This window comes from Bacillus marasmi (genome assembly GCF_902168435.1).
GTDB lineage: Bacteria > Bacillota > Bacilli > Bacillales > Cytobacillaceae > Bacillus_BU > Bacillus_BU marasmi.
The window spans coordinates 1-48,840 of sequence record NZ_LR656185.1; the positions used below are offsets into that span (position 1 = coordinate 1).

The following is a 48,840-nucleotide window of genomic DNA, read 5'->3' on the forward strand; positions in this document are numbered from 1 at the left end:
AACCTAACTCTTTCACATTTCTGGTTCGATCTTTTTTGGGGATCTTCTCAACAATTTCATATTGGGTAACGAACTTCCCATTAATCCTAGCAGTATATTTCCTGACAATCTGCCCATTGTCAAAAACGTAAAAATCCCCACCATATTCCTCATACTCATCGATGATTTGAACTTGGTAGGCTAATTTATGCTGGATGTTTACAAACTCTTCTTTACTAATTGACCGAGGCTTTTTCGCCCGATATATTTCGCTGCTGTGATAGGCTTTCGTATTAAAATGAATCGGTGAAATACTGCCGTTTTTCGTTGATGACTGTAATAACTGCTGAAATAGCATTTTCGCATAGGATTCGGCGGGTTGGGAATTTTGGTATCGATTGACTAGATCATAGTCCAGTTCATGAACCTTCTCAAGTGTATCCTTTCGCTCTTTCTCAGCTAGGTACATTTGATGGTCAAATTCAGCACTCGAGAATACATCTAAAGAAATAATATCATCAATGTTACGAAAAATCCTTTTTAGTTCTCTTTCCTTGTCGGATACAATCTCGTTAGATTTTTGTGCTGCTTTCGTTAAGGTTTCATCTAAAAATGGTACATGAACCAGTGTGTTTCCAGATAAATTACGTTCTGAGACGGCACCTTCAACACTAGTTAAAAATGAAAGATGTTGATCAATAAAATCTTCCCAGGCATTGACGACATCTATTTGAGCACGATAAAAACCTTTGATTGAATCGGCAGTCTTACCTTTAAAATCAGTCAGCTGGACGATTTCTTGAAAAGCTCCCTTTAAATCTTCCAATTGTTTCTGTAAGTTTTGATAATCTTTGATTCTTTCAGTTATAGACGAAAGCAATGTGCTTGCTTCAAAGATTTTTAGATATGACATTCTTCTAATTCCTTCTTTATTTTGGTGTACCGTTTGCAATTGCTTCGTCTTGTTGTTTAATAGAATCTACATTTGAGCGGGTATCCTCAATATTTTGCGCGACAATTTCTATGTATGAAGCAATGTCAAACGCAATAGTGGTCTCCCTTGATGTCCACCGGTCAGTAAAATCAAGCTTATTATTGCCAAGTAACTGTTCGTTTGGATTGAGAAGGTTCAGAGCAGATAAAGCTTCTTTGACCTTTGTTAACCGTTTCATGACTTCATCATGTTTTACTTGAATCGTACTCATTAAGACAATTGCCTCCTGATTTGCTTGATTTTACGTTGCAAGTCTTCTGTTCCCTCTTCACCCTTTGTCAAAAGTCGTTCTGCTTCGCGGGTTAAGCCACTGGCAAAGGATAATCCTGATTTTTCCTGTTCCAAAATATAAAGTTTTGAATCTATCTTTTCAATATATCTATCGTACTCAGAATGAAAAATATGTTGCATTTCCCTATGTGCACGAGAACGGGATTCATCGAATGTCATAGCTCGATTTCCTTCCCAATAAGCTTGAAGATTTAGGGTTAGATTGGTATTCCACTCTGCCTAGGCATTGTTTTGTTCCCTTTTATTTCTCTTTTTGCTTGTTCTAGCATGTTTATTTGATCTGCTAGATTAGCAGATTGATGTTTTATATATGAGGAAAGTTGCGTCAAAATTGCTGAAAATCATATCCTTTTTCCCCTCCTCACATGCAATAATTTCCATATAGGTTATTATATGTCGAATTATGATAGCTGCTAAATAAGTAGTTATACCTATTTTACATACATTGGAAGGATGAGAAAGCTCAGTGATTTATTGTATTTAATCTTATTTCCAACAAGTTAAATTTCCGTCTGCCTTCTTGTTACTCAAGAAAAAAAGAGGCTTCCCAAAAGTTTTTTCAACTAATGAGAAACCTCTATTGTATATCTGATGTTAGCATTTTGTTAGCAACAAGGACATAAACCCTTATGTATCAAGGGTTTCGCCGGCTATTACATCATGCCGCCCGTGAGCTTTGAGAGTGTAATATCGTTAACGAGAGGTGCAAGAAACGCGGTAAATCAACGTTTTGGATATTGCTGGTTGTAATATCTTTAACGTCGATTTACCGTTTTTTATGGGATTGCGTTAGCAAAATGTTAGCATTTAGGTGTTCTTTAAAAGAACTGCAATTTAATCTCATTTAGTAGTGCAAATACATTTACAGAATTTTATTGGTACTATTAAGTCTGGAATAGGGAAATGTCATTGGGTGTATTTTGTTTAAAGCTGTTAAGAATTAAGAGAAATTGCAATCATCTGTTGAACTAGAATCTTATGGTATGAAAGTTTTTATTATTTGCTCTAAAAATCTCTACCCGCTTCACTAATAGCAATTTCGTTTTCATGAGAAGAAGAAGATTTTGATTTTGCTGATTCTGGATTAATATTTAATATATATTGGAATTCATCTAAAATAATTGCCTTCTCAATAAAATTATGTCCACAGTACAAAAACTTTTCACATGAATGAAGTTTAATTTCAAGGTATTTTTTCATTAAATCATTGCCCTCATGTAATTGTAACTCTGTGTAGTTTGACATAATTGCAGCTTTATTTTGTTTTATATAACCTTCAATTCTGCTATTAACTTCAAATATTTTATCCCACGACAAGATTTCTTTTTTAAACCTTTCACTACTAATATGTACTTTAGTTCCACGAACACTTAAAGATACATCGTTATTACCCTTCTCAAAAGGGTAAAATACTTTCCTTAATGATATATCTTTTTCTTTTTTATAATCTTCATTACAATCATGACACATTGGTACTAAATTATTCCTAATAAGCGAGACAAATGGATACTGACTCCTAAGAAGATAATGATCAAAAGGCTCCCTTCGCCTTTCAAAGGTCGTCTTCATGGGCTTTATCCCACAAAATGGACATAATGTATATCGGGAAAAGTTCCCCTCATAAAATTGATTATAGTAATCTTTGAAACTCCCTAAAGTATCTTTAAAAAATTTCACACTAGGGAAATCATCATATAAATAATTAAAAATTTTTCTTAGGTCATTAGCAATCTCAGAGGGGAGCTGGGTATATTTAACCGGCTTAAATACTGATGAGCATACATTTTCAATTGCAGTATTCCTTCTATATGCTTCTCTGACTTTAATCTTATCCCGTTTACTAAGTTCATTATATTTTTGATGAAAGTCTTTTAAAAACTCTTTAACTAAATTAGTCCGCTTTAATTTAGTGAAAAATTCTGAGTCAATTGAGTGATTAAAATCCTCTCCATTAAACGTTTTGCCAAAAAAACTTTCCATACTCGATATATAGTAATCTAAATGTTCATTTTTAAAGTTAATATCATAAAAAAACCACATAAATCAGACCCTTTGCTTTTTATAAATCTTATTCAAAAGCATCATTCTCTCTGCAGAATTTCCAAAATTCTCAGCTACCTCTTGTTCAATCTGTAATAGCTTTTGTATATCTTCTTCTCTTTCTATTAATCCTAAATATCTTTTATATGCCTGCATAGCAATTTCGGAAACCGTATCACTCTTATTAAAAATACTACTAGCTATAATATTAGGGTTTGTCCCAAATGTATGAATATCAATTGTTTCTACAATTCCATTTTTAATAAATATTATATCTTCACTTCTAATGTCTGTTAAAACTTCAGGGTTATGAGTAGTAAAAAGACATTGTGAGTTTTGACTTTTTATCATTGATATTATAGAAAGGAATTTTGATTTCCATTCAGGATTAAAGTGAGTATCAGGTTCATCTAATATAAATAATGTATTTGGACTATCATGTATTAATAATAAAGACGATATTAGTAAGAGTTGAAATTCTCCATCAGATAAATCTAATATGCTTACAATAGATTTATCTGACTTAGTAATTAAACAATCTCTCAAACTAAAAACCTTTTTTTCTGTTGAAAAATAGGAATGAATATCCTTAATTGCATAATGTAATTCTTGTTCTATTAACTTTCGCTTCTTTTTAGAGATCTTCAATAAATTTAAATTCTCTAAGAATTCGAAAGTCCTATAAATATTTGTAGGGTTATTCAAATAATGGTCCTCTAAACGCTCATAATTATTTTGGAAAATTATATCATAATTACCTTCCATTTTTGAATCTTCTATTTCATTAGAAAAGCTAAGAAGCTTTCTAACTTCAAGCGATTCCATACTTGGCAGCTCAATTTGCTTTCCGCGATAAGAAAAATTTATATCTACCTTTATGAACGATATCCTTTCTAAATTAAGTAAATCCTTTAACCTTCTTATTTTCTCACTATTAAAAAGTAACATAGAAGTTATTAACAAGGCACGATAACTTTCATGCACATACTCTAATTTCATATTATTTATATCAGTAATGATTTGATTATACATATTATCTAAATATCTATTCTGATTGTAAAACCTATATCTCAATAACTCATTACTAATAGTTTCATTTTCTCCAGATGAATAAACAACTAATGCATTAGGAAGAAAATGCTTTAACTTCTCTCTTTCTACTTTCAGAGGAACTAGTTCACTTGAACGAAGTTTAATAAAAATATTAAATGAAAATAATTCATCACTCTTAACCTTAGCTTTTACAATAATTTCATTAATATCATCATACTTTAAGTTCTCGTTATCTTTGTTGGCAATTAATGAATAAGTTTGAGGTGTAAGTGCAAGTAAATAATCTAATTCAAAATCTAATTGCTCATAAATCTTATAATTGTTTAATCTTGCATATAAATTTAGAAAAGCATTAACAATCATTTCTTGAAATTTAGACTTTCCACTTCCATTAACACCTACTATAGCTAAGATTTTCGAATTATTAAAATAAAAATCAGCACCTTTAGAGAATATCGAATAATCACTTAATAATTTTAACTTTAATAAATTCAATAATCATTACCCTCTTTATTAGGATTTCATAGATATTTTATTATATAGAAGAACACTTACGAACCAGTATTAGTAACCTCTATTGAATTCTTATTTATTTCATCAATAATTCCAATAATCTTCCGAGCATCATCCATATTATCTTTAAACAGTTCAACAATACTTCCAACCGACTTAAACGGATCTTGTTGTAAGACTTTCTTATCCATTACTCCGTTCTTCACGACATAATCGACAATAAGTTTTACAAACCTACTTTGATAAATGTTAAGCTTCTCGTTAGATAAAAACTCTGAAAAGGCCTCATTTGCTGCCTGTGGGTCTAATCCAACAATTTGGCGTACAAGCTTTGTGACCGGGGTATCACCAAAGTCCTTTTCGTAATCGTCTTTAGTCCCTAATTCATTCCAAAGGATCGTTTCCAATGTTCGTAAATCTTGCTCAGTCAGTTGCTTATTATTTCTAAGTTTATGGATTGCTAGTTGATCTCGGTGTTCTTGTAAGTAGTGATGTACCTTCTTCTTATAATTCTGTAGGTCATTTGAATGGAAAATTGGTCCGTTTTCTTTTACTTCCAGTACTTCATCTTTGAAGTTTGTGAAGTAAATTTTTTGCTTTTCTTTTTCAATGAACTTGATAAGGTCACGTAGTGCTTCACGGACAGTCTCTAGTTCAAAGATGTCAGCACCTTCCCAGAACTCTTCAATCAAAACTTTATCAATAATAGGCTTTTGTGCAACTACTTGTGGTATTGTTCCTAATTTTGATAAAGATTCTGCTGTCGTAACAACGCTGCGAATAGGTTTAGTAGCATTTTTTGTTTGTAATTTAGCTAGTTCAATCGTATACATGACTAAATCAAACCGTTTGGCAAATTCGTCATCATTAAATGGCACGATGATTGGTGAAACATGCTCTTTAATTTCATTTACATTCATTACCGTTAATGAATTCCAATTTGCTTTATTTTTATATTTATGGACATGTTGTATATGTTGGCGGACACGGAAGTTTTCATCATCCAACGCATTTATATCTGCAAACACATCATTAATGAGCTCGTTACGATGTGTAATATAATTATCTGTTTGATAATCCATGCCTTGAAGCTCTTTAATAATTTCTACCTTCGAGTTAAATAGCTTTTCTGTTAAACTTTCAGTAGCTTTTCCTTCCATTCCTTTTGGGTTTTCTCTAAAAAATTCAAAGTTCCCGCAATAATCAAATATTAGGAAATGTGTTTTATCCTGTCCTATACCAAACAAATCCGGACATAATCGAGTGCCACGACCAATCATTTGCCAAAACTTTGACTTAGATCGTACCTTTTTGAAAAAAACTAGATTCACTGCTTCTGGAATATCGACACCTGTATCTAACATATCAACAGATACAGCAATTTGTGGCATCTTCTCTTTTGTAGAAAAGTCTTCGATTAGTGTTTGGTAGTAGTTAATGCTATAATCGATTACCTTCGCAAAGTCACCACCATACTCAGGGAATAAGATATCGAATCGCTCAACAATTTTAAGAGCATGTTGATGGTTTTTGGCAAAAACAATCGTTTTACCGAGCTTATCTCCACCTTCTACGTGAATGCCATTCTCCATTAAATTCTTGAGAACGGTATCAATTGTGTCTGCATTAAATAACCATTCATTTAATGCACCACTATCTATATCTTCTCCGACTTCATCATCAAATGTCTCTTCGTATATTTCCTTTTCTTCATCTGTTAAATCGTCATATCGAATACCTTCTTCCAGGAACTTCATTTTTGTTTCAATTGTCCTGTAATCAACAAGATATCCGTCTTCTACGGCCTTCTCCAACTCATAAGCATAAGTTGGCGCACCACTTTCTAAATTAAATACTTCATAAGTATTTTTATCAATTTCGTCTTTTGGTGTAGCAGTGAGCCCAAGCAAAATACCATCAAAATAGTTGAAAATCGAGCGATATTTTTTGTATATACTACGATGAGATTCATCAATAATAATTAAATCAAAGTGACCAATCGTGAATAGTTTTTTTCCATCTTTCCGTTTTGTATCATCGATTGCATTCATCATCGTCGGATAAGTGGAAAAGACCATCCGACTTTCTTCAGGATTATCTTTATTATCCAACAGATTACATAACGATAAGCTTGGTAGAAGATTATTAAAATTTTTCTTTGCTTGCAGTAGGAGAGTTTTGCGGTCTGCAAGAAACAATACATTCTTAATCCAATTATGACGAGAAAGAACATCTACAATCGAGATTGCAACCCTTGTTTTCCCACTACCAGTAGCCATAACTAATAACATTTTACGTTGGTTGTTTTCTAGAGCATCACAAACTGCTAGAATGGATTCTTTTTGATAATAGCGATTCGTAATATCATCGTTTATCTCGATATTTTCAAATTTACGTTTCATCGTGAGACGATCGATAACTAGTTTTAAATCCGCTTTATTGTAAAATCCAGATACTTTTCTCGGTGGGTAGGGTTGATGCCAAATATAAGTTTCAAAGCCGTTTGTATAAAAAATAACGGGACGTTGGCCATGCATTTGTTCAATGCAATCTGCATATAGTTTTGCTTGTTGCTTACCAGCATTAGGATCTTTTGATGTGCGTTTTGCTTCGATAACAGCAAGAGGCTTTCCATTATCCCCAAAGAGTACATAATCAACAAAACCAATGCCCTGATTATTAGGCATCCCTGTCACTTCATACTCTCTCACAACATCTTTACCAAATTCCCATCCAGCAAGTTTCAAATCAAGGTCAATATATTTTTGTCTCGTTTCAAATTCGTTTAGTTCATCAACTTGAAATTCATATTGTTCCGTATTTGATTCACGTTTCGCTGTATTTGCTTTACGCAGCTCTTCGTTTTCCTTCATCATTTCTTCTAAACGTCGGTCTTTTGAGCTTAATTGCTCGTATAAATCTTGTAATTCTTTCGGTCGAACTCGCTTTTCTTCACCTTGTTGTAGCAATGACTCATCAAATTCTTTTGCCGTGTATTCATCCGAATAACAATAATCAATCCAGGCTACAAACTGATGGAGGTTATGTAAAGAAAGAATCGCTTCATCACGACCAATATTCGCATTAGAATGAACCGAAACATTTCCTAGCTTAACGATATACTTTAACAACGGGAGAAAATCTTCATCTATAATAGCTAGAAAATTAGAATCATGAATTAAACTTGATAAATTATCTTGATAAGGGACTTTTAATTCACTGTCTGAACTATAAAGCCATTTTACAGCAAGCTCAAGCGCGCGACGTGCCAAAATCGCACACGTCGCTGGACTCACAATTAGAGCCTTTTCCGCTTCTAAACAAGCACTTGTAAAGTTTATATATTGAGTTTTTTCTTTAAGAAAACCAAAGTTTGTCGTCAAGATTTTCCCTCCTTTATTTAGGCATTCGGGAGTTTTTCTTGGGTGAATAATTCTCCTTTGAAGGCACGTTGCTGCAAAGAATTATAAAGATTTTGCATTTCAATTAAATTCTTTTTTAAGAATGTCATTTTTTCTTGAACTTTATCTACATGTAAAGAGAATTTATTTTGTAAATCTAAAGGTGGAATCATTAATTTAACTTTTTTTAATGAAAATATCTTCAATTCGGCAAATGTGGTACCAGAAGCTATATTTAAATAATCTCTAATTAGTTTATCCTTTAAAGCATATTGAATATATATTGTGTTAATATCATTAATGGTAAAATGGATCCACAGTACTCGACCATCTTTGAAATAAAAAGGAGTGTTATCTCGCACTCTCCAAATCCTACCATCTGGACATATTGAGGGCATTAACAAATCCCCAACCTTAGGAATTCCACTAGATTGTGATAAATTTCTATAATGTTCTTTAGTTATAAAGAGAGTTGGTGAAATATCTTCTCCTAACGCTAAAGACCCAATTTCAGTTCCTCTATAAAAAGGAACTCCCTCACCCACTAATTCTTCAACAAAAACTCTTTTACTAGACCCTACTGTGGCAATATCACCAAGAGATTTAGAAGGGAAATCTTTGTCATTTGTTAACGGATCCCCAAACATCTCCCAAAACACACTTTGCGTTAATTGGTCTAATTCTTCAATTTGGGCTTTGCGTTTGTTAATGATAGATTCTGATAATTTAAGTACGTTAATTATTTTTTCCTGCATTTCTAGTCCGAAATTAGGTATTTGAGCAAGTAGTATATCTTCCCTTGTAATTCCGGGAATCATTCCTTTTGCTTTTTCTTTTAGCTTTTCTATATAAAATGCTAAAAAGTATTTAATGTACTCATTTAAATATCCATTTTTTACCCTCAACGCCATAACTTGCCTGCTTAAATGAGCTTCTTCTTCTAATATGAAAAACTCACCGACGGTTCCTTTTACAGATAGAATTATATCCCCTTTCTTACCTATAACTGTTGGGGTATCTGTCCATCTTTCGATAATAAACCTTCCATTATTTATATTGCTAGCCCCCATAATATATGGTATACCTTTTTCTTCTGCATTGTACTGCGACTTCTGAAGATCCCGTCCTGAAATTAGTTCAATTGCCTCTTGTAGTAAAATTGTACTGATTGAATTTTTCATTCTCATTTAATAAGCACCCTTAAGTCATTAATACCTTCTAATATCTCTTTTTCTAAAAATTCTATCCTATCGAGTATTTTTTGGGGACTCTCATACTCCACTTCCTCATACTCAATTTCTTTATACTTGTTAATTGACAAGTCATAGTCATTTTCACGTAACTCATCAACTGTTACAAAGAAGGATTGTTCTGTACGTTTTCTTTCTTTTTCAACTTTTAAATCTTTAAATCGAGTAATGATATCAGGAATATCATTTTGTTCTACTGGAATTCGTTTATCATCAAGAGAGTATCCATCTGCTTTCATGTTGTAGAACCACACAAGATCTGTACCACCTGCACCTGTTTTTGTAAAAATCATGATTGCAGTAGAAACACCTGCGTAGGGTTTAAATACGCCACTGGGCATAGAAATAATAGCTTCAAGTTTATGGGTCTCAATTATCTCTTTTCTGATTTGTTTATGTGCTTTTGAACTTCCAAATAGAACACCATCTGGAACAATAACAGCCGCTCGTCCACCAGCTTTAAGAATACGGATGAATAGAGCTAAGAAAAGCAATTCTGTTTTCTTTGTTTTGGTTATTTTTAATAACTCGTTTGAAACTCCTTCTTCATCTAATGAACCTTTAAACGGAGGATTGGCAAGTACTAACGTGTATTGATCTTTATCTTTATTTACTTCTGCAAGAGAATCACGGTAATCGATATTCGGATTGTCAATACCGTGAAGCATCATGTTCATTGCTCCAATACGTAACATCGTTCTGTCCATATCATTTCCGTAAAACATTGTGTTGTTATAATGCTCTTTTAAACTTTGAACTAAGAACAAATCACTATGGTTTTTACGTAAATACTCTGATGCAGACACAAGGAAACCAGCTGAACCCATAGCTGGATCAATGATGACATCTTCAGGAGTTGGTTTCATGAGTTCCACCATCATATCAATAATATGGCGTGGCGTTCGGAACTGGCCATTTGTCCCTGAAGTAGCTACTTTTGATAGCAAGTACTCATATAAATCTCCTTTTGTATCACGGTCTTTCATTGGGATGTTATCAATCCCATCAATAATCTTTGAAAGCATATTGGCAGTCGGTATCATAAACATCGCATCACCCATATATTTGGAGTATGCTGAATCCTCTTTACCATGTATGTTCTTAATAAAAGGAAATACTTCTTTGGATACAACTTCATACATTTCCTCAGCTGAACCAAGTTGTTTAAACTTACTCCAACGTAAATGCTGCTTATCTTTAGGAAACAAGCCCTGATGTTCCATTCCAAGAAATTCAGCTTCCTGCTCTTTCGTTGTTTCTGTTTCATCTAATCCTTTTATAAATAATAGATATGTAAATTGTTCTATCACTGTTAATGGGTTCGTAATTCCACCAGTCCAAAACGTTTCCCATATTTTATCAACTTTATTTCTAATTTCACCAGTAATCAATTAATATTCCTCCTTAAAAACAATAACTCCAAATTCAATTATACAGATATTAACAACCTTAATGAAATGATATTATTAACAACCTATTTCCATTATCCTATTAATCAAAACCACACTTACCATTTCTTTTTGATAACCCTTTTTGCATTATCTTTGTTCTGGACAGATAATTTCTAAATCTACATAGCTACCCTAGAACATTTATTAATAGGAATTTACTAATACCCTCTTTCAAGAGACCACAATATCAGTTAATAGCCTATTTTTATGTACCTCCAATTCAGCAAACTGGAATACCACTACAAGCAATTAATCTAATAATTGCAAATAAGGAGACGCATTTGCATCTCCTTTTGTTAAGTATTAAAAACCAATAACCTTGATCACAGACTAATCGTTATTTTTCTCATCATTTCCAAAGGCATGAATTAAGATTTTTGGGTCCAGAAATTGAGGTCCTAAAAAGTTAATGGCCGCTTCAATATTCTTATAACCCAACTGATACATTACTAGATCAGGTGAAACACCTGATTTAATAAGCAAGGCAGCATATGTTTTCCTTAAATCATGAAATGAAATTCTGCGAATATTTGCTTTATCAACTAGCCGATTAAATCTAGCACAAACGGTTGATGGCTTTTGGATTCCTCCATCTTTATTTGGAAAAACAAGGTCAAGCTCGTTATGATACCCATCACCAAGGTCCTCCTTCCTCAACTTTTGTTCATTTTTGTGTTCTTGCAACATAGGTAATAAAGACTCCGGCATATTTACCCTTCGATATCCACTATTCATTTTGATGATGTTGTGGTTGCCATCCCCACCGAAAAGAACAATATTTTTAACATTTATCGTCTTTTGGTCAAAATCAATATCTCTCCAAGTAAGTGCCAATAATTCTGCTAGTCGTAGTCCAGTAGATAGTGTAAATTCGTACATCTTTCCTTCACCTCCTTCTTTTGCTTTTTCTAGCAACCTTATTATCTCTGAATCACTTAAAATGATTGGATTACGATTCGGAACTTTTATCTTCTTAATAGAACTCATAGGGTTTTTATTAAGAAACCCTTTTTTAACAGCTGAACGAAATAGGGTGGCTAAAAAATTCTTGATACCATTGATTAAGCCTTCTGAGTAGCCTTCACTCATTTTCTCAGTAAATAGTCCAATGACATCCTTTTCAGTAATTTCATAGAGGTACATATCTCCAAAGTAAGGCGCAATATGCTTATCTAATAATGCTTGTCTTACTTTGAAAGTCTGTTCTGTAACCAATTGAGACTGTTCACCGTAAAACCACTCTTTGGCAAATTGATTGAAAGGGATTTGAGTATTTTCTTCCTCAACCTTTTGATCCAATGTCATTTGATTTCGCACATCTTCTTTAACACTTCCTAGTTCTTCAAGAAATACATCAGCTTCTTCACTAGAGTTAAACATCATTTGCTTAATATGGAGCCTACCAGTTCGAGGGTCTTTTCTCTCATCAAAAATCACTGCATATCTTTCTTGCTTTCCAGTTTCGATTATTACTTTTTTAGCCATTACCATAACCTCCGAATTCAAGTAGGTAAGATACCCAGTCATTACCCATACTTGTTTGTTTTTTTGTATTACTTACCTTTTAGTTCTATTACCGTTTAACTTGTAAACTTGTGATTGCTTCTAACTCCTTAAAAATTTATTTATTTTACGTGAATCACTCCTTTCATATCCTATACAAGCACAATTTGGCAAATAAAAAAGGGCAGACGGATAGTGAAATCACTAATCCATCGCCCTAGTCCTTCTAGCCACAATGCATTTACATAAGGTAACATATTGAATTATTTAAATTATATAAAAAGTTTAATTACCATTTCAATTACAAGCGATAATATTTTTATATACATTAAAGCCCTTAACCCTCTCCGATGATTTTACTAATCCAGATACCCATTTAATTCAACATGAATAGGTAAGTAACCGAGCGTAGTTTTCAATTTCTTATGCCGAAGTTGTTTTTGAATTGACTTATAATCGTTTCCCTCTTTATACAATAGATAGGCCATTGTTGCTCTTAAATCGTGGTTAGTTACTTTCCGTGTTATTTTTGCCTTCATTCTAAGATTATTCAACAACTTATTAAGATCCGTCGGAGTGAAAGGCTTGTTTTTCCAAAAAAACAACTCCTTATCTTTCCCCTTTGTCCAAGCTATAAAAAAAGGATGATTCATATACTCCCTAAGCTTCTTTTGTAGGGCATCTGTCATTCGAACCGTACCAATTTTGGTTTTCCGCCCATTATCAATGACAATGACATTATGTTCAAAATCTATTTGAGAAACAGTAAGCCTACATAATTCCGTTGCTCTTAATCCACAAGTGGTTTGAAGCAAAAGAATTAAGTAGTATTGTTGAAAAAAAGGATCCAGTTCATAGGCTGCCTTTAGAAGGTTTAAACACTCTTCTTCGCTTAACGCACGGTTTCGAAACGATTCGTAATAAAATGGATTCTTATAATGTCTCAGTGGATTAAATTCTATCAAATCATAATCCACTAATAGATCCATAAAGCTTTTTAAGGCTATAAAACTACATTTTGCTATTGATCTGGTTTTATTGTCGCGAAGATACTCAATATATCCATCCATAAAATCGAGGTCTATCGGGGCATACTTATCATGGATCTTGCTGTAATAAAACTTGTCAAAGTCAAGCTCTCCCTCCCATCCCACTAATCCTAAATAGTCCTCAAAAAATTTTAAACGGCTAATATACGATTGAACAGTATTGGGTTTTAATCTATTTAATTCCTTCCACTTTTGAAAGTAAAAAGACGAAAAGAGAATCCCATCCATTAAACATCAACTCCCAAGTGTTTTAATTGCTCGATTTCTAGCTGTGCAAATGGGTGTTTATCCATCGCATTTTGGTACTGTTCATCAAATAAATTTAAATAAACCTCTGTGGATTCAATAGATTTGTGTCCCAAAAGTTCCTTGACAATATAAATATCCATCCCGCTCTCAAGTGCATAAATCGCAAACGAGTGCCGGAAAGAATGGGTCGAATAGTTCACTTGAACCTCTGCTCCACGATCACTGTCCCACACTTTATCCTGAATCACGTTATCCTCAATAGCTCTATCAATCAATCCCCTGACCATTTTTTGAATAGCCCGATTAGACAGGGTGTTTCGTCCATTGTCATCTGAAAAAACGTAAAGACGCTTGTAGTCCGTCTCACTTAAAACGCTCTTTAAGTGAGAGTAAGTGAAAATAATATAGTATTTAATTGCCTTAATGGCCCCTTTTGTCATGAACCTTTTCACTTTTCCTCGTTCTTTCCGTCCTTTCGCTTTTACTTTTATCCAACCTTTTTCAAGATTCACATCACCAATTTGAAAATGCAACTCGTCCACTCGAATCCCTGTTCCCACGAGTGTCCAAAGTATCGTATAGTTTCGAAGGGAGCATCGTGTTAAGCGGGACAAATTTAGTAAATAATCAATTTGTTCTGCAGTAAAGGCTCGTGGAGGCTGTGGATCTGGGTCATCCAGGTGTAGTGCCCTTTTATTTAATTGATTGATTTTTTTTTCGCTTAGCAGATCTCTTGCTACTGAATCAATAAAGGTCCTTAAAAATGCTGCCTTTTTTCTTCGAGTCGACTCTGCTAAATTTGGCTGTTGGATATATTCCTCTAACTTTTCAGGGGTTAATACCTCTTTTAACAAAACATCCGTTGATATATCAGTATCAATATTTACTTTAAAATACTTACAAAAACTTCTCATTTCACTTTTATAGGATGACTGTGTAGAAGGGGAAACATTTTGGTAGGTTGAAAATTCATCATCTAAAAAGTGATGTGCTGCCTCCAACAACGTTATCTCCTTATTGATAGGGTTCTTTTGTTCCGTTAAAAGAAGTCCTATGGATCCAAGTTCTTTTTCCACTTGAACCTGCCCATATTTTTCTAAAAGTGCTTGTACTTCACCTTTGATGTTAAATTGAGAATGGTCCTCACTTTCAAGTGCCACTTTAATTCACCTCCCACGGAAACGAAATCTGTTTTGCTTTATCTTCAACTTCCCCGTCCGATCGATGGATATAGAGGGAAGTTGTGGCTAGATCGTCGTGTCGAGCCAAACGTTTAAGTGTTTTAGGTGTTACGTCCTTCTCAGTTAAACGCGTGATATAAACGTGGCGTAACTGATGGGGGCCACTCGCCTCTTTCCATTCTGCTATCAAGGTGAATATTCGATACTTTAAAGACAATAAGGCTCTTAGTTGTTTATCCTTCATACCAAACACTAACCCGTCCACTTGTTTTTCCATCTCCTGTAAGTGATTCATAAGGGGTGAAGGTATTGGTAATGAGTGTACCTTTCCTCCCTTGGCTGTAAACTTTACATCCTTAATGCTCCAATTGATGTTTTCCCATCGTAATTTTGCTAGTTCACATGAGCGAAATCCAAGATAGAGCATAAAGCCGAATGCTAGTTTATCTAGTTGTGGCGTATCAGAATATTGTTCTACGGCGGTAAAGAACGCTTCTATTTCCTTATCCGTTGGCATGTAACGAGATTGATAATCATCACCTTCAATATTCCGTATGCCTCTAGTGATATCGTTTTTAATAAACCCCATATGATAGAGGGTTCTAAAAAATGTTTTGATATTTTTAAAATGTTTCATAGAACCATTTTCTGCAAACCGGCCACTTTGTACTCCTTTGATGAGAAAGGTTTTATATGTCTTTAGGTGTTCTTGTGTAAACAATGTAATGGGTACTTTATCAATTGGATAGGAACTAAAGACATTTAAAACATTGCAGGACCAACGTAAGTACCGATGCAGTTCATATCGAAACTTATTTAAGCGGTCTGGTTTCGTTCCTTGCCTCATTTTATAAGTCAGAAAGGATTGCACGCCCGGTGGTAATGCCACCTCTTTCCGTTCTTTGGGTGTATACGTTAAAGACGATTCTGTAAAGGGATTCATCTGTTTATAAAACAAAGCAAAGTTTTGATAATAAAACTGGCTCGTGATTACCTCGTCATATAGTTCCTGATTTAGAAAGTCTTCTCGCACAAGATCGAATGGTTTTTTTCGTGTTGCCTTACTGACTAATGACTCAAATTCGGTAAATCGTAAAATGAGCAAAAACACTGATTTATAATTGAGCAGTTTCGACCGCTTTACTAAAAACTGTCGAATCGGTTTGGCCTCTAGCTTACTGATCATATTGTCAATGAACCACTGCTTTAATCCTTCCTCTCCTAAAGGAATCATGTTCTTTTGATGAGAGGTATTAAATAAGCTTTCCATAATGGAGATCAACTCTTCCTTTGAAAATTTATCTCCATTATGAGCAAGCATATTAGATTTTATACCGAGTTCCTGCGAACTTTTAGTCAGATAACTCCCGGACCATGCACTTTTGTTCTCTATTCCAGTTCCAAAAATATACTTGTTCAACAGCTCTTCAACACTGCTTATTCCATCAAATTCAGAAATTGTCTCTATTTCTTCTTGGATTGATTGCATCTCTTCCTTATCGCAGCCATTCCATTCAAGAATTTCATATTGAGAAGAGGCATTCACTTTTTCAGAACAAATTAAATCTTTTTGCGAAAACAGTTCATCTTTGCTGTTCATTTGATTAGATTCATCGAAATGAGAATCGAATAAGGATAACTGAATAGAATCTTGGTTTTGCATAAAGAAATTCCCTTTCTTGATTTTTTTTCAAAAATCACTTTTTCTACTTGTATAGAACAAAAAAAGCACTGCCCTTATATCTATAGAAGACACACGTATTGTGTACTTCTATAGATATAGAGACAGTGCTTCTGCTCTAGATCTATTAAAATGAAAAAATAGATTTATTCGATTTTTAAATGAATTAATTTTTTAAACATAAATAACTTATTGCTATTAACTAAACATTACTATAACCCACATTTTCCTGTCAAACACGAAGGATTAATAAGATAGAATTGTTGTTAAAAAATGTGGTCATCTAAATTTCTTATCTTTTCTAGTTTTTTTCGATCGCGAATTTCTGCTTGACAATTCAACATATTACAATATATATTTTGTAACATAATCAAAATTCAATAAAAAATACAGTCATAGTTGGGTAAACCCCACAGATTTGGACAGGAAGGACCTGCCAATCCAAGACTAAAAGATTATTTGTATAAAACTTATAATCTTTATTCTATGGATGCAGTCTGTCTTTCTTTCCATATCTGTGGGGTTTTTCTTTTTTGATTTAACTGGAGGTAACAATTATGAAAAATTCAAAAAAACACACTACTTGGGAGTCACTCCCTTGCGTTTTGACAGCACAACACATTTCTGAGTTTTTAGGGATTTCCCGAAGAAGAGTTTATGAGTTATTTCAAGTTCAAGTGAGTCATGGAGGAATTCCTTCATTTCAGATTGGGACCTCCAAAAGAGTTGATAAAAATGATTTTGAACTATGGATTAAAGAGTTAAAAGCAAAGGACAACAATTTAAACTAATTATTCCTAAAAATTTTAATCCATTCAGGAGGTTATTTAACTTGAAAGGTCATTATAAGAAGAGAGGTTGCACTTGCCCTATTGATAACTGTACCTGTGGTAAGACCTGGAGTTACACCATTGACATTGGACGGAATCCTAAGAACGGAAGAAGGAAACAGGCAACAAGGGGAAGATTTAAAACTAAGGAAGAAGCTCAGTTAGCTGCAGCAGCTCTACTTAACGAAATAAAACAAGGTTCTTATATTAAAGAATCGAATATTCTATTTAAGGATTTTGCTCAAGAGTGGCTCAAAACATACAGTGAAAGAACTGGGTGCAAACCTGGAACGATTCGTCTTAGACAATATAGCATTAATAAGCTTTTACCCTACTTTGCTCACCTAAAACTGAAGGTTATTACAGATGATATGTATCAAGCAGCATTAAATGATTTAAAACAACAGGGTCTTTCCAAAAGTACAATGGAAGGTTTCCACGTGACTGGAAAGATGATTTTCAAATTTGCACTCAGCAAACGAATGCTTAAAGTTAATCCGACTGAATTTGCTTATATCCCAAAAGACAATAAGGCCATTATTGAGTCTGAAGAAGATGAATGCACAGTTGAAGATGAACTTCCAAAATACTTTGAAAAAGAGGAACTCGCACAATTTCTAGATATCGTTAATGAAAAAGGGCTTTATATGGATGAACCTATCTTTATTACGTTAGCTTATACAGGGATGCGTGTAGGTGAGTTGGTGGTACTCAAGTGGAAAGATATTGATTTTAATCAACGAACAATTAGTATTACTAAAACGTACAACAATGATAAAAACAACACAAAAGACTATTTGTTAGTTGCTCCTAAAACAATTTCATCAAAACGTAAAATCTTTGTAGATGAAATTGTGATTGAAGCACTTAGAAAACACAAATTACAACAAGAGAAATTCATTAAACTATTTGGCAAATCATATTATGACAAAGGTTTTATATTTGCAAACTTTAACCGTCATCCCGGGTATCCAATTTTAACAAAACTTGTTCGAACTAGGATGACCAGGCTATTAAAATTCTTAGAGTTTCAGTCAAAAAAATATAATCCTCACGCTCTTCGCCACACACATACTTCCCTGCTTGCCGAAGCTGGAGTTGATATTGAAGAGATTATGGAGCGATTAGGCCATAGTGATGAAAAAACAACAAGAAAAATTTATCTTCATGTGACAAAAGTAATGAAAACAGAGGCTTCTGATAAATTCGGAAAATTAATGCGTGGAGTAATTAAAAAATTATGAGAGCAAATATATTTTGCTCTCATTCTTTTCTCGCACAAATGGTTGTGTAGTCGTTCATTATTATAGTAAACCTTCTTCAGTCTTTGCATTGAAATTTCGCTCCTCAATGCTAACGCCAATATTACTATTGGAGGTCGCCTCTTGCAAAAGACTCAATAAACTATTGCCATTTATCAATTCGATTTTTTTATCTTTTGAATATTCAATAGCTGTTTTGGTGAATTCACCAGTGGTAACAAAGAAGCCCTTTTTCGCTTTCATATCAATTAATGCACTATGGAATTTTTGGATTTCAGGGCGGGTTACTTTTTTCGAATTATATCGCTTACATTCAACAAGTAATGTGTCGGATTCCTTTTTTAATATGATATCTTTTCCACCATCGCCGGTTTTGGACGTAAGTATCGCTTTGTATCCCATCATTTCATACAACCCTTTTACAAACTTTTCAAATTCAAAAGGATCCATCTTTTTAAGTTGATCTAGCTGATTCTGCGCTTTTATTCTTTCAATTTGCCCCAATCGATTAAGTTCTTCCATATTTTTTAAATGGACCTTTTTTCGGGCTAACTCTTGCTTCTCCCTTACCCTTGATAAGTAATATAAGAAAAATAAAAAAGCACAAAAAAGAATGGTATACCCCCACTCTACGAGATTTAAGCCCCGAAAAAAGGACAGAAATCTCCAGATTGCCTGATTTAATGATACTATTAGTCCAACCAAAATAATCGAAAGGGTCGCAATTAAAATTAATACTCCTTCTATTCTAAATCTCCTGTTAAACCTATTACCTCTTTTTCTTCCCATTATTTAACCGCCACCCGTCAATGAAAAAATTCACCTTAATAGGATGCCCTAAACAACGCTTACCTTAACAATTTTTTCCTTATTGTAGTTCATAAGTACCTTAGCTCGGACATATATTTAATATGGTTAAATTGGAGGTGATTAGATGTACTTTCTGATGGTTGCTGTGATTTCTTTAGCTTCAATTGGAATGGTAATCAGTGCTGTTATATTAATGATAAAAGTAGTAATAGGCAGAAATTACAAAGCAAACGATATAGATAAAGTATTACAGCTTTCTCTTTATGGGATATTTTTAGGGGCATTAGCAAGTTACCTTTTGAATTCTCCACCCCTAACATTTGTGGAGTTCATATTAATTTTAAAACTAATTTTTACACTTTTTTTAGTTGTGACTCTCCATGAAATGGGGCACTACCTAGCAGCACGATTATTTAATGTCTCAGTATCTACCTTTTCTGTTGGAGTCGGTCCTAAACTATTAAGCTTTAAATTTTTAGATACTAATTTTCAATTTAATACTATTCCAATAATGGGATATGTAAAATCAGATTCATCAAAGGAACAAGAACTTCCTCTTATTAAACAATGTATTTTTTATTTAGCTGGAATATTTATTAATATTGTCTGCTTTTTTATTGGCATGACCGTTTTCTTTATCCAACAAGGTCAATCCATATATGATTCCTTTGTTATTGTTTATAATAAGTTTGTTTCTTTAATACCGATGTTTTACTCATTCATTGCCAATCTGAAGTTTTCGGATATCATCACTCCAGAGCATGATTTAGAAAATACCATTGGCGTATATATCTCTATAGCAAACATTGCTCAAGAATTTTGGCTAGGTTTTGCCGTTTTAAGCATTATGGTTGCATTATTTAATATGATTCCTATTCCAGTATTGGATGGCGGACGTGTTATCTTAGCAATTCTTGGATCCCTATTCGCTCTTATTGGGATACCTAAAAAATACATTAACGTAAGCTTCACTTGGTTATTTATCCTTGGAGTAATCATTTTGTATAGCCCAGCGATAATTAACAACCTTTGGGCTACTAGTATCGACGTAGGAATGACATTACCTGAATATTTGTTATGGATGGGGATCATTCTAACAGGGATTATTAATATCCAAATCTACTTAGAAAATAGAAGGAATAATAACACAACCCCTGTTGAATAAACAGGGGTAAGTTTAAATATTAAAAAATAGTGCCCTATTGTTGAAGATAATTTTCTATTGCAGAGTATCGTTGTACTACGCATCAAACCACTTCATATTTGGGTTACTTCCATCATTATGTAGATGAAATATTATCGACAATATATTGAGTAGAGCATATCAATAAGCTTCATAATTATTCCGCTGCCTCCATTAGAGTTTCACACTCTAATGGAGGCACAAATGTTCGCTTTTTTGCTGGATCTCAACATTAATGTTTAACAGAGTCTAAAATAAAGAGCCTCGCAAACTATATCAAGAATTTTATCATCAAACTCATTCTTCGAGATATTCATTGATGATAAGAACTTCTTGTTCTTTTTAAATGACTTCCACAAAATTTTTTTATCCTTATCATCTAATTTAATTTTATATAAAAGATTTGATAATGCGATTATCAAATCTTTATGTGAGGAACATAAACCTTCATTAGCTTTTCCGTTACCTTCAGAAATAAATTTGCTGAAGTCTTCTTCATTATATTTTGATTGCAAACCTAATATCGGATTTACAAGCAATTGTGTTGATGCTGACATCAAATTCACATAAGCTCCTAATTCATACTGCTGAGCTTCGGTCATTTGAGTATAATCCACTCCAAATGATTCTATCTTTTCAATCGCATCGTTGAGTTTAACACTTTCGTCCTTTATACGAGATATGCGTTCATTAAGCTCGACAATTGCAAGTTCATATGATTTTTTATCTCGCTTACTTATCAATGTAAAAATGTTTTCAAGTCGATTCTGATCGCTTTTAGTCTTCCAAAAAAGAAGTCCACTACCCAAAAGTGCAATGCCTGCAATTGCCCAACCAACAGGTCCAGCAAGTGCTAAGAAAGCATTTCCGGCTGCCATACCGCCACCACCTGCGGCAAGTGCTCCACCACCTAACCACGCTAATGCAGCATTAGTGGCTGCAGCACCACTCAAAGTGGATATAGCCGTACCTGTTGATGCAAGACCGAAAGTTGTAGCTATTCCCATTGCTGCAGTAGGACCAAGGGCGACTACTGCAACACCTGCGCCAACACCTGTTACACCTTTTCCAGCATTCTTGGCGACAGCATTTTTATAATCTGACTGGATTGTTTCAACCTGTTGTTTCCAATTCAAACGAACTTCTTTTAGTTTTTTATATTCCAAATGTTTCTGACTTGGCACGTTTCTAATTTTATCAAATAGCTCCTGAATATCGTTTAATGCAGTATAAAGATTGCTAGTATATTTTCCAAGCTCCTCTATTTTATCATTTGTCCTTTTGATGGTAGATTCAGCTTGTTCTTGAGCAATCTGTAAATTTGATCTCTTCTTACTCACGTTTTACTTCCTCCCCCAAAATAAGAATCTATTTCCATCTTTTTTTTAATATTTCATTAATTGGCACATTTCTCTTTTTAGCTAACATAACAGATTTTTCAAAAGCGTGTATATACATATCACTATTCTTGAAATCAGTTATAAAGTTCAAAAGACTTTTATCTTCATATAATTCCGATAATAGTTCAAGTCCCTCAATATAATTATCTACAACTAATTTTTCTTTTCTCGCAAAGATTATTTCTCTTTCTGCTTTTTGTATGCCAATTTCACGCTTAACTTCACCATATAAGGAAATAGTAAGTCGTCCAACCCCTACGATGTTAAGACGCAAGAAAAACTCAGTCGGATTAAAAGATCCTGCACCTGTTACAAAACCACGAACAGTAGCATCACCTATATCTATAAGGCAAAACGTCCCATGTGCTACAGTCAACATTCTTTTAACAGTTGGATTTGAAAAAGGCTTACACTTTTTCCACATAAGTGAAAACGAACGAGTTTCTTTATCGGTTTCAGCAAAATATTTTATAAGTCTTCTGATAGCAAAAACAAGTCGAACTAACATCTCGTTTATAAAAACTGGAATGGCTTGAGTCGACTGGAATCGAGCATCATATCCTTCTTTATATATATTTATAGCTAGCTCGTTTATTGAGTTATCAAACTGTGACACAGGAATATTCAAAGACCTTTTTAATGCAATAATATCATTTGTCCATATCCATAAAGGAGAAGGAATCCCCATTCCACGGCCCTTGCTACCTGATGAGCCTGACATATCAGATATTAAATGACCAAACCAATTAGCAAATGCACAGAACAATTTGCTTGGTATGTTGTTTCCTCTTAACTCGAATTTCCCATCTGCATCAGCTAAAGATATAAGTTCACCACCGGAAATAAAATGCGAAGAATTAGTAAACTGGTCTAATATTGAAAAAAACAAACCAAGCAAACTAGGATTATGTGCGAGTGATTTAAAATGATGATTTGTCGGAGTTAAATCAAAAACAAAACTTGCAGCGTCACCAACTCCACGCTGGTCATATGGAATCTTAAACTTTTTTTCAAGAAAACGGATTGCTGAAGACAAAGAGTTCTCTCCTTTATCTTCCCATCCGCACAATTTAGCAAAATCAGTTGTTCGATTAGCAAACCATTTATCAGTAATATCTCCGAGAGGTGATTCTCCAGGTTTACCAACCAAGAAAATATCAATGATGCCACACAATGCACCTGAACTCGCAGCTAATATATAGTCCAATTTATCACAATTAGGCTTTAAGCATTGAATTGACTCTATTGTTTCATCTAAATTATGTATTTCTAATTCTGCTTGATTTAGTGCTGCGACAATAGACGATGTGAAGTCATATTCACCATCCACAAGGCTCATCTCAAGCAACAATTTTGTATTTTGCTTTTCTCTAAGTATCTCACCCACCTATGAACACCTCATTATCACTTGTTTTTGTTCTTCCTAAGATAGTGATATGTAATTTTAACCTCTGCATCCAACCGGAATACATCGTTAGAATTAATTTTCTTCTCACCATAAATAGTGACTGATTCTACTTCACCCCCATCGGTTAGCCAACCAACCAGTAATCATAATCCATATTTACCGTAAATGTTTGTATATCCAGCGTCTTCAAAAGATTTTACTACATCTTCATAGTTTATCCATCTTGCCTCCTTAAATGGACTCCATTACTGCGTGATGTTTAATCCCTTCACGTACAGTAATTTCTCTCATCGAAAGGCCATTTACCAACATAAGCAGTCCTCTCTGCTGAACTTCAGTTAAATGTCAAAGGAGGATTGTAGGTTTTCTAATAAATACTTTAATAAAGCCGTATCATCAATATAATAATACATTTGCGGTACTACAAATCCCGGAATATCCCTTCCTAATATTTCCAATGGCATGTGTTTGGCAAGGTTCTATGAATAATTTGGTTGCCGTTTTATACTTGTCAAACACAAACTAACAATATTACCGGATTCCAGATGTCCAGAGTGTATATGGCAACACATAAAATGTTTGGTGAGTTTACATTCGTTTTAAATGCTAGCAAAAATATTCAATGTCGTTCATAAAATGCCCGATAATTGAATAACGTTCTGCTTCTATTATAAAAAATTAATATACTTAAATTTTTTTACACAAGCTCTTTTCTTAAAATAAACACGCCCTTATGGAATATGAAATATATAGTCAGTCCCAAATTTACTCCCAGTTCTTATTTCCTAATGTCCTCGTTACCATACAGAATACAAAGTAAATTTCAAAAACTTTACTTGAGTTTACCAATACGTGTATGTCTTTTATCAGCAGCACTTAGTATAAATATGGTGGCAACACCCCAAACACTTGCTTGAATAGTTGCAGCCCATTTACCTAATGACAAAAAATATAACACTATTGGACTAAATAATGTTAAAGAAAAGCCTATTGAAAATGCCAATTTTTCAGGTAATGCTTTAATTTTATTTAACATTTTTTCACCTTTTCCTAGATTTTACTTATCATTTCCTTCTGAAACATTCCTGCTTTATAACCCAAAAACAATCATTACAAATTTCTGTATTTTTTACAATTTTTTACACTAAAATCTGGAACAAAAACGAAAAAAGAGCACTATTCTCGCAAGAAAAGCACCCGATTGTTTAATAACAAGTGCCGTTTATTTGATAAAATTTTCTACTTATTTCTACAAAACGAATAAATTAAAACTTTGTATGACTAAAGATATAAACATAAAAGATAACACAAAACAGAAGATTGAAAACAATTTCTTTTTAAGAAGTAAATGTTCTATCCCCATTAGGAACCAAAATCCTGCAATAACTATTTGTCCAAGCCCATTATAAAAATAATTAACACTATTATCTTTAAAGGTATATACACTAATAATTATATAAACAATTAGAAGCATTAAATAAATTACTAAAAAAGGTTTAATCCTATCTTTAAATATTTCACGTCCAATTTTTTTCATAAGTGATCTCATAATTTTCACCTCACTTGCGATTTGTCCTAATATTACCATTTATTAGTAGTTTCATCTTTAAAAATTTATCTATTTTTTTTCCTTTTCACAATTAACCTGGCCAGTAATTGATTAACAAATAAGAAAATGGACTGCTATAATTCACAGTCCATTTTCTTGCGTTTTTGCGCCCGATTGTCTTAATGTTAGGATTCGGATATATGTAAATCGTTTATTTTATTTTTAAAGGTCCCTATTATGGCCTTTAACATCACTCTCTATTATCTAATGAATTCACACAATCCTTTTCAAGGTGTTTTGATTTATTCCTTTTATCATAATAATCAACGGGCTCTACCCCCGTAGCACCATTCCAGTCCCTCTCACAAAACTGTTTCACTTTTTTACTTTTTTTCAATATCCCATAGTAATAATTCATTTCAGGCTCATCTTGGAATCTAACCAGATAATGACCATGATAAAAATCCTTATTTATCAAGTTTTTTGGATCTACATAATGTGCTTCAAGTATTTCGTCATTCGAATATCCATTGTTCTTTAAATATTTCGGAACATATCTGTTTGCAATAAATTTATCAATAGGATTTCCATAGTTCAACCAATAAAATCCTCCAATAGGTATAAAGACTAGAACACAAATCAAAATTCCATTGATCCATTTGGTCATCAACCTCCCTCCTTTTAGTGTAATTTTACACTATTTTTCATTCAAATAACCACTTATTTATATTTTTGTATTAAAGCTCTTTGTAATTTAATAGTAATATCCATCGAATTTTGTATCTTGTATATGAGCAATGCATATATTATACAAGTAAGATTGTTTCTTTTTTCCTTGGCTATCATGTGTTAGTAAAAAGCGTCTCTATACGACAATGAAAAGGGTCCAAACTTTAAATTAGCGCCGATCCTTTTTACAATAGGGAATCTCCATAAAATAAATAAGACGCATTTCTTAGCGAAAAGCGCCATTTAGCTGAAGAAACTCAATCAATTTTATTCCATTCTTCCGCCAAAACCCCATATACAACATGGTCTACATAGTGGTCATATAACCACTCAGCATGTCTAATACACCCTTCATTTACATAGTTCAATCTCTCAGGAATACTTCTACTTTTCTTGTTGCCAACAGCGGCCCTAATTTCAACTTTATGTAAACCCAATCCAACAAAAGCATAATCAGTTAATGCTTTTGCCACCAAGGTCATTATCCCATTTCCTTGAAATTCTTCACCAAGCCAATAACCAATATATGCGGTCTTATTTGACCAATTAATGCTATTGTAGCCTGCAACTCCAACAATTTCTCCTTTAAATAAAATAACCGAATTTAAGCTCTTATTTTCATCAAATCCTTTTAAACACCCTTTGATAAACCCAGTGGTATCTTCGGGTTTTGTAGTAATGTCTAACCAAGGCAACCATACCCTTAAATGAGCCCTAGACTTATCTGTTAATTCAAATACCCTTTCGCTATCCTTTAATTCTATTAATTTTAAGGATAAGTCGTCGTTTATTTTATGTATGAACAATCTGACCCCTCCAATCTGTTTATTCCGTATCTTAACACACGAGTTTGAGGCTTTCAGTAATCAAAGTTACTCCACAATCTTGCCCAAAACGTAAAAGGACGCTTATCCTGGATATGGATAAGCGCCCTGATTGTTGAATAACGTTATTAAAATAACTGCCCTATCTGAAAATGCGGTGTGTAAAAAATCCGCAAAAATGGAAAGATGTTTCATCATTGATAACAATCATTTATTATACTTTCCCTCGGAAAATGGGCTTTTCAATTAAAAGTTCTGTAATTTTCAACTTAAATAAAATGTAATGAGTAAATAATGCAACCATCAATCCATTTAATATTCCAGCAACTACATCTAATGGATAGTGCACACCTACCCAAATTCTTGAAAATGCTATTCCAAATGCAAGCCACACCCATAAATGCTTAAATCGAAGTGAAGATAACCACAGTGTAAAAGCTATCACAATTGCCGAAGTAGCATGGTCACTTGGAAAGGATGAGTTTGCAGCATGCTCCACAAGTTGGTTCACGGCATGGGATACAAAAGGTCGCTCCCGAAAAATGAATAATTCAATCAATCTATTTATTGAATAGGCCAAAGTAAAGGAAACCATAACTTGAAAAGCTATAACACGAAAATTACTTTTATTTAAAAGCCATAGAATCAATATTAAAAATACAAAAACATATTGAACATATTCCGCAAACAAAATCATAATGTTATCAAAAAATGGAGACTGAAGTACTTGACCGTTAATAACATTGAACCAATTGTAATCTACTTCTGTAAAACTCATTAATATTCCCCTTTAACACTTACTTTTCATAACACCAATAAATATTAACAAAAAATACCATGCTTTCCTAGCTATTTTATAAAGATGTAAATTAAAACGCACCAGAATTTGAAAAAAAGACTAGTTCCATTGCTCATAAAAAAATCGCCTTTCTTTAAGGAGGGCACTCTTAAATAAAATAGACGCATTTCTTAGCGAAACGCGCCCGGTTTGTTATGTAACAAATGTTTATTAAATTTATAATTTCAGTAGTAATCTATATTTAGTTTAATTCTCCCATGTTGTAAATGATATCACCACTCTCTAATACATCTTGCACACAAAAATAGACCGGCAAAAGGAATTAACGGCATCATAGTATCCCTTCTGCAATTTGAACACTCGCCAAATTTCACTACATTAAATTTAATTTTACCACTGTCAATTGGCATAACTAGTGAGGCGTGACCTTCCAAAAGGAGTATTGGAGCAATATAAGAAGCTATAGCTGTTTTTGTAATATTATTCATTAGCCATTCCCCAAGACTATCTTTTGGAGGATTTGTTCTTGAAGTCCCGATTGTAACTGTTCGTCCTTTAAAGGTATCAAGTAGCTTCATATATTGTTCGTTACTTAATTTAACAGGTGTACTAGATTTCCCCAAAAAAATCTCCCTATCTCCATTTGAAATATATTTATATTTAAATGGTTTCTTTTTCATGATCGTTTTCATGTCATGCATAATTTCAAACATTAACAAACTCTCCTCATCAACTTTGACATCCTTAACTAACTTCTTCAACAGGGTAAGAAAATCCTTCAACTACTAAATGGCCACAAAACGATAAATAAACGCTTATCCTTGCTATGGATAAGCGCCCAATTACGGAAAATCAATTGAGAAGAGTAATGGATTTGATTTTATCAATCTCCAAAAATTTAATTAATTTTTTGGGAATTAAATCTTCGTCAAAAGTCTCAATTCTATTTAATGTCTCCCAAATCCCGAAGCTGTCTTTATCATTTTTATTATATCCAATCACATTCTCTAATTTCGGTAAATTAAAATGAATTTGGTCAGGTTTAGACTCCTTTATTAACCTCCAATTAGTTGTAATCATTGCTTTTTTTGTCTTAACACTTAATTCTTCACCTTTAATGTCATATGCTTTGATATTGCTAATTTCATTTTTGTAAAAATTGCTACTTTTATATTCATCTTCAGTTTCAAAATCTAGTTTACTGATGAAATCCTCAGTAAAATCAAAATCATTAATTACAAAAAAATCTAGGCCTAAATGCTTACACAAATTTATAAGTACTAGTGCAGTTATCTTACCGTGATGTGGAATTATTGCGATATTATTAAAGTTAAGATACGTATCAGCAAATTTAGGATCACTTGTTATTTCTAGCACTTTTTTTCTAATAACTTCCTTGTATACCAACATGTCATTTGGACCTTCAACAAGTAACACTTTTCTACTAAAAATTATCTTATTTAAATTAGGTTCGATAATCTTAATGTAATTATTATAGTCTCTAACTTTATCTACTAACTCATTATCTTCAATCTCTGAAACTGTAACTTTTGATGAAAAATCTAATCCAGCCTTATTATATTTCACTTCGGTTTGCTTCTTATTTTCATCAAATTCTAATCTAATCAATCCTTTTGTGTCGAAAATATCAATCATCTTATCTGAATGTGTAGTATAAATAACTTGATGATTATTTTCTGCTAATCCACATAATACAACTTTATAAAAATACTCTTGATGATTTTCATGTAAAAAACTTTCAGGCTCTTCAAATAAAAAAAGACATTTATCTTCAGCATTAGTTTCTGCGATTGCTTGTATAACAGCCATTACAAACATTGATATGTACCCGTCACCCAAATGTTCGATTGGTATTAAATTGTCAGTATTACCATTCAATCCAATTTTGAATATCATTTCTAAAAAAATTTCTTCATAGTCTGGCAAACTAAACTCAATATTACAATTATTATTTCTAAGATTTTTTGAATAATTTGATTGAATTCGTTTAATAAATGCATTTAATTTGGAATTTGTAAGGATATCTTCAGTAGATTGCTTTATTTCATCTTTAAAAGTACTTTTTTTCTTTAGCATATCTTTATCTGAATCAACAGTACTTTTAATATGCTTTGCGAGGAATGAGGTGAGATTCCCCCAACTGGTTTTTTTAGTAGAAATCTCTTTTTTTATCTCATGAAAATTTATATAGAATATCTTATAGTATTTTGAAGCTCCAAATGCATTCCAATTTTTATCCTGTTTCTCCGGATCTTTGAAAGATTCGATTTTTGCGCTTTCTATCTCTGTTCCATCTAAATCAATATTTAGAAAATGATACCCTGTTAAATTAGCATATTTACCATCAACTTTTAATTCTTCACTGCTTTCTATACCTGTAATAATTTTTGGCACATTATTAAAATTTCTATTATGGAAATCATCTCTAGTAAAAGTGTTCTTACTGATGTATCTCTCAGTAATACCATATAATATAGCGTTTAATAAGTTAGTTTTTCCTGCATTATTATAACCAACAATTGCTATAGGTTTTTTATAATCGTCTTTTGGAAATACAATATTTTTTCTTTCTCCAAACGAACGATAATTTTCAATTGATATTCCTTTTATTCTAATACTACTCATACAAGGACCTCCATAAAATCTAGGATAATTATTAACTAAATCCTTTAAGTAAAAAATGTAGTGCAACAAAAGAATTCATTCATTTGAAAATAATGGTATTATTATAACATAATTTTACGGACATCCTTTATTCTAGACTCAAGTTTTAAAAGTACGACGATTAGAAGGTAATCTTAATAGTGATAATAACAAATTCATTAAACAATCTTGCCCAAACATGAAATAAGCGCGTTCATCTTTTTGATAAATGCGCCCGATTGTTGAAAATTAATACTAGAAAATTGTTATCTACAGTATATTAGTCCTTTCTTTCACAAACGCACTCGTTCGTGTTGATACGAGGTTTTGAAAGGAAACTTTTTGGTGCAGCCTCTTTTTTACCATAAAGGTTCATCTTTATCAGTTAATTTCAGAAATAATGGCATAATTAATAGAGATAAAAAAAACAAGGGAATATCCAATAGAAATATAGAAATAAGGGATAAATCAAATAATACTGTAATTGGTATAGTGATAAGGGGAAATAAAATTACTAAAGATGTAGTATTTCTCGAAGATGCACTTTGATATTGAATTTTCCCACAATGACTACATTTCATACTTTTGCGAAACGTCAATAATTTCTTTATAGAACTAAACCAAGACCATTTTGTTCCACAGTTTTGACAAATCGGCACAACAAATTCCTCCCATCCTTTTTCGCCATCCACAAATACATATTACCATAAATATACATTTATTGTTTTCGACCAAATGATCCTTAAAAAAATAGACGCATCTCGTGTTTGAGATTTGCGCCCGATTGTGGAGGATTAATTCTTTTAAAGAAATTACGCTCCATCTGTAACAAGTTGTTATCTTCTTTTTAATAATCATGGAGTATACGCCAGTTTTTATATTTCATTGCTTTGTAAAACAAAAACGACCATTCACAATGAATAATCGTTCATGTTCATCCTATTTATCATTCGTCACATGCATTTTAAAATTTATCTGTAATGACACCTATTGATGATGCTTTAATAAAAGGTAACCCTTCCAGTCCCTTCAAACTTTCGGCATCTCCAGTAACTACTACCCCAAATACCTTAATATCAGCTTTAGTCAATTTTCCATCCTGTCCAAGCAAATTGTTATAAAGCCGATCAAACTCCCCCTTATATCTAGTATCGTATTTTCTTCCATTTTTTAATGCCCAAATAAAATGTTGTAATGGATTTTCTAACCTTTGATTGCTGGCATCTAGCGCTTTTATTCCATAGACTGTTTTCTCAGACCGAATCCTTGAAAAGTCAGCCTTTTCGGTTTTCTGTTCTCCATTATCATCTAAATGAGTGATCGTAATAGATTCACTTTCTTCTTTTTCTTCATCGTTTGAGTCATCAATCCAATACCATGATAATGTAACACCATCAGGCAGCTTATCACGAACAGCATCCATACTATAAGCTTGGTCAAATGACAAGGCGATCTCCATAATTTTATTTGCTTCAATCTGGTCTAATAACTGTAAATCATTTTTATATTGATAATAATCAATGTAAGGATAAAAGAATATCATCTCTCTTTGTCCCAACTCATTGTACTTTTGTCTATCAAGATCCTCGGTGTCATAACTTGTACCTATAATGCTTGGTGATTCAGTTCCAATTCGATTGCCATAATAGTCTTGAAATAACCCATAACTATATTCACTCTCACCTGTATATACTACTTTACCTTCGATAATTTTATAGGTTGTAAAGCTATTGTTACCACCGAGAATACCATGGTACCGATCCATTTTCCCAATATATTCATTAGGTGCTGAAATTTCATTAAAGGCAGATACGGCAATTTGAATCGGTGTTTCCAACTTGTAAACTAAGGATCTGTTAGCTATTGAACCCCCAATGAAAACAACTACTAAAACTACAAAACTGATTAACACATTTCTTAGAATAGAGTGCCTTTTTGCTTTTTTTATTGCTTTATTAAGTTTATTTTTCTTTAGATTATCAAATAAATCATCCAGTTCTTGTTCATCTTTTACGTCCTCATTTTTATTATCCTTGTTATTCATTATTTTTCCCCTCCAAAATGTGTCTGAACGTATTTCTTGCACGGTAAAGATAAACTTTTACATTTTGTTCACTTGTCTCCAAAATACTCGCCATTTCTTTATAAGATAAATCCATGTAATACTTCAAAATTAACAAGTTTTTATATGCTGGTTTTAATTCATTTAAAGCCCTCATTAACTCCTTCTTATTTTGTTCGGTCAAATATATTTCTTCTGTGCTATTACTTGAGGGCTTTATCATCTCAAATTCCTCAGAAGTAAAATGAACCATAGTCTTCTTTTTACTATAAAGATTATAAAAATTATTAATGGCAACCTTAAAAAGCCATGCTCTGACCTTATCTACATGGATAGAATCAATGTTTTTTATAGTTCTATATAAGGTATCTTGCACAATGTCTTCAGCATCTTCTTTGGAGGCTCCCATTTTCAAAAGATATTTAAAAACAAGTTTAGTTTCATCTATTAAAAGATCTTCTATGGTCCCATTTTTCATGTTTCACCAACTTTTTCTACAATGCATTTTAAACTAGTTAAAAATAACGTTATTAATTAACTTACATATATAACAAATGAAACGTCAAAAAGTATACAATTTTTTAAAAAGAATTCTAGATTATTTATTATATTGCCTTTTTATAAATGATTTTTCCGCAATTTATAGAAGATGAAATATCTCATATTCTCATATCATTATGAATGAAGTTGAAAAATAACGATAAACTTCGAGAATTGTCATACAGATTTTATCTAAGGCCTTATTTGTATAAGCCCACCGTTTTTAGTACAAAAAGGAGATCGCCGAAGCAATCTCCTTCTTGAATAAGCCATCCGTTTCTTTACTTATTTAGCTAACACTATTAGACAAGCTCCCTCCATTAACTGGCCCCAAAACGTAAAATGAGCGCTTATCCTTGCTATGGATAAGCGCCCGATTCTGGAATAAGTAATGTATTTTCTTCTTTCACTATCGCCCACTTAGTTTAATTGTTGTAAACGAGCACATTATTCCAGTCGCTGTTTTTCAATTTAATCCGGTGAAAAATCTGAAATAATGTGCATATTTTTTCACAGTATTTCGGAATATACAAATCTTTGTTCAAATTATTCCAGCCAAAATTCCAAAAAATGAAACCCCTAAAAAGGGGCATCTACTCGAAAATACTCATTTATGTTTATACGAATCTTATACACTTCTTGGGTGTGAAGGACAAAAACTACATGATCTTCCAAAGTCACAATCCAATCCACATCTTTTTCCAAAGAAGCTCGAAAGTATCGATTATTGATTCGTACCTCAAATGTATACCCCTGGTCGATCCAATAAGGGGTCTGTCCAATCCAAACTCTCCATTCTTGGCTGCGCTGATCAAATACTAAAATTCCACTCTTAATCATAGTGTACTATCCTCAATGGCCAATCTTACGATTTCCTCATCAATCAGTTCCTTATTTAGCTGAGATCCAAACAAAAGACTGTTGACCGTTATAGTATTAATTACACGTGGCCATCCCTGAGATCGTAATGCTATAGCTTCCTTGGCGGCTTCAGTGAATATAGGCATTTTTGCTCCAGCTATCTTTAAGTGGTGGTCTACATAACCTGATACTTCCTCTTTTGTTAAGGCCTGAATCTCATACTTCATTATGACCCTTTGGGTGAGTGGTCGATGATGATTTAAGGCTAACCGAGTTTTCAAATGGGGTAATCCAGATAGCACTAATATAAATGGGTTCGTAGAATCCATCTGAAAATTAAATAGTAGGGCAATATCCTGCAAAAATGCATCTTTTGCCATATGCATCTCATCCAAAATAAAAACTGGTGTTATCTTTCGATCCTGCGCTAATCGTTCAATTCCTTGTTGAATTTGCCTAAAGAGGTCTACTTTACGGAACTTTGGTTCTTCTCCCAAGCCGTAGGCTAATCCACGATAAAAATCCATCACTCCTCCTGTGGAGAGAGGGAAATAAATAACTTGATATAGTGATGGGCTTAGAGAGTCCTTAAATGTGCGCAGGGTAAACGTTTTTCCTGCACCGGGATCTCCAACAAGTAGACCAATTCCTTTTGATTTTTGTAAGTATTTTAATGCATTCGTTGCCCCTTTATAGTCAGTAGAGGAGAACGCATCTGAAGGACGTAAGTCTTTTGTGAAAGGAGTTTGAGCTAACGAATAAAAGGATTTATACATGCTCTGCACCCTCTCTATTTTCATTTGAGTCATTTAATAAAAAAGGTGATTGAACCCTCTTCGCATGTGCATTCACTTCAAATGAAACTGGTCTTGCCTCAGCCACTTTTTTATCATTTTCGAAGATAAAGACTCCTTGTTCATCAAACCTGACATCTACGGAGGTTCCTATAAATCTTGGTGGTACTTCATAAAGTTGCTTATCCAATGAAATTGTTCCATCTGACTTTACTTTCCGTTTTTCCCGTTTTAGAAAGACTGTTTCAAGAATGGAGGTATCCTCTAAAAATTCCACTTCATTCATTTGAGAGTGAAAGACTTCATGAGGGGTTTTCCCGTCTAGGGAAGCATGGATCCTACGGTGGTAATTTTCCTCCAGCCAGCGCCAAAATCGTTCGTTTAACTCTTCCAAGGAATCGACAGGATCAGTTTGTAAAAGTGGGTAAAACCGCGTTTGAATAGTCTTAAATAGCCGTTCTATTTTCCCTTTCGCACGTGGATCAAATGGGGCTGTGTGAGCCAATGTAATTCCCAGTCTCGCACAAGCATATTGAAGTGTTTCAGAACGGTAAATTTTACCGTTGTCCGAATAAAGTAATTTCGGCTTTCCCCTGCGAATAAGAGCTTCCTTCGTTACGACCCTTAGTCCATCAAACTTCTCATCAGAAAAAAACTGGGCATATGGAACAAGGCGTGAACAATCGTCAATATAAGCAATTAAAAATGTCTTTTTTGCTTTTCCATTAGCTCGTATATAGGGCCCGTGAGACAAGTCCCCTTGCCAAACTACATTCACTTTTTCATGGGCGAACCGTTTTCTCTCGGGAATCGCAACGAATTTTTTCCCTACTAGATTGTGTTTTTTTAATAATCGATTTATAGTAGAGTATGATATTTGATTTTTTTGTATTTCTCCACTCGCCAATAGTTGTTCGTAGAACACACTAACTGGCATATGGAGATTTTTTTTTCGAATTTCGATGATTTGATCCCGATCATCAGGTGATAGTCTTCTAGAATCCCCACGATCCGCACGATTCTTCGGTTTTAAGGCCTCAAACCCATTTCTGCGATAGTGAAGAAGCCACTCTTTTATTGTTTTTACGGCAATTTTGCGTTCCCCATAGTAGGGTACTGAATGAATCTTTCCTTCTAATTCATTAAGATACGTTTTGGGATCCACTTGACCATTAAACAATGGGGCTATGAGTCCAAAACGAAATAAAGCAATCTGTTCACGTTCTTTTTCATTCATGGAATTCTCCTCCTTATTGTAGAAGGACAACCGGTTATCCATGTATTTATTCTACTTTTATTGTCATTTTCTGACGATGAAAAAGGTGTGTGGGACAAATAATATTTTTGTATCATCACTAATATGGTAGAATTAATTTGCCATAAAGTACGTTGATAAATGACCCCAGCTCCTTCGTAAGAAGGAGGATTCGCCAAAATCACGGATCATTTTCAAATATTTTATGGCCTCTTTTTTTCGATCGCTAGATAAGCCATTAGAATAACCGATATCGATAAAAAAACTATGCACCCAATTCAAATTCCTATCATACCTAACAAGATAAAATCTTAGTAATTGGCGGCTGTGATTGGTTTTCCTTTTTTGAATTAAGTCCTGCATAAGGTCTAACACGGTTCTGATAGTGTGCTGAAAATAAGGGATTAAGAAATCAGGTAAGATTGATATACTCACTCTACAATTCAAACACCTAATTCGACATATCGGAATCTTTATGGTTATATCCTTCGTAATTCCAAACCTCCAATAGTACCCATTCCTATGAAGATTTCCATGTGATATACACTTGCATTTGGGGCAACAATCTAGCATAGGAAAGCTATTATTCTTACCTCTATTTGCGTATTCTTTTAAATCGATTCCAAAATCAAAAGAAACAATCATAAAAAACTCCACCCCCATAATATGCAAAAAATTTAGCATATTATTTCGGTGAAGTGTAGACTTTATTCCGAAGGAATTTGAAAAAAAGGGGATATTTTCTGCAGAAAAAAAGTGACTGTTTACATAATTGTAAACCTTCACAAATACAGATTAATTTCCTATTTGGTTCATACTAAATCCCCAATTCTTTAATGTAACGATGCAGACTATCAAAAACCAGATGTTTAACTTCCATCTAGTTTTTGATAAATCTTTATTTGTAGATTTTCACACGGTCTTCAACTGGTTTAAATTCCTTTTCACCAGGTGAAGAAGTTGGATTACCAAATGGCATTTGAGCGATTAATTTCCAGTTGCCCGGGATAGTCCATTCTCTTTTCACTTCATCATCAATTAGTGGATTATAGTGTTGTAAAGATACTCCTAATCCCTCTGCTTCCAATGCTGCCCATACTACTAATTGGTGCATACCTGATGCTTGGTTTGACCATATTGGAAAGTTTTCAGCATATGATGGAAATTGTTCTTGAAGAGACTTAACAATTGCTTGGTCTTCAAAGAATAATACTGTTCCGTATCCAGCTTTAAAGGAGTTCATTTTTTGTTGAGTTCCTGTAAAATACACCATCTCCAACCACTTTTCTCAACGTTTCAGTTGTAATGTCCCATAATTTATCGTGGGCTTCTCCTGTTAATACAACAAGACGTGCTGTTTGAGAGTTGAAGGCAGATGGAGTATATTTCACAGCAAATTCTACAATTTCTTTAATTCTTTCTTCTGATACTTGTACTTCTTTATTAATTCCATAGTAAGAACGTCTTTCTTTAAGTGCTGTGTAAAAATCTTTTGTCATTACATTACTTCCTCCTAAATTTGATTTACTTCGAAGTGATATATCTCAAATTGGATACAATTTTACATTAATAAATATTTATTATCAAACTAATTGTATTTTTCTTTTGGGGAATCAGATTACCCAATCTGATGCTACACCTATAATAATATTTCCCTTATTTTTGAAATTAATTCTCCTATTGGCCCTTAATATAAAGAAAGAGCGCAATCCTTGTTATGGAAATACGCCCGTTCGTAATATAAAATTAGCAAGATTATTCTGGTGAACTTTTTCTATATGGCCGTATAATTATGGTAGTCTGGGTAGAACGTGCCACCGTGGGACTCGATCCCGTTAACAAGCGAACCATGAGATTACAAGGAGTTTTAGGGGATACCAACTAATATTATATTTCTAGGAGGATAAATAATTATGAATTTAGTGGTTGGTCTGGATGTTTGAAAAGGGGAAAGACAAGATCAAGCTTTTTTCTGATTATTATTCTTCGATACATCCCTTTGAGCAAGACTGGCTGATCCTCCATAATTAGTAAATTTTGATTATTGCTTTGGAACAAATCTTCAAAACTCACTCCAATATCTGTTCCTAAAACTCTAATTAGAGGTCTAAAGGTTTTTTTAATTGGTGACAATTCTTTATTTTTTGTAGAAAATTTATCAAAAATTATTATTTCTCCTTCTGGTTTTAAAACTCTTGTCATTTCTAGAAAACATTTTTTTGCATCAGGAACTACCGAAATAATTAGACTGGCAATTATATAATCAAAAGAATTATTGTTAAACTCTAAATTTTGTGCATCCATTTCTAAAAAATTTATCTTAGAATTTTTAAATTTTGTTCGAGCTTTTTCAAGCATAGCTGGTGAGTAATCAATTGCTGTTATATCCAAACCGGAAAAATCAATAAGCTCTAAATCCGCACCCGTTCCTACTCCAACAAATAGAATTTTTTGTTTACGATTCATTGTTATATCTTTAAATATTTGTTTTCGTGCATATAAAAAAATACCCGAATTAAAAATCTTATCATAAAATGGAGACCAGATTTTATAAATCACTTTATTCCAAGCATTAATCATATTTATCCTCCACCAATAGTTTTATATTCAAATAAGCATTTGAATATTATATATTATATATTATATTTTATATCTTTATCAAAATATAGTCAAACGTTTATTTGATTGTTTGAACGTGTGCTAATGAAGGCCTTATTTTATATATTACGATTAACTATATTCAAATAATCTTTTGAGTATTATTTTGTACTTTGATATAATAATTTCAATTAATACTATTTGGAGGTTTTTTATAGTGAAAAAGATTCTTTTGTTTACACTTATGTTCTACCTCACATTTATTAATAGCGCCTTGGCACATACTGGATTAGAAAGCTCTGTACCACAAAACGGAGACATTATTAAGGAAGAATTGAAACAAATCACAATGACATTTGAGACAAAGGTGGAACAAGGTAGTATATTTGAACTTCAAACCTCTATTGGAGAGCCTGTAATAGTTGAAAACATTGCTTTATCAGAAAATCAAATGGTTGGAACTTTTTCAAGCCCGTTAAAGAATGGGGTATACTTAGTAAATTGGAAAATTATTGGAGCTGATGGTCATCCAATTGAAGGTGAATTTTCTTTCTCTGTAGACATGCCTGTATCTGAAGCACCTGTTGAAGATCAGGTTGAGCCACAAGAGGAAGCACAGCCCCAACCAAAAGGTGAAGATAAAAAAATAGATTCCGTAAATGAAACAGAAACTGAAGAAATTCAACAAAACAAAATCCCATCATATGTAATTCCAGTCATTTTAGGTATTTTACTCGTTATCGTTGTTGGAAGTTTCTTATTTATTTTGAAAAGGAAGAGATAGCACATGATTTTCGTGGGCACTGTTACTCAAGCACTAATATATCTTTGTTTTGCTATTCTTCTAGGGAGCTTTATTTTATCTCTTGTGCCACAAACCTATCGACCTACTATTTCAGTCCCAAAAGGAGTTATGATGACGGCTGTAGGTGGCATAGCCATCTTTTCATTTATACCGGTTTTGGAATTGATCTTATATCTATCTCCTGGAATTGGCTTTATACAAACAATGCAATCTGTTTTGTTTACGTTTGAAGTTGGAAAAGCATGGATCTTTACTTACATTTTATCGAACATTTTATTTATTTTTGTCATTTGGTTTGATTATCGAAAAAATAAATCATATGCTTACATTGGAATTACCATCGTTTTTATTTTGATTTTAGCATTAGGTTGGTCCAGTCATGCCAGCTCCTATGACAAGGTTTTAGGATTTTTCAGTCATACAACCCATTTTACCGCTGTTAGTGTTTGGGTAGGAATTCTTCTTGTGGTTAGTTGGTTCTCAAAAGATTATTCTAATTGGACAAATTTTTTGAAATGGTTTACACCTACTGCGATTATTTGCTTTGTAAGTACCATCATAACCGGACTTATTCTTATGACTTTTGTGGTTGAATTCAAAGATTACACTAATTCTTGGATGCTCCCATATGGACAAGCATTATTAATTAAACACTTATTGATTATTCCATTACTTATATATGCAAGCATTAATAGCATCTTTCTAAGAAAGAAACTTAAAAACAATACACACTTTAATCCAAAACCGTGGACAAGAATGGAAACTATCATCATTCTCCTGATCTTTTCTGTAACGGCTGCATTAGGACAACAATCTCCTCCGCATGAAACGATTGTAACAAATGAAGAAGTTTCATACTTCTTTACTCTTTTTTATCAGGGGCAGTTTCAGCCGGAAATGACAGTAAAACTAATTATGAACGCGACAAGTATTTCACTATTAGGTTTAGCTATCATTTTCCTAGCCTTAATTATTTTTTCATTTATAAAAAAAGCGCCTGCAATAGTATCATTCCTAATGAGTGTTCTATTGGTTTTATGCTTATATTTATCATTAATACTAAGTATTAAATAAGATTCACCAAATAAAAAAGTAACAACAATATTAAAGCCCAATTCTTCATATATCATGAGGAATTAGGCTTTTTCCTTTTTCCGTATACTTATCATTCAAACCTTCAATTAAATATTCACACAATATCCATATGATTCGATTGCAATTTTCTTTATTTTAAGGAAGAGGAGGGAGAAATATGAAGGAACAAAGGAAACAAATAATTACAGTTGGTATTCTTGTTATTATTTTAATGTCCGCCGGTATATCATTCTTTCTCATCAGAGACGCTATGGCAAAAATTCCGGATGATATCTGGTTTATTACACAGGATGGGAAAGAATACAGATTTGGTGATTCTGAGAAAAAAATTAAACTGGTTGAATTTATGTATACTACTTGTCCAGAAATTTGTCCAACCACTACTCAAAAAATGAATTTATTAAAGAAGGATTTGGAAAAAGAGGGGGTTTTCGGGGATAAGGTTCAATTTTTATCCATTACATTTGATTTATATAAGGATACACCTGATGAATTAAAAACATATATGAAAAATTTTGATATTAAAAATGACGGAAACTGGATTTTTTTAACTGGTGATAATGAACGTTCGCAGGAAAGTATTGATAATTTAAAGCGAACAACTAAACCGTTCAACTTTTATTATAAAGATCCAGGTGATGGATATTACATGCACACTACCCTTGTCTTTTTATTGGATGAAAATAATCGGTTTATCAAAAAGTTCCCAATGGGTACTGATTTTAATAAGGAGGAAGTTTTCAAAGAAATAATGAGCGAAATATAAATGGATAACGGTAGATTACACAAAAGAAGCGTGAATTATTTACACGCTTCTTTCTTAGCAATTTTATAATTTAATGTTTCATAAATTTACTTTTTGGTTTTCCTTCCTCCGGCTCACTAGGGGTACCTACTACAAATTCCTTCGTCGGCATATTATGCATATCCTTTGCTGTAACATGCGCGAATACATAATAAGTTCCTTCAACATCAAAGATTTTTTCAATCTGATAAGCACCATTAGTCGCTTTCTTTATTTCAATTTTTTCATGGTTTTCATCCTTCGCGCGCCAGATTTCAAAACTGAAATCTTTTACATCTGTTATTACCTCACCATCATAAGTCACTTCAGCTTTGAAAGTAACTGGTTCATTTGGTTGTGGTTTTTCTGGATTGATAGTAACATCAACTTCTACCCATTTTAGTTCATCATCACTGTTTTCAGAACTTGAACATGCTGCTAGACTCATAACCAATATCAGAAAAAACGCCAAATAAGCACACTTTTTCACCATTTCCCCCACTTCTCCCCTAAAAAAATGCGAATATTTTTATAAAGCACAATAGTATTTTACACTAAATCTTTTATGGTATGGAAATCTAATTTTTTGAACTTACTGTACTTAAGCCAATACAAAAAAGGCTGAAAAATAATCCATATTTTTATGGATTGTTCTTCAGCCAGACAAATAACCTGTTTAGTCTAAGAGACTATCTTCATTTTCACAAATTTCGGATTCTGATGATGTATTAGTTGGATTCACTATATGATTCTCTTTGACCTCATGTTCTATTACACATGAATCTTCCAACTTTGCTGCTTTTTGATTAGGACCAAAATAATTTACTACACCAACCCCAACTGTACCAAAAAAACAGAAAACAAGAAAATAAATTAATATCTCTTTTTTCATGATTATTTTGGTACCGGTGTTGGAGTTGGTTCACCGTAATCAGCGTATTTTTCGGTAATGTATTTGTTAATGTCTTTTAATTCTTTTCCATCTTGCTTCATTTCAACCGCCTCACGGGCGATTTGTACACAGATGTCTCAAGATACTCCCATTGCATCCCATTCAGTAACATTCATATCTGAGCCAAAACTATCAACAAAGCAATCTAGATTACTTACGTGACCATCTTCTGCATAGCAACCACAATAGCACGGTACAGAAGCCAAAGCTTCAGGGTAGGTTGCAGCCATAATATAGGTTTCTTTTATTTGATCAGAGGAACTAACTACAAAATCAGGCAATTCTTTATGTTTAGAGTCTAAAGCTAATTCTTCTTTAGATCCGCACCCTGCTAGAAATACCATGAAAAGTACAACAATTAGTGCAAATCCTTTGTATTTTCTCATCTAGTTTAATTCACCTCATGTCTATTAGATAAAATTGAACATTTTTATTTTAACATAATTCGAAGTTAGTTAACGTGTTAATTATTAACGATTGATGACATAGAATAACTATGAAATACTATGATTTTCCTTTTATCTAATTATCGTTATAATGAGTACAGGAGGTAGATCTAATGGAACAAGATAAAAAACCGGCAATGACAGAATCCATAGATGAAGAAACACTCTTTATCGTTTCACAAACCTTTAAAGCCCTTTCTGACCCCACTCGAATACGAATTTTGCATTTATTATTCCAGGGAGAGCATTCAGTTAATGAGATTGCGGAAAAACTATCGTTACTCCAATCAACCGTTTCACATCAACTACGTTTTCTTAAAAACCTACGCCTGGTCACATTTAGAAGAGAAGGTACAACATTATACTACATCCATGACGATGAACATGTAATGAGTATATTAAGACAGACTATTGAACATGCCCTGCATCATTAATTACAAACTCCATGATGACTAGGGCATCCTGGTTCCTGTTGTTCTACCTGAATGGTGCTATGTTCAATACCAAAATCGTCATGAAGAATGGATTGCGCCTGATGAAGAACCTTATCATGCATTCCTTCACCTTCAATGGCAATATGACAGGTAAGCATAGGCATCCCGGATGTAATGGACCAAATATGCAAATCATGAACTCCTTTTACATTTTGGATTCCCATTAAAGTTTTCTTTACCTTCTCTACTTCAATTCTAATTGGGGCACCCTCCATTAAAATATGAAGCGAATCTTTTGTTACTCTCCAACCACTTATCAAAACAAGAACTGCCACAATGACACTGGCAATTGGATCAGCTATTCCCCATCCAAAGAAATAGATGAATAATGCTGCTAAAATTGCACCTACTGAACCAAGCATATCACCAATTACATGAAGAAAAGCACTTCTTACATTCAAATTTTCCTCTTTATCGCCTTTCATCAAAATCCAAGCTGCAATAATATTAACAAGTAAACCGATAACTGATATTGTCAGCATTCCCATACTATTTATCACAGGGGGATTGAAAAAGCGATGGTATGCCTCAATAAAAATGTAAAGAGAAATCCCAATTAGAGTTAAACCATTTAAGGCAGCAGCAATAATTTCAAACCGTTTATATCCATACGTTTTATTTTCTGTTGCTTTCCGTTCACCTAATTTTATTGCAAAGAAACTTAATCCCAAGGCAACTGAATCGCTTAACATATGTCCGGCATCTGATAGAAGTGCCAGGCTATTAGTTAAAAAGCCTCCGATAACTTCTACAACCATAAATGCAGTAATTAATAAAAATGAAGAAAATAGTGCCTTCTTATTCCCTGTATGGCTATGTCCATGTGAATGACCATGGTGATGATGCCCCATAATATATCTCCTCCTAAATATATGAATATATGTTCATATATATTATGTGCTATCATATTTAAATGTTCAAGATATTTTTTAAATTATATTTCTTCTTAATACCTTGTCCTGAAAAGGATCTTTTTATTAGCAGGGCAGTGAATCATCTTATAAAGAAAACTCGCCGATTTGCGAGCCTATTAAGGCGAAGACATAGGCGTAGTTGATCTTAAGCTTAATTCCTTAAATTGGCCTCTACACTCTACAACGAATCAGCTCCACCGCTACTAATTTATACTTTCCTAAAGAGTAAAAAAACCAAGTATTTTATTAAATACTCGGTCAGTCCTCTATCATTATTTAAACTAAACTTAATGACCAAAATGGGAAAAAATAAAATATATTCTTATAAAAATTAATCCTGATAAAGCGCTCATAATCATCTTGGGTGTTAAGTGATTCTTTAATCCTTTCCACAAAATTTCGTAAAAAGCAACGTACCCTAGTGACCCTGCTATTCCCATAATAATAGTACGAAGTTTTAAGGAATTGAAATCAACTGCAATTCCCATATAAGTATTTACCCCAACGGTGAAAGCCAATAAAAAACTTATTAACAGAAATATTTTTAGTTTCATTTTGGAATATATAACGGAAACCATCATAATCATTCCTTCTGGAACATGGTGTATCAAAATCGCACTTAATAAAGAAGGATCTTGGAAATGATGATCAGTAAAATTTAAACCTAAAGCTAACCCTACTGGTATACTATGAAAGAATAATGCCAAGAATAATAAAAAAAGGTTTCAGTATGCACAATTTGAACACTCTTTGTGTTATGTAAAAATTTATCAATTATCAAAACGAAAAATATCCCTAAAGATATCCCTATGAAAATCCCAATTGGCTGATAACTATTAATAACATCAGGAATCAGCTCGAAACCTAATAAGCCAGCTAAAACTCCTCCACAAAATACGATTAAAAAGAAATGGTTTTGATTAATTACTTTAGTAATTAATACTGCAACCCCCCACCAAAAGCTGTTCCTATAAAAATATATACACATATTAAAATACTTATTTCGATTGCTTCAATCATTGGTATCCCCCGGAGTGTCATTTGTACATTATATTCAAGCTTCCGGTACACATGCCTTTGATGAGAGTACAGATTTTCTAATAAAACCCCGGAATAGTAAAACCTTCATCAACTTTTAATCTTATTTATCTATGACTTTTCCTTTTATCTTTTTTCTTTGTTTGCTAGAATAATATGGGAATCATAATACGTTAGGAAAAGTAGGGGTAATAAATGGCTAGAAGGAAAAATTTCTTTTTACTAATTTTACTTTTAATGAGTTTCATTCTATCTGCATGTGGTCCAAAGGAAATACCTAATGCCAAAAACTGGGCAATCACTGATTTTACTTATACAAATCAAGATGAAAAATCGTTCGGTTTATCAGATTTAAAAGGAAAAGTATGGGTAGCCGATTTTATCTTTACCTCCTGCGCGGATGTCTGCCTACCTATGACAAATAATATGGCTAAACTACAAAAAATGCTTAAGGACGAAGGCATCAAAGATGTCGAGCTTGTTTCATTTAGTGTTGACCCAGCAGTTGATACTCCTGAACGCTTGAAAATGTTTGCCGATAATTTTGAAGCCGACTACAGTAATTGGAACTTCCTAACAGGATATACACAACAGGAAATTGAGCAAAAAGGGGTAAAAGATTTTAAAACTGTAGTAAAAAAACCTGAAGACCAAGATCAAGTTATTCACGGCACCGATTTTTATCTTATAAATCAAGAAGGTAAGATTGTTAAGTATTACGATGGATTGGACGAGATTCCATATAAAGAAATCATAAAAGATATTAAAACGATCCATTAGAATGATATCAATCTATTGAAAAGGGCTTTCCGTGAGTAATCGGAAAGCCCTTTAACTTTATTCCTTCACTCGCAAAAGTCGCAAGCTGTTTAATGTTACGATTAGAGTAGCACCCATATCAGCAAAGATTGCTATCCACAATGTTAACCAACCTGGTACTACTAAAAGTAAGGCAATTGCTTTAATTGCTAATGAGAAGGTTATATTTTGTTTAATAATCGCTAATGCCCTACGGCTTAATTTAATCGTGTAAGGCAACTTGCTTAAATCATCGGACATTAAGGCAATATCAGCCGTTTCTAATGCCGTATCAGTTCCAGCACCACCCATTGCTACACCAACAGTTGAAGCTGCTAAAGCTGGTGCATCGTTCACACCATCCCCTACCATAGCCACACTGTGATGTTTTGCGCGGAGTTCTTTGATGAAGTTTAGTTTATCTTCTGGAAGTAAATCTGCTTTAATATCTGAAACTCCGACTTCATTTCCAATTGCTTCAGCGGTTCGCTTATTATCTCCAGTAAGCATCACTGTTTTTTCAATTCCAACTTGGTGAAGTTTACGGATAACTTCTTTTGAAGTTTCTCTCATTTCGTCAGCTACCGCAATTAATGAAAGGATTTCTTTTTCCGTTCCTAAAACCATAACGGTTTTCCCTTGTGTTTGAAGAGTTGCAATTTGTTCTTTCTTATCTTCTTGAATATTATTCGGAAGTATTTCCTCAAAAAGATTTGGACTACCGACATAATAGAATTCATTATTTACTCTTGCTTTTACACCTTTACCGGTGATGGATTGGAAATCTTCCACCAATACATCCTTAATATTTAGACCATTTTCCTCTGCCTTTCGCATAATGGCTGAAGCAAGTGGATGCTGTGATCCATTTTCAATGGCGGCTGTGATCGTCATTAATTCTTTTTCATTTCCACCATACATTATGATGTCAGTAACAGCAGGTACCCCTTTTGTTAATGTACCTGTTTTATCAAAAGCAATGACTTTTAATGCTCCTGCCTCTTCTAAATGAATACCACCTTTAATTAATACCCCATTTCTTGCTGCGTCCCCAACCGCATTAACAACCGCCACTGGTGTCGAAACAACAAGGGCGCAAGGACAACCGACAACTAATACGGCTAATCCTTGATAAATCCATTCGCTCCAATCGCCTCCAAATAATAGAGGTGGGATTATTGCGATAAAAAACGCTAAAACAATGATTGCAGGAGTATAGTATTTCGCAAATTTATCGACAAACGCCTGTGAAGGTGCACGCTCAGCTTGTGCCTCTTCAACAAGATGAATGATTTTTGCTATTGTGGTATCTTCTGCCAGTTTTGTTACTTTTACTTCAAGTAATCCTTCTTCATTCAACGTTCCTGCAAATACTTCATCATAAATCGTTTTTGCTACAGGCACACTTTCCCCTGTAATGGCAGCCTGATTTATCGTAGATGTGCCCTTAACTACAATTCCATCCATAGCTAATTTTTGTCCAGGCTTCACAATCATAATATCGCCAATTTGAATATCTTCAACTGGAATCATCATTTCTTGTTTTCCACGTCGAATTAAGGCATCTTTCGGAGCAATATCCATTAATGATTGAATCGATTTACGTGCTTTATCCATTGAGTAAGATTCCAGAGCTTCACTTATTGCAAACAAAATAACAACAGTGGCTCCTTCACCCCATTCCCCAATAAATGCTGCACCAATAACCGCAATGGTCATTAAGGTTTTCATATCGAATTGGAAACGGACTAAATTCATTAATCCTGCACTAAAAAGCCTATATCCACCAATTAGAATAGACATTCCATAAGCTAATATAGAAGAAATACTTTCTTCACCATTCAATTGTCCAGATAACCATCCCATTAGTAGAAAGACGAACGAGACGATCACAGTTGCATGTTTCTTCAAAAACGGTTCTTTTGTTTCTTCAAATCGTTGTTTTTCAGGAATCACTTTTAAATTTTCAAATGCCCCTGCTTTTTCAAGTTCTTCTATTGTTGTTTCCCCATAAACAGTAAGTTTCGACGCACCAAAATTAACACTTGCATTAGAAACACCATCCAGGTGTTTTACGTTCGTTTCGAACTTTTTTGCACAGCTCGCTCAAGAAAAGCCTTGAACACGGTAAACATTTTTATTCATTGATTGCTCTAGAACGTCACTCATGAACTTTCACCTCCATTTGATGTGTAAAGGCAATCTGAATTAACTGTCTTACGTGATCATCATCTAAAGAATAATAAACTAATTTGCCTTCTTTACGATATTTCGCTAATCCAAGGTTGCGTAATAGTCTTAAATGATGGGAAGCAGTTGCCGTAGTGGCTCCAACAATATTAGCTACATCACATACACATAATTCATCTTCTTCACTTAATGCTAAGGCAATTTTTATTCTTGTGTCATCGGATAACACCTTAAATATTTGAGAAACAGCCAAAGTATTTTTTGAGTTAATTACTTCCTTTACCCGTTTAACTTTTATGTCATCGACACAGGTTATTTCACACACATCATCATGCTTCAACTGGTAACCCACTCCTTATTCAAATATCTATTTGATTATTAGTATAAGTTTAATTATTAAAATGGTCAAATGAATATTTGAATATGAATTTTAGTTTTTTCACTGACGCTTGTAGATCTCATTAATAACATAAAAAGAGCGTCAATCCTTTATGAATTAACGCATACTTAAGTTTCATTTACGAAATAAAAAATAATTTAATAACATTAATTACCACATTGTTTCATACTCGAATGAATTGAGTATCCGGTAAAGATATCTTCTTTAAGCTGAAGCAATCCTCATTATCATGCTTAAAATGTATCAAATCTAATAAGCTTCTTCCTTAATCAAAATTCGCAAGTACGTCGAGATCGGTAGAAGCTCCATCTTCATTCCTTTCCACTGAAACCCGCACGCGCCGATTTACAAAAGTAACCAAAAAAACCATAATATATCGCAGTATGGAACTACTATATATTGTAGTAATTCAGTCGTTTTCATTTCACTTAACTGCTCCACGAGTATAAGTATAAACCTTCACACGCTCTCTACTCATATCAATTTTCTTTAAACACTTTGTTTAATAATCTGGCCCTAAACATATAGAAAGAGCGCAATTTCACTCGAGAAAAGCGCCATTAAATGAAAACAGACGTATTTTCTTAGCGAAACGCGCCCGTTTACGGAATAAAAGTTATTTATGTTAAACCTTTGATAAAGGCTGTTACGTTTCCTAAACAACAACTGCCTTGTGGATTGTTCACCTCACAACCACAACGATTCTCTTTAATGTTTTGAC

The 48,840-nt window shown here is 33.4% G+C and carries 44 protein-coding genes and 1 pseudogene; 8 read left to right on the forward strand and 37 right to left on the reverse strand.

The genetic code is table 11. The features are described from left to right. The 12 genes from FXW34_RS20720 to FXW34_RS20775 all read right to left on the reverse strand — a co-directional run. On the reverse strand, positions 1-892 hold an 892-nt coding region (locus tag FXW34_RS20720), incomplete at its 3' end, for an LXG domain-containing protein (RefSeq protein WP_187119053.1). Between the two features lie 16 nt (positions 893-908). Continuing rightward, a complete protein-coding gene (locus tag FXW34_RS20725) occupies positions 909-1,184 on the reverse strand; it encodes a YwqI/YxiC family protein (RefSeq protein ID WP_147535942.1) in 276 nt (91 codons plus the stop codon). Next, on the reverse strand, positions 1,184-1,423 hold the full coding sequence (locus tag FXW34_RS20730; RefSeq protein ID WP_147535943.1) for a hypothetical protein: 240 nt from the start codon (positions 1,421-1,423) through the stop codon (positions 1,184-1,186). The genes FXW34_RS20725 and FXW34_RS20730 overlap by 1 nt, the downstream gene beginning before the upstream one ends. Positions 1,424-2,269: 846 nt before the next feature. Beyond that, the gene (locus tag FXW34_RS20735; protein ID WP_147535944.1) at positions 2,270-3,304 is read right to left on the reverse strand and encodes a hypothetical protein; all 1,035 of its coding nucleotides are present in this window, start codon (positions 3,302-3,304) and stop codon (positions 2,270-2,272) included. A 3-nt stretch (positions 3,305-3,307) separates the two neighbouring features. Continuing rightward, positions 3,308-4,852 (reverse strand): AAA family ATPase, encoded by a 1,545-nt coding sequence (locus FXW34_RS20740; RefSeq protein WP_147535945.1) that lies wholly within the window; start codon positions 4,850-4,852, stop codon positions 3,308-3,310. A gap of 56 nt (positions 4,853-4,908) precedes the next feature. Continuing rightward, positions 4,909-8,253 (reverse strand): DEAD/DEAH box helicase family protein, encoded by a 3,345-nt coding sequence (locus tag FXW34_RS20745; protein WP_425457457.1) that lies wholly within the window; start codon positions 8,251-8,253, stop codon positions 4,909-4,911. Between the two features lie 17 nt (positions 8,254-8,270). Further along, positions 8,271-9,458, reverse strand: coding sequence for a restriction endonuclease subunit S (locus FXW34_RS20750; protein ID WP_147535947.1), 1,188 nt, complete (start codon positions 9,456-9,458; stop codon positions 8,271-8,273). Beyond that, the gene (locus FXW34_RS20755) at positions 9,455-10,912 is read right to left on the reverse strand and encodes a type I restriction-modification system subunit M (RefSeq protein WP_147535948.1); all 1,458 of its coding nucleotides are present in this window, start codon (positions 10,910-10,912) and stop codon (positions 9,455-9,457) included. The genes FXW34_RS20750 and FXW34_RS20755 overlap by 4 nt, the downstream gene beginning before the upstream one ends. Before the next feature lie 390 nt (positions 10,913-11,302). Continuing rightward, positions 11,303-12,457, reverse strand: a complete 1,155-nt coding sequence (locus FXW34_RS20760; protein WP_187119054.1) for a tyrosine-type recombinase/integrase — start codon at positions 12,455-12,457, stop codon at positions 11,303-11,305. A gap of 377 nt (positions 12,458-12,834) precedes the next feature. Further along, positions 12,835-13,752 (reverse strand): tyrosine-type recombinase/integrase, encoded by a 918-nt coding sequence (locus FXW34_RS20765; RefSeq protein WP_147535950.1) that lies wholly within the window; start codon positions 13,750-13,752, stop codon positions 12,835-12,837. Then, positions 13,752-14,933 (reverse strand): tyrosine-type recombinase/integrase, encoded by a 1,182-nt coding sequence (locus FXW34_RS20770; RefSeq protein WP_147535951.1) that lies wholly within the window; start codon positions 14,931-14,933, stop codon positions 13,752-13,754. The genes FXW34_RS20765 and FXW34_RS20770 overlap by 1 nt, the downstream gene beginning before the upstream one ends. Before the next feature lies 1 nt (position 14,934). Next, a complete protein-coding gene (locus FXW34_RS20775; protein WP_147535952.1) occupies positions 14,935-16,617 on the reverse strand; it encodes a tyrosine-type recombinase/integrase in 1,683 nt (560 codons plus the stop codon). A 575-nt stretch (positions 16,618-17,192) separates the two neighbouring features. Between FXW34_RS20775 and FXW34_RS20780 the strand changes: the two genes are divergently transcribed. Together FXW34_RS20780 and FXW34_RS20785 are read left to right on the forward strand one after the other, a co-directional pair. Next, a complete protein-coding gene (locus FXW34_RS20780) occupies positions 17,193-17,426 on the forward strand; it encodes a helix-turn-helix domain-containing protein (RefSeq protein WP_147535953.1) in 234 nt (77 codons plus the stop codon). 41 nt (positions 17,427-17,467) lie between these two features. After that, the gene (locus tag FXW34_RS20785) at positions 17,468-18,709 is read left to right on the forward strand and encodes a tyrosine-type recombinase/integrase (RefSeq protein ID WP_147535954.1); all 1,242 of its coding nucleotides are present in this window, start codon (positions 17,468-17,470) and stop codon (positions 18,707-18,709) included. A 60-nt stretch (positions 18,710-18,769) separates the two neighbouring features. Here the strand turns inward: FXW34_RS20785 and FXW34_RS20790 are convergent, their stop codons facing one another. Continuing rightward, on the reverse strand, positions 18,770-19,516 hold the full coding sequence (locus FXW34_RS20790) for a restriction endonuclease (RefSeq protein WP_147535955.1): 747 nt from the start codon (positions 19,514-19,516) through the stop codon (positions 18,770-18,772). A gap of 145 nt (positions 19,517-19,661) precedes the next feature. On the opposite strand from FXW34_RS20790, the gene FXW34_RS20795 reads away from it, so the two are divergent. Next, positions 19,662-20,702, forward strand: a complete 1,041-nt coding sequence (locus FXW34_RS20795; protein WP_147535956.1) for a site-2 protease family protein — start codon at positions 19,662-19,664, stop codon at positions 20,700-20,702. A 257-nt stretch (positions 20,703-20,959) separates the two neighbouring features. On the opposite strand, the gene FXW34_RS20800 is transcribed toward FXW34_RS20795, so the two are convergent. The 17 genes and pseudogenes from FXW34_RS20800 to FXW34_RS20875 all read right to left on the reverse strand — a co-directional run bounded on the left by FXW34_RS20800 (position 20,960) and on the right by FXW34_RS20875 (position 38,185). Next, positions 20,960-22,060 carry a hypothetical protein gene (locus tag FXW34_RS20800; RefSeq protein ID WP_147535957.1) on the reverse strand — a complete coding sequence of 367 codons (1,101 nt, stop codon included), beginning with the start codon at positions 22,058-22,060 and terminating at the stop codon, positions 20,960-20,962. Positions 22,061-22,088: 28 nt separating this feature from the next. Beyond that, positions 22,089-23,507, reverse strand: a complete 1,419-nt coding sequence (locus FXW34_RS20805; protein WP_222705339.1) for a hypothetical protein — start codon at positions 23,505-23,507, stop codon at positions 22,089-22,091. Positions 23,508-24,360: 853 nt separating this feature from the next. After that, positions 24,361-24,564 (reverse strand): hypothetical protein, encoded by a 204-nt coding sequence (locus FXW34_RS20810; protein ID WP_147535958.1) that lies wholly within the window; start codon positions 24,562-24,564, stop codon positions 24,361-24,363. A 763-nt stretch (positions 24,565-25,327) separates the two neighbouring features. Then, positions 25,328-25,744 carry a DUF3139 domain-containing protein gene (locus FXW34_RS20815; RefSeq protein ID WP_147535959.1) on the reverse strand — a complete coding sequence of 139 codons (417 nt, stop codon included), beginning with the start codon at positions 25,742-25,744 and terminating at the stop codon, positions 25,328-25,330. Between the two features lie 319 nt (positions 25,745-26,063). Then, positions 26,064-26,612 carry a GNAT family N-acetyltransferase gene (locus FXW34_RS20820; protein WP_147535960.1) on the reverse strand — a complete coding sequence of 183 codons (549 nt, stop codon included), beginning with the start codon at positions 26,610-26,612 and terminating at the stop codon, positions 26,064-26,066. Between the two features lie 232 nt (positions 26,613-26,844). Further along, positions 26,845-27,408, reverse strand: a complete 564-nt coding sequence (locus tag FXW34_RS20825; RefSeq protein WP_147535961.1) for an undecaprenyl-diphosphatase — start codon at positions 27,406-27,408, stop codon at positions 26,845-26,847. Positions 27,409-27,701: 293 nt separating this feature from the next. Further along, a complete protein-coding gene (locus FXW34_RS20830; protein ID WP_147535962.1) occupies positions 27,702-28,142 on the reverse strand; it encodes a hypothetical protein in 441 nt (146 codons plus the stop codon). A 139-nt stretch (positions 28,143-28,281) separates the two neighbouring features. Beyond that, on the reverse strand, positions 28,282-30,075 hold the full coding sequence (locus tag FXW34_RS20835; protein WP_147535963.1) for an ATP-dependent nuclease: 1,794 nt from the start codon (positions 30,073-30,075) through the stop codon (positions 28,282-28,284). 377 nt (positions 30,076-30,452) lie between these two features. Beyond that, on the reverse strand, positions 30,453-30,785 hold the full coding sequence (locus tag FXW34_RS20840) for a TIGR04104 family putative zinc finger protein (RefSeq protein WP_342780883.1): 333 nt from the start codon (positions 30,783-30,785) through the stop codon (positions 30,453-30,455). A gap of 272 nt (positions 30,786-31,057) precedes the next feature. After that, entirely contained in the window at positions 31,058-32,137 is a 1,080-nt protein-coding gene (locus FXW34_RS20845) for an anti sigma factor C-terminal domain-containing protein (RefSeq protein ID WP_147535965.1), read from the reverse strand. Continuing rightward, entirely contained in the window at positions 32,130-32,633 is a 504-nt protein-coding gene (locus tag FXW34_RS20850; RefSeq protein WP_147535966.1) for an RNA polymerase sigma factor, read from the reverse strand. The genes FXW34_RS20845 and FXW34_RS20850 overlap by 8 nt, the downstream gene beginning before the upstream one ends. A gap of 641 nt (positions 32,634-33,274) precedes the next feature. Next, a complete protein-coding gene (locus FXW34_RS20855) occupies positions 33,275-33,535 on the reverse strand; it encodes a DUF5348 domain-containing protein (RefSeq protein WP_147535967.1) in 261 nt (86 codons plus the stop codon). Further along, a complete protein-coding gene (locus tag FXW34_RS20860) occupies positions 33,532-34,332 on the reverse strand; it encodes an ExeA family protein (RefSeq protein WP_147535968.1) in 801 nt (266 codons plus the stop codon). Before FXW34_RS20860 ends, FXW34_RS20855 begins: the two co-directional genes overlap by 4 nt. Then, positions 34,325-35,587, reverse strand: coding sequence for a DDE-type integrase/transposase/recombinase (locus FXW34_RS20865; protein WP_147535969.1), 1,263 nt, complete (start codon positions 35,585-35,587; stop codon positions 34,325-34,327). Before FXW34_RS20865 ends, FXW34_RS20860 begins: the two co-directional genes overlap by 8 nt. Before the next feature lie 132 nt (positions 35,588-35,719). Next, entirely contained in the window at positions 35,720-36,289 is a 570-nt protein-coding gene (locus tag FXW34_RS23750; protein WP_425457458.1) for a DUF6431 domain-containing protein, read from the reverse strand. 214 nt (positions 36,290-36,503) lie between these two features. After that, positions 36,504-37,104 (reverse strand): annotated as a pseudogene (locus tag FXW34_RS20870) (nitroreductase family protein). A 412-nt stretch (positions 37,105-37,516) separates the two neighbouring features. Then, the gene (locus FXW34_RS20875; RefSeq protein WP_147535970.1) at positions 37,517-38,185 is read right to left on the reverse strand and encodes a class I SAM-dependent methyltransferase; all 669 of its coding nucleotides are present in this window, start codon (positions 38,183-38,185) and stop codon (positions 37,517-37,519) included. A gap of 235 nt (positions 38,186-38,420) precedes the next feature. Here FXW34_RS20875 and FXW34_RS20880 point away from each other — a divergent pair, with 235 nt between their 5' ends. The 3 genes from FXW34_RS20880 to FXW34_RS20890 all read left to right on the forward strand — a co-directional run bounded on the left by FXW34_RS20880 (position 38,421) and on the right by FXW34_RS20890 (position 40,869). After that, positions 38,421-38,987 (forward strand): copper resistance CopC family protein, encoded by a 567-nt coding sequence (locus FXW34_RS20880; RefSeq protein ID WP_147535971.1) that lies wholly within the window; start codon positions 38,421-38,423, stop codon positions 38,985-38,987. Positions 38,988-38,990: 3 nt separating this feature from the next. Continuing rightward, complete coding sequence (locus FXW34_RS20885) at positions 38,991-40,082, forward strand: copper resistance D family protein (RefSeq protein ID WP_147535972.1); 1,092 nt, start codon at positions 38,991-38,993, stop codon at positions 40,080-40,082. 178 nt (positions 40,083-40,260) lie between these two features. Further along, positions 40,261-40,869 (forward strand): SCO family protein, encoded by a 609-nt coding sequence (locus FXW34_RS20890; protein ID WP_147535973.1) that lies wholly within the window; start codon positions 40,261-40,263, stop codon positions 40,867-40,869. Between the two features lie 70 nt (positions 40,870-40,939). On the opposite strand, the gene FXW34_RS20895 is transcribed toward FXW34_RS20890, so the two are convergent. Both FXW34_RS20895 and FXW34_RS23495 read right to left on the reverse strand, forming a co-directional pair. Then, positions 40,940-41,380, reverse strand: coding sequence for a FixH family protein (locus tag FXW34_RS20895; protein WP_147535974.1), 441 nt, complete (start codon positions 41,378-41,380; stop codon positions 40,940-40,942). A gap of 401 nt (positions 41,381-41,781) precedes the next feature. Continuing rightward, on the reverse strand, positions 41,782-42,225 hold the full coding sequence (locus tag FXW34_RS23495) for a PCYCGC motif-containing (lipo)protein (protein WP_342780884.1): 444 nt from the start codon (positions 42,223-42,225) through the stop codon (positions 41,782-41,784). Positions 42,226-42,398: 173 nt separating this feature from the next. On the opposite strand from FXW34_RS23495, the gene FXW34_RS20910 reads away from it, so the two are divergent. Next, on the forward strand, positions 42,399-42,719 hold the full coding sequence (locus tag FXW34_RS20910; RefSeq protein ID WP_147535977.1) for an ArsR/SmtB family transcription factor: 321 nt from the start codon (positions 42,399-42,401) through the stop codon (positions 42,717-42,719). Here the strand turns inward: FXW34_RS20910 and FXW34_RS20915 are convergent. Both FXW34_RS20915 and FXW34_RS23755 read right to left on the reverse strand, forming a co-directional pair. Then, a complete protein-coding gene (locus FXW34_RS20915; protein ID WP_147535978.1) occupies positions 42,716-43,630 on the reverse strand; it encodes a cation diffusion facilitator family transporter in 915 nt (304 codons plus the stop codon). The genes FXW34_RS20910 and FXW34_RS20915 overlap by 4 nt on opposite strands. A 350-nt stretch (positions 43,631-43,980) precedes the next feature. Further along, positions 43,981-44,400 (reverse strand): ZIP family metal transporter, encoded by a 420-nt coding sequence (locus tag FXW34_RS23755; protein WP_147535979.1) that lies wholly within the window; start codon positions 44,398-44,400, stop codon positions 43,981-43,983. A 526-nt stretch (positions 44,401-44,926) separates the two neighbouring features. Between FXW34_RS23755 and FXW34_RS20925 the strand changes: the two genes are divergently transcribed. After that, on the forward strand, positions 44,927-45,511 hold the full coding sequence (locus FXW34_RS20925; protein WP_147535980.1) for an SCO family protein: 585 nt from the start codon (positions 44,927-44,929) through the stop codon (positions 45,509-45,511). Positions 45,512-45,568: 57 nt separating this feature from the next. Here FXW34_RS20925 and FXW34_RS20930 read toward each other — a convergent pair whose 3' ends face one another. The 3 genes from FXW34_RS20930 to FXW34_RS20940 all read right to left on the reverse strand — a co-directional run. Then, on the reverse strand, positions 45,569-47,698 hold the full coding sequence (locus FXW34_RS20930) for a heavy metal translocating P-type ATPase (RefSeq protein ID WP_147535981.1): 2,130 nt from the start codon (positions 47,696-47,698) through the stop codon (positions 45,569-45,571). Then, entirely contained in the window at positions 47,691-48,059 is a 369-nt protein-coding gene (locus FXW34_RS20935; RefSeq protein WP_147535982.1) for an ArsR/SmtB family transcription factor, read from the reverse strand. Before FXW34_RS20935 ends, FXW34_RS20930 begins: the two co-directional genes overlap by 8 nt. A 680-nt stretch (positions 48,060-48,739) precedes the next feature. After that, on the reverse strand, positions 48,740-48,840 hold a 101-nt coding region (locus tag FXW34_RS20940; protein ID WP_483964280.1), incomplete at its 5' end, for a bacterioferritin-associated ferredoxin.

What these genes read in the sequence shown, in the direction of transcription:
- FXW34_RS20725 (WP_147535942.1), bottom strand. Translation starts at nt 1,184, where the DNA reads ATGAGTACGATTCAAGTAAAACATGATGAAGTCATGAAACGGTTAACA.
- FXW34_RS20915 (WP_147535978.1), bottom strand. Translation starts at nt 43,630, where the DNA reads ATGGGGCATCATCACCATGGTCATTCACATGGACATAGCCATACAGGG.
- FXW34_RS20875 (WP_147535970.1), bottom strand. Translation starts at nt 38,185, where the DNA reads ATGATTAATGCTTGGAATAAAGTGATTTATAAAATCTGGTCTCCATTT.
- FXW34_RS20780 (WP_147535953.1), top strand. Translation starts at nt 17,193, where the DNA reads ATGAAAAATTCAAAAAAACACACTACTTGGGAGTCACTCCCTTGCGTT.
- FXW34_RS20835 (WP_147535963.1), bottom strand. Translation starts at nt 30,075, where the DNA reads ATGAGTAGTATTAGAATAAAAGGAATATCAATTGAAAATTATCGTTCG.
- FXW34_RS20765 (WP_147535950.1), bottom strand. Translation starts at nt 13,752, where the DNA reads ATGGATGGGATTCTCTTTTCGTCTTTTTACTTTCAAAAGTGGAAGGAA.
- FXW34_RS20775 (WP_147535952.1), bottom strand. Translation starts at nt 16,617, where the DNA reads ATGCAAAACCAAGATTCTATTCAGTTATCCTTATTCGATTCTCATTTC.
- FXW34_RS20865 (WP_147535969.1), bottom strand. Translation starts at nt 35,587, where the DNA reads ATGAATGAAAAAGAACGTGAACAGATTGCTTTATTTCGTTTTGGACTC.
- FXW34_RS20760 (WP_187119054.1), bottom strand. Translation starts at nt 12,457, where the DNA reads ATGGCTAAAAAAGTAATAATCGAAACTGGAAAGCAAGAAAGATATGCA.
- FXW34_RS20790 (WP_147535955.1), bottom strand. Translation starts at nt 19,516, where the DNA reads ATGGGAAGAAAAAGAGGTAATAGGTTTAACAGGAGATTTAGAATAGAA.
- FXW34_RS20860 (WP_147535968.1), bottom strand. Translation starts at nt 34,332, where the DNA reads ATGTATAAATCCTTTTATTCGTTAGCTCAAACTCCTTTCACAAAAGAC.
- FXW34_RS20890 (WP_147535973.1), top strand. Translation starts at nt 40,261, where the DNA reads ATGAAGGAACAAAGGAAACAAATAATTACAGTTGGTATTCTTGTTATT.
- FXW34_RS20795 (WP_147535956.1), top strand. Translation starts at nt 19,662, where the DNA reads ATGTACTTTCTGATGGTTGCTGTGATTTCTTTAGCTTCAATTGGAATG.
- FXW34_RS20810 (WP_147535958.1), bottom strand. Translation starts at nt 24,564, where the DNA reads ATGTTAAATAAAATTAAAGCATTACCTGAAAAATTGGCATTTTCAATA.
- FXW34_RS20845 (WP_147535965.1), bottom strand. Translation starts at nt 32,137, where the DNA reads ATGAATAACAAGGATAATAAAAATGAGGACGTAAAAGATGAACAAGAA.
- FXW34_RS20855 (WP_147535967.1), bottom strand. Translation starts at nt 33,535, where the DNA reads ATGATTAAGAGTGGAATTTTAGTATTTGATCAGCGCAGCCAAGAATGG.
- FXW34_RS20885 (WP_147535972.1), top strand. Translation starts at nt 38,991, where the DNA reads ATGATTTTCGTGGGCACTGTTACTCAAGCACTAATATATCTTTGTTTT.
- FXW34_RS20910 (WP_147535977.1), top strand. Translation starts at nt 42,399, where the DNA reads ATGGAACAAGATAAAAAACCGGCAATGACAGAATCCATAGATGAAGAA.
- FXW34_RS20850 (WP_147535966.1), bottom strand. Translation starts at nt 32,633, where the DNA reads ATGAAAAATGGGACCATAGAAGATCTTTTAATAGATGAAACTAAACTT.
- FXW34_RS20730 (WP_147535943.1), bottom strand. Translation starts at nt 1,423, where the DNA reads ATGACATTCGATGAATCCCGTTCTCGTGCACATAGGGAAATGCAACAT.
- FXW34_RS20735 (WP_147535944.1), bottom strand. Translation starts at nt 3,304, where the DNA reads ATGTGGTTTTTTTATGATATTAACTTTAAAAATGAACATTTAGATTAC.
- FXW34_RS20925 (WP_147535980.1), top strand. Translation starts at nt 44,927, where the DNA reads ATGGCTAGAAGGAAAAATTTCTTTTTACTAATTTTACTTTTAATGAGT.
- FXW34_RS23750 (WP_425457458.1), bottom strand. Translation starts at nt 36,289, where the DNA reads ATGCTAAATTTTTTGCATATTATGGGGGTGGAGTTTTTTATGATTGTT.
- FXW34_RS20830 (WP_147535962.1), bottom strand. Translation starts at nt 28,142, where the DNA reads ATGTTTGAAATTATGCATGACATGAAAACGATCATGAAAAAGAAACCA.
- FXW34_RS20825 (WP_147535961.1), bottom strand. Translation starts at nt 27,408, where the DNA reads ATGAGTTTTACAGAAGTAGATTACAATTGGTTCAATGTTATTAACGGT.
- FXW34_RS20750 (WP_147535947.1), bottom strand. Translation starts at nt 9,458, where the DNA reads ATGAGAATGAAAAATTCAATCAGTACAATTTTACTACAAGAGGCAATT.
- FXW34_RS20895 (WP_147535974.1), bottom strand. Translation starts at nt 41,380, where the DNA reads ATGGTGAAAAAGTGTGCTTATTTGGCGTTTTTTCTGATATTGGTTATG.
- FXW34_RS20815 (WP_147535959.1), bottom strand. Translation starts at nt 25,744, where the DNA reads ATGACCAAATGGATCAATGGAATTTTGATTTGTGTTCTAGTCTTTATA.